The sequence below is a fragment of the Bacillus paranthracis genome (assembly GCF_024296885.1).
GTDB classification, from domain to species: Bacteria; Bacillota; Bacilli; order Bacillales; family Bacillaceae_G; genus Bacillus_A; species Bacillus_A paranthracis.
Window position 1 is genome coordinate 3,200,003 of sequence record NZ_CP101135.1, and the last position, 57,671, is coordinate 3,257,673.

The following is a 57,671-nucleotide window of genomic DNA, read 5'->3' on the forward strand; positions in this document are numbered from 1 at the left end:
TACACAACTCAAACATTTGAAGCAGTTGAAAAGATAATACTGATTATATAAAAAAAGCCCATCACTCATTTGATGGGCTTTTTTTAGTAATATTTTTTAAACCATCCTTATCAAAGGAGTTATAATTTACAATAGCATAAGCAGTTGCACATTATGAACTACTACTAGCTGAAGATGTTGCTGCAGATGAAGCGGCAATCGTTGCCATCATAGCTGCTTGTTGTGCTTGGATAAGGACTTCTATCATAGTTTGTAAACCTGTGTTGGTAGCTTTACTTTCCTCACCTTTCTGACTTACGAACAGTTGAATAGCAATAAGAATATTCGTATCTGTATGCCAACGGAATAATTTCTCTCCCTGCAATTTTTCAATCAACGCTTTAATAGAATGAATCTCTTTTTCTCCATCCTCAAGTAACGCTAATAGCCCGATTGCTGGGTAATGCATTTGTTTCACTTTTACCTTTTCTTGCTTTAACAAATTCCATATGTTTGTGCATGTTGCAACTAATATTTCTTCCCTGACATCCTTCTTTAGTGAAAGAATATGGCTTAGAAATTGGAGGTCATTCCCTTTGCGCAAGCCAGCTTTTGCTAGTTTCTGATAAAGACGCTCCACTCGGTCCATAAGTGTTTCTACATGCTCTGATTGTCCTGCTAATAAAACGGAGAGCGGATAATCATTTGTACCTGTTAGGAAAAGATGATCCTCTTTCATACGTTTATATACTTGCATCGAACGCTGAATGTGCGTGCCATGATGCTCATTATCTTCTGTTAAAAGCACAGCTGCTGCAAGATAAGTAAATATACTGCGGCTAAAGCCACCAGCGACCAATTGTTCATATAAGTCTAAAAACTCTCGAAAAGCTTTCTTATAATCTGTAAAGTGAATATCTAATGTTGCGGCCACTACAAAGCGATGATAAGACTTTAAGTATGAAAACATCCCTACCTCATTCTTAATATAACTACTAATTTCTAAAAAACGTCCGAGATCAAGCAATTTATCACTACTTGCATACATAGCAGCAATCATCATTCCTGTTCGAGAATCACTCGTTTTCCATTTTAGTTCTCCCTTTAACTGTGCATATGTATGTGTATATTGCTCCAGCTTTTGTTCTAATGTAATCATAGTATTCACCCCTATTTCTAGTTCCTCTCTATTATTATACGCATATTCCATATTTAGGAATACTATAATTAATAATCCATCATAAAAATAATATTTTATTATCCTTATATATTGCTTTTTCGCTCTTCTTCATCAGCATCACGATGATAATCCCTAATCCTTCAAGAAGTTATACAAAAAAGGTAGATAATAATTTATCTACCTTTTTTGTATATATTATTTAACATTACACCTGTATTGCTCGTTATATGCAATTAAGACTAAAGAGCTTTAATAATACGTTCCATCGCCTTCATTTGCCCAATATGATCAGCTTCATGATAAAGCATCATACCGTAAAGTTCCCCTACTGTTTCCAATCCTAGGAATGGCTCTGGCAGTTTATTTTCAAATGCTTCTGCTGGAATTTCTTTAATACGTTTTGCTTGTTCTTTTAATTGAACCGTTAACACTTCTAACGATGGTCCTGCTGTTGTCCATTTAGATGGTCTTGATCCATATCCAAACATACCTGGATATTCCGTTGGTAATTGTTTGAATTCTTTTCCAAACATGAAAACTTCTGCTGCCGTTAACACATGACCGATATGCCAGCGAATTGTATTGTTAAAACCCTTTGGCTGCGTATCTGCAGTTTTATCATCTAGCGTCTCCATAAATGTAAGTAACGCACCGCGCGTTATTTCAAATTGTTTTAAGCCAACTAGTCTATTCATTTTATCGTTCCCCTTCTTCATGTACCATTTATTATGAACTAAGAATGTTCAACTTATTAAAGTTTTACCTTGTTTAATCTATCAGAAACAAATAAGAAATACATCTAATATGCTTATTAAAAATAATAAAAAGGTTCACTCCTCGTAAATATAGAATTACTTACTATGTAAATAAAGGAGGAGTGTACTTGCATGTTACACATTTTAAAACAACAATATAATCTTATTAGCTCTACAAGAGAAACTCTATTTTCGTTTTTGGAAGAAATTCCATTAGAAAAATTACATAGCACAATTCCGAATTTCGGGAGCGGTAGCATTATAAAGACACATATTCATGTAGCCGATTGCTACCGATACTGGCTTGGATCATTCGCATTTAAACAAAAGCGAGCAGACTTTTCATTTGCTAGCGATTACGAAATTGAGCATGCAGATGTGGAAAAAGTTCGTACTAGATTTAAGTTAGTAGATGAGACCGTACAACGCTTTTTAGATGAATACAATGACCGATGGCTCGAAAATATTGCAAATGAAGTAAAGTGGCAAAAAGAGCCTTGGAGTACAACTCCGCTATGGCTTTTAACTCATACGGAGACGCATGAGTTTCACCATAAAGGACAAATTGTATCTATGGCTCGTCACCTTGGATACAATCCTCCTGATACAGATCTTATTTAATTCGATCATTAAAAAACTTGTTGATACATTTTTTCGTGTATAAAACTTTTATCATTTGTTTTAGGTATACCATATCATTATAAAATTCATGTAACATAAAAGTAAGAATCATACTTTTCAAACAATACAAAAAACAAAACTCTTCTTCCATGTAGAGCAATAATATTTATATACTCTATCACCAACCTTAAGGAGAACATTATAATGAGATTAGAAAGGGAAAGAATTTATTTAAGGCCACTTTGTCAGCTAGATGCGCCTATTATATTAGAAAGTACAATGGATGATGAAATAAGATATATGACTGGAACCAAGTCTACTTTTTCATTGGAGCAAATTAAAACACATATAGATCATATAAATAATGATTCAAGTCGCTATGATTTTGCTATTTGTTTAACAAGCACTAACGAAATGATTGGAGAATTGTCGATTTTAGATATTGATGAAGAGAATAAAAGAGCAGGATTCAGAATATCAATGCTTTCAATAGCAGTAACAGGACAAGGCTATGGAACTGAAGCTATTAAAATAATTTTAAGATTTGTTTTTGAACAACTATCATTAAATCGTTTACAGTTAGAAGTATTTAGCCATAATTTACGCGGAATTAAAGCTTATGAAAAAGTTGGTTTTGTAAAAGAAGGAACTTTACGTCAATCTTTATTTTATAACGATGCATACTCGGATGAAATTATTATGTCCATACTTAAAAGCGATTATATAGAGAGACCTTTGTAAATGAATGTCTTAAGCTATTAAACAACTTTAAAGAACCTTACCACAGTATAATGCAGTAAGGCTCTTTCATTTTCATATCAAATAACAGCTCTTAACGCATTGATAATCGTATTAATACCAAATAGTCTCCGCATAATTATAAGCATCACTATTTGGTATAGCATGTTTCCCTTGTGCTTGTGCCTTTCTTGGATCTAAATCATATACCATTGGCGTATAGCATGATGTTTGCCCTTTATTCACAACACCATTTCCTCCAGCACTTCCGCAAGTATATGCCTTTCCATCTGTTTTTCTAACAATTCTTGCATCAGCTTCGTTATTATAAACCGCTGCACGCGTTACAGTAACTTTTGCCCACGCTGTTTTACACGTCGTGCTAAATTTTAATTCCACATACGAATTTGAATCAATCCACTTCTTTTCTTTCGTTACTGCTGATTGATCACAACTGTTGTAATACGGACTTTTCCCATCATATGAATGGTCTTCTGCATATGCTTTATCGCTATTAGTTGTACTAAACATACTAGTTACAACGAGTAAAGATAACAATAAACATGCACTCACCTTTTTTAATAGCTTCATATAATTTCACTCCTTTATTAATAACGTGCTGTTTTCCCGTAACCGTTATTAAACGTAACTGCTTCAGCATCTGCTGTGTATCCGAAATCAGCAGTTAAATCAAATACCATTCCTGTATAAGTACTCGTTTGACCAGTTTTAATTGTGCCATTTCCTTGATTGGAAGTGACTGATTTTTGAAACACACCATTTTTGTATTTATTCACAACAGCGTACGCATACACTCCTCCTGAAACAGCTGGTGCTGGTTGATCTAAAACAAACTTAGCCCAAGCTGCATGACATTTATTACTGTAACGTAAATACACTGTCCCTACTTTTTTACTACCTTCGTATACCGCTGTAGACTTTGCATTAAATCCATCTGCATCACACGTTGTACTTCCCCCGTATACTTTCGTTGTTGCTGGATTTTTCCCGTCATAATAACTACTCAGATCGGTAGCTGCAAATGTACTTCCTTGAAAACTAAATAATACCCCTACACTCGCTACACTTAACACACATACTTTCATTAACTTTTTAAACATTGTAAATCTCCTCCCTCAAAATAAGTACGTATATCTATCCCCTATGTACGCCCCTCCTTTCATGCTGCCTAGAGGCATCTTACAGAAACGAATAAAAGTTGTAAATTCCCTTACGATTATTGGAATATACGAAGAAATTTACTTACCCTTGTAAGAAAAAAAGTTGAGAAATACACATTTTATAGCATCCTTTATTTAAAACATAAAGAACCGATACTCGTTTCATGCAAGCATCGATTCTCAATACAAAATTACCATTTTTTCTTTTATAGAAAATAAATATTTCTCCACTTAATCCGTTGTAAAAAACTCCCTCGTCACATCAATAAATTGCTGCAGTGGCACTGTCATCCATTTATCTTTATGCCAAGCAATTTGTGTGAAAATTGGATTGATAGTATTTTCTAGATGTAACTCTTTTATCGTCCCCTCTCGTATATCTTTTTCTACTACTATCGCCGGTAAAACGGCTATACCTAAATCTGCAATAACACATTGTTTTATTGCCTCTACACTAACAAACTCAATCTTATTTGCTGGATACACATCTTGGATGCGAAATAACTCTTCAAATAAAGTCCGATATGAGCACCCTAGTTCTGTTAATAAAAGTGTTTCCGTCTCTAAATCTTTTATCGAAACAGAAGTTTGCTGGAGTAAATGATGCCCTGGAGCAGCTACTACTTTTAATTCTTCTTTCATAAGCGGCTCAACATGTAAAGCATCTTCTGTTTTACATTCATCCAAAATAAATGCAAGATCGACTTTTCCTTCCATCAATTGTTCCTTCGCATCTTTATTGGAATGTGCGGGTTTAAATATAAGTTTTATTTGAGGAAATTGTGCTTTAAATCTCTTTAATATAGAAGGAAGTCTATATGTACATTGGCTTTCTTGCGCACCAATGGTTAACGTACCAGCTATTTCTTCATCATCTTTCACAGCCGTCTTCGCTTCGTTACTAAGTACGATTATCTTGTCCGCATATAGTTGAAACTTTCTTCCTGCTTCGGTTAAGAAAAGACGTTTCCCTAATCTTTCAAATAACGGCGTACCTAGCTCAGCTTCTAACGTTTTAATTTGCGCCGTTACGCTTGATTGAGCAAAGTTTAATTTCTTCGCAGTTTGGGTAAAGTTCAAAGTGTCCGCGGCGATTTTAAAGGTAATTAATTGTTTTATCTCCATTTATCATCCCTCTTTTCAATCGGAATTCCCGATTGATTTCATCGAAATAATCCTCTTTTTCTATTGATATTTGTATTGTATGATAAAGAGCATCGACAAACAATATAATGGAGGTATTCCATATGAAAGCACTTTGTTTCGAACAGTTTGGAAGTCCAGATGTACTACAATATAAAGAAATACATGATCCAATCATAAATCCAAATGAAATTCTTCTCCGTACAAAAGCAATTGGATTAAACTTTGCTGATATTTACAGACGCCGCGGCGATTATCATCTCGCTGGAAACCCACCTTATATATTAGGTTATGAAGGTGCTGGTATTGTTGAAGAGGTAGGAGCTAACGTTACAAATATCAATCCTGGAGACCGTATTGCATTTGCTGATGTTCCATTTGCAAATGCAGAATTAGTTGCCGTTCCAGCAGAAAAAGCAATCCCGCTTCCAGATTCAATTTCTTTTGAAACAGCCGCTTCTGTCTTATTGCAAGGCTTAACAGCACATTATTTAACGAAAGATAGCTATCAACTAAAACAAGGTGACACAGCTTTAATCCATGCTGTGGCTGGTGGCGTTGGTCAACTTCTTATTCAAATGATTAAACTGCTAGGCGGAAAAGTAATCGGCCTAACTTCATCAAACGAAAAAGGAAAAGTAGCCACATTAGCTGGTGCCGATCACGTATTTTTATATACGGAATCATGGGCTACGAAAGTACTTGAAATAACAAATGGTACCGGGGTAAATGTTGTATATGAATCAGTAGGCTCTACACTTGAGGAAAGTTTTAACGCTACTAAAGTTGGTGGTACTGTCGTATTTTTCGGAATGGCTGGCGGTAATCCTGCTCCCGTTGATCCACGCATGCTTATGGATACTTCAAAAACTTTAACTGGTGGAGACCTTTGGAATGTGCTTACTACCTTTGAAGAACGTAAGCAGCGCTCTACTCAATTATTTGATTGGATCGCTAGTGGAAAATTAAACATTGCGAGTGCTACTACATTCTCTTTACAAGACGGCGCCCATGCTCATGAATTATTAGAGAGCAGAAAAAGTACAGGGAAAATTTTATTAATCCCATAATTCACAAAATGAAAAGAAATCTAAGTTAAGTTTTATGAAAACCTATAGTAAAAAAGTTGATAAATGAAAGGACATAACTAATATGTTATGTCCTTTCTTCTTCAAATCACTCGGATAATTTTCGATCTCTTTTCTCAATTAAAAGCATATGTTTTTTATTTATATATTGCTAGAAAATTATCATTTTATTTATGAATAAGGCTACATACAAATTTAAGCTAAAAACTAGCTTTCGACCCTATAACAACAGTAGCATCTAATTCCTCATCTCGAGCCACTTTCGTGGTAAGCCCAGCACCAGCAAAGATTTCAAAGGTCTGATCTACCTGCATTTCGCTCGTCTCTATTAAAAGATGACCTCCAGGTGCTAGCCAGAGAAATGCTTCTTTCGCTACTCTTCGCTGAATGTCAAGTCCATCCTCTCCCCCATCAAGCGCCACCTTTGGTTCATATAGGCGAGCTTCCTGTGGGAGCAGTTTTATTGCATCAGTAGGAACATAAGGTGCGTTTGCAAGTATGGTATTCACGTTGCCTTTAAGTGAATGAGGCAACGATTTATACAAATCACCTTCAAAAACATGGCCACCGAAACTCGTTACATTGCGGCTTGCACATCGTACCGCAATAGGGTCAATATCAACACAATATAATTCAACTCTTCCTAAAGCTGCCGCTAGAGCTGCACCGACAGCACCTGAACCACAACAGAGATCAACGACAATATCACCAAAACATGACAGCGCTTCGGCTTGGTGAACAAGAAATTCGGTTCGTTGACGAGGCACAAAAACACCCCGCTCCACTTCTATCCGCATCCCACAAAATTTTGCGTATCCAACAACATATTCAAGTGGTAAACCATCGGCTCGCATTTCCACCATTCTCTTGAGGTCCTCTGGAGTTTGGGCTACTGAAATAAGTAACCTGGTCTCTTCTTCTGCGAAAACACACCCCGCGCTCTGAAGCCTGTTAATTATACATTTTTCTGTTTTATTGTCCAAAAAGGAATTACATTCTTTTCCTATTTACCTCACCACTTTTCTTATTTATAACCCTGTATTCGCTAAAAATTGGATGTATCCTTTTTAACAAAGTGGTCCTATTCAAAAAAATACGCCCTTATTCAATTAAATGACCCAATTGTTGAACAAAGAAACATTCTACACATTAAAAACAAAATCATAATATAAAGATACAATATTTCAAATGATGCACTAAAAAATAAAAAGGAAGCTAGATTTTACTAACTCCCTTTTCTTATATCTATTTGAGATAGGATTATATTTCCACACTTTCTTTCCCTTTTGCAACATAGCTCATATCTCCAACTGACTCGACTGTATATGTTCCATCTTGATATAAAATCTTCGTCACACTAGCATTTTCCACTCCAAGTTTTGTTTTATTACTGTCTAGCATTTCTATTAAGGTAGTAATCAACAGCCCATGAACGACAACTAAAACGTTACCGCCGCCATCTTTAGCTGCTTCTTCACTAATTTTATCTATCTCTGCTTTTATACGAGTAGAAAATAATTCCCAATCTTCCGCCTGTTTCGTAGGATCTGCTGCTCTAATAAGATCAATAACTTCTTGAATAGAAAACTTCATGAGTTCTTCTGGTGATGCAACGCCCGCAGCTTTTCCAACCACATCCCACATATTTTCAAGCTTTTCACCCTCAAAAATACCGAAATTTAATTCTCTTAAATTTTTCCTTTGCTCAAGTTTCAATTTTGATTGCTCACTATATTTTAATACTAAATTAGCAGTTTCAATCGCGCGGCCGCTATCACTACTATACGCACTTGTAAAATGAATATCTTTTAATCCCGTTCCTAAATTAGAGGCAACTTCTACACCTTTTTCTACTAACGGAGAGTCTGCCCAACCTTGCGCGCGATGGTTCGTATTTAATATTGTTTTACCATGTCTTGTAACATATAACGTAACTACGTTGCTATCTGTTTCTCGATTCTTCATTCTTTTTTCTCTCCCTTTACATTTCTATCTCAATTTTAACACCTCAATTATTCATTGAGCAAAATATATGTAAGTAGCTTCGCTTAATAAAAAACGCTACCTTTCTGTATATCCATACAAAAAGATAGCGTCTTTTATGATTATATTTCTTAACCGATACTCCTACTCAGCAAATGCACTCGAATATTGTACAACTCCTTCTACACTTTCAAGAGCATTCTCTGTTAATTCCATTACCATAAACACTTCTTCAGACACTTCAAATGGTGCTTTTATATTCCACTCACTGGCTTTCTTAAAACCAAATTTCGGATAGTACTCTGGATGTCCTAATACTACAACTGATCCGTATCCAAGTTCTTTCGCTTTTTCTAACGCAGCTACTATAAGCTTTCCACCAATTCCTTTTTTCTGATAGCTCCTAGCAATTGATACTGGTGCAAGCGCTAATGAATCTACAGAAGCTCCATCTTGTTCTATCGTAATTTTAGATAACATAATATGACCGACTATTTCTTCATCTACTGCAACGATTGATAACTCTGGAATAAATGCGTCACACTCTCTAATACGTTTTACAAGTTCATGTTCCTTTTTATCACTAAATTCTTCATTTAAAAATGCTTGTTGTACAACTTCTTCCGTTTTTCTATAATCGGTTTGTCGTTCTTGTCTAATCGTTACCACTCTGGATTACCCTCTATTCTTTCTCATTTCTTTTTGAATTTTACGAAGTGCTTTTTTCGATCCCCGTTCAATATCATGTTGCATTTTTCTTTCTTTATAATCGACAAATAGCGTATTTAAATCGTATCCCTCTGGATATAATTCTTTTGCTGATACCTCTAAAGTAATACGTTTTACATTCACTTCAATGAATTCACCGTTATAATATACAACGACATTATAGAAGTTATCTTTTTCCTTATAGATGATACCAAAATCATCATGATCCAATAAATTTACACGGTCGCCAATTTTATACTCGTAATGATTTTCTCTTTTTTCTTGCAGGAATTTCGGCTTTCTAATTTTACTTTCATTCACTTTTTCTAAAGTATATTCTTTATTTTCCATGTACTCTTTCGCTCTTTTCAGTACACGTTCTCTTACGTTCATTTTATTTGCAATCCAAAGTGCATTACTTTCACCTGATTTACCGATCACTAATTTATAAAGCGGTTCTAGCGTCTCACTATTAAATTGCATGGCTGCGTTCATGAAATCATCGTGCATTTCTGAGAAGCGTTTAATTTCACCGTAATGCGTACTCGCAACTGTAATACATCCTGCAAGATAAAACTCCTCTAAAATAGAAATTGCAAGTGCTGCTCCTTCATTCGGTTCAGTCCCGCTTCCTATTTCATCAAATAATAGCAACGTATTATTATTTGACATCCTCATAATCTCAGATAAATTTTTCATATGTGATGAAAATGTACTTAGTGCATTTTCGATACTTTGATTATCACCAATATCTACAAATACATTTTCGAAAATAGCAATTTCTGTTTCTTTATCTCCGGCAATATGCAAACCTGACATTGTCGCTAATGTTAACAATCCAATCGTCTTTAACACAATTGTCTTCCCGCCCGCATTCGGCCCTGTAATAATTAAACTACGATAGTTTTGACCGATTTCAAAGTTTAATGGTACTACTTTTCCACTTAAAAGCGGATGCTTACAATTTACTAAATGAACGTAGCCATGATCATTTAACTTCGGCTCTATTCCATCAATCGATTTACTAAACTTCGCTTTCGCAAACACCATATCATACTGACTAATTAATTCCATATTAATTTTTATATGATATATATTTTCTACTACCATTCCTGATAAAGTCGCTAAAATTTGATATTCTTCCATCGCTTCTTCTGCTTTCAAACTTGCCAGTTCCGCATTTAACTTTGTAACCGTATGCGGTTCTATAAATACAGTAGAACCTTTAGCCGACGCTTCAACAATACTTCCGGCAACTTGATTTTTATAAGAAGATTTAATCGGAATCGTATAACGATCATCTTTTTTACTAATAAAGAACTCCTGAATATACTTCTTATTTGCACTGCTATTTAAAAACTTCGTTAAACGTTCTTTTATTTTCCCATCTACCGAATCCATGTTATTTCGAATTCGTTTTAACTCTTTACTAGCGGCAGAATCAATACTATTTCCTTTAATTGAAAAGTTAATTTCTTCTTCAATACTTTTATATTCAGTCATTGAATTTGCATAAGAAGCTAATACTGGTGCAAAAAATTCTTTATCTAACATAAATTTTTTAATCTTTCTACATCCGCGTAAAAAGTCTGAAACGCTGACTAATTCTTCTGGATCTAAAATCATCCCTTTTTCTAATTTTTGAATTGTACTTGCGATATTTGAAATACCGAAGAAAGGAACATGCCCTTCTGCATCTAATATAGCTCGCGCTTCGGTTGTTTCATTCAATCGATTCCTTACTACTTTTATACTTGCACTCGGCTCTAATTTATTTATTAATTCTTTTCCTAATCCACTTACACAATAAGATTTCACTATATCCTTTAATTCGTTATATTGTAACTTTTCAAAAGTCATTGTATTCATTTTGTTTCTCCTCACTATGATTGATTTCTATCATAAATGAAGATACCTACTCATTAGATTCCAATGAGTTCTACATTATTCAATTACCCTTTTTAAACATTAAAAATATACACAAAAAAGCTGCGGGGATACCGCAGCTTTTACATTTACAAGGCATGAGTAATAACATATGAGGAAATAAACCATAAAAAACGGATGGCAATCCCCTTATTACACGCTTTATAAAGTATTGTAGGTATCTTCATAGGTATCGAAATAAATCCATGACAAAATTAGGGGTATGGTATACATAAAAATCCCCTGTTCTTATCCGATTTATTTCATTCAATTTTTCCTATTTAGTACCTACCGCACTCACAAAAAGCACCTCTCATTATTTTATATTATGGTCATTGAAATCTAATTTACTGAAATCATCATACTATATGTATAGCAAGAAGTAAAGGTGTCATACTTTAGTCGTACGCACATATGCAGATGTTTCCTCTTGCGATATTAGATACAATATATATAAATCGTTTAACGGAGGGGTTTCTATGACAGACTTTCAAAAACAATTTTTCGCACGATTACATATAGAAGAAAAAGACAAAGTTTCATTTGAAGATTTACCTAACATTATGTACGCGATGGCACAAACTGTCCCATTTGAAAACTTAAATGTTCTCGAAAAGAATTTTAAGGAAATATCAAAAGAAAATCTAAAAGAAAAAATTTTAGTAAACAATCGTGGTGGTCTTTGTTATGAACTCAATCCTACTATGTATCACTTCCTTAAAGACGCTGGATTCGATGTTCATCTCGTTTCAGGAACAGTGTATAACGCTGCAAATTCTATATGGGCTGTTGATTCTGGCCATATCGCAACCGTTTTAACACATCATAATGAGCTTTATTTAATTGAAGTTGGATTCGGATCATACTTACCACTTGCACCTGTTCCTTTCTCAGGTGAAGTCATTCACTCCGTTACAGGAGATTATCGTATTCGTAAAGAAATGACCGAAAAAGGAAACTACATGTTAGAGATGCGTAAAAACAATGAGTTTTTGGATCAATCTTCTACTGATGATTGGACGTTAGGCTATGCATTTTATATAGAAGAAGTGGATGAAGAAAAAGCAAATGCAGCACAAAAAATTATCGTTGAACATGAGTGCTCACCATTTAACAAAGTACCTCTTATTGTAAAACTAACTGAAGATGGGCATGCCTCTTTAACGAAGGATAGTCTCACAATAGCGAAAAACGGTAAAAAAACGAAAGAAAAAGTTACAGATGGGCAATATAAAAACCTTTTACATTCAAAATTCGGAATTACATTATAATTTTTCAAGCCTTGCCTTTTAGCAAGGCTTTTTAATTTTCAGCAGGGATTTTTTGCAATTTGTTGTATTTCATAGTTATATAGAAATATAACTACATATTTAGAAAGGAAATGATTATGACAGAACTTAAAGATCGACTACAAGTAGATGAGAAAGAAAAATGGGATTTAACGGATATTTATGATATCATTGAAGATTGGGAAAGTGATTTTCATAAAATTGAAGTATTAACGAAAGAACTACACGAGTTTAATGGAAATATTCACGATGGCAATAGTTTATTAGCCTATTTAACAAAGAGTGAAGAAATTTCTAGCATCATATCTTTACTATTCGCTTATGCACGATTACAATCTGATCTTGATACACGCGATACTGACGCTCAATCTCTTGTCGATAAAGTAACACAATTACAAGTGAAAGTAAGTGCAGCTAAATCTTTCTTTTCTCCATTCTTACTTAGCGTAGATGAAAACACATTACACACTTACATAGAAGAAGCTGAAGGCTTACAATATTATAAAGAAGATTTATTTGAATTATACCGTTATAAAAAACACGTATTGAATAAGGACCAAGAAGAGATTTTATCACAAATGGGCGAAGCACTCTCCTCTCCGCAACATACATATGGCATGCTAAATAATGCAGATATACTATTTGGTGAAGTGACTACTAATGATGGAGAAAAAGTTACTTTAACACGAGGAATGTATGCAAAGTTAATAGAAGATGAGAACCGCGAAAAACGTAAAGAAGCCTATAAAGCTTATTACAAACCATACGTTCAATTAAAGAATTCTATCGCTTCTACTTTATCTGCAGCTATTAAAAATAATGTTACTGTTTCTAAGCTAAGAAAATATCCATCAGCGTTAGAGAAATCATTATTTGGCGACATGGTTCCGAAAGAAGTATATGAAAATTTAATTGAAACGACGAAAAAAAACATTCAATCTTTACATACATATAATGAACTTCGAAAAGAGAAATTAAATGTCGATGAACTAAGACAATATGACTTAAGTGTCGACTTAGTAAAAGGTGTAAAACAAGATATTCCATACGATAGAGCGTTTGACATCATGATTGAATCACTAGCTCCTTTAGGTGAAGAATATATTGAAACATTAAAAAGCTTTAAAGATAAACGTTATATTGACGTAAGAGAAACGCCAGGAAAACGTTCCGGTGCTTATAACTTTGGTGTATACGGCGTTCATCCATTCATTCTTTTAAATCATCACGATGATTTAAATAGCCTTTTCACCCTTACTCACGAATGTGGGCATGGCATGCATACGCACTACTCACACGGATATCAACCAAGAATTTCTGCACACTATACTATTTTCGTCGCAGAAGTCGCTTCTACAGTAAATGAAGTGCTATTAATTCATCATTTATTAAAAGAAGCAAAAGATGCTAATGTACGTAACCATTTAGTAAATCACTTCATCGAGAAATTTAAAGGCACTTTCTTTACACAAATCATGTTCGCTGAGTTTGAAAAAATCACGCATGAAATGGCACAGCAAGGTAAATCATTAAATGCCCAAACCTTTAGCGAGGTTTACGAAAACTTGTTTAGAGAATATAACGGCGACTCCCTCGTATTTGACGAAGAAGTAAAATACGGATGGGCTAGAATACCGCATTTCTATCGTCCATTTTACGTGTACAAATATGCAACTGGATTCGCTTCTGCAATCCAAATTGCTGATAAATTATTAAGCGGCGATCCAAATGCACAGAAAAACTATCTCGAATTCCTTAAAGGTGGAAGTTCAGATTATCCATTAAATCTACTGAAAAAAGCTGGCGTTGATTTAACTACGCCAGAACCGATTGAAAGTGCATTAAATCGTTTTAGTGAACTTGTTGAAGAGTTTTCAACTTTATAAAAAAGAAGAGCCTCTCGCTAGAGGCTCTTTCTCTTTCATGCTCCGTTTCCTTCTATTAAATCATTCGCCATTTTCCTAAACTCTTGATTAAATGTATCATTCATACCATTTTGAACGTTAGAGAACAATATGACGAATGTTTTTTTATCCCAGTTAAAATTATTAAAAGTATTCCAGCCTGCTAATACCCCGTGGTTATGATAATAATCTGGATACGTATAGAAACTAAATCCATATTTTCTTGCAGGTGATGCAGTAAACATATCTAATACACTTTGTTTAGATAACAGCTTTCCATCCATTATTGCCTCATCTAATCTTTTCATATCTTCAACAGTTGTATACATTTCACCACACCCATACAACCAGTTCATTTTTAAGCGGGGGGCAGCTATTAATTCATTATCTTTTCTCGTATAACCTTCTGCTAAAAAAATATCTTCTGGGAGAGTCGCCCCCATTCCAGATTCATACATGCCAGCAGAAGTAAAAATATTTTCTTTCACGTATTCAGCGAGCGGTTTATTCGTAATTTTTTCTACAATATATGCAAGCACCATATAATTATAGTCTGTATATTTCCAGCCTGTCCCTGCAGGAAATTGCAATTTTTGCGCTCCAATCCACGTTACTAACTTTAAACGTGACCCTGCATCCACCCTACCTTGTCCTTGATCTGGCAAGCCAGATGTGTGTGTTAATAGATTTCGTAACGTAATGTTTTTATCTGCTGGAAACGATGGGATATACTTATTTACATTGTCTTCAATATTTAATTTCCCTTTTTCTTTTAGCTGCATAATAGATATTGCAACGACCGTTTTCGTAATAGAACCAATACGATATTTCGTTCTTGGCGTTGTTACTACTTTATCTTTCACATTCGCATATCCATAACCTTTTCGTAAAATCACATGATCTTTACTAGCTACAAGAACGCTCCCATTAAATCCTTTATCTTTTAAATATTGATCTAGTTTTCCAGCTACAGCTTCATAGCGTTTTTTCTCAGTTGCATCAACTTCTTGCATATCGTCCTTTTGCTTACTATTTACATTAGAAAATGCCTTTATATCATATTTCTTACCTTTATTTGCATGTATTAGTGCAACGACACTCCCACAAAAAATAGCAAAAACAAAGAAAACGATTAACCATTTCTTTAGCATAATAGGAACCCTCTTTTATATAGTTTCACTTAACGCGCATCCATTCTATTCTATATCTATTAATTTTTAAATTTTTTATAATACTACCTATTATTCACCTAAATGAACTAGATTCCTTTTTCTCATATTCAGTTTTCGGCTACTCTCTATTGTATTTCTTTCCCGCAAAATTTCCACCATACAATCGGATGCACCCTACTATAATTTCAACATCTTATGTAACATTTGTTACACAAGATAAGAAACGGAGTTGTTAAGATGAAAAACACAGATAAAAACAATCGTTTAGATGATATGACGTTTCATTATCCTACAATAAAATATAGTTATAATTTAATATTAAGTAAAATAGATTACAACTTTAAAAGGAAATGATACTAAAAATTTTCAAACAAAATAAATCATGTAAATAACGATAAAGAAAAACAAATCATTATAGCTAAAATTACAGGCAATGAACTTCATTGAAAATGAATCTCATTTATACTTTGATTATACAACAAATAAAAAAAGAAATGTCGCTCACTCGGCATTTCTTTATATTTTCTTCATAAAAAATTTACATTGCTAACTTTCTTTTATTTTCTTGTTTTTTCTATATAAACTGACTGCCGAGATACTTAACAATACTACTATACATAACCACGCATACGCATACCCTTTCTCATCCACAATATAACCAAATAAAACAGGTGCAACAATAATAGCAATTTGATTTAATGTAAGCGCTAAACCCACTGTTATTCCTACAGACTCTTCACTTGCTAATTCAGCAACTTCGGCTATAAAAAGACTAAACCATCCAATTGAAAAGAATCCTAACAATGCACTTACACCATACAATACTCCACTCGTTATTGTATGTATATTCATTACTAACAATAACATCAAGCCGATAGAAGCGCAGACAGCTATAAATAAAGGTATACGCCGATTCCCCTTATACAACACATCACTAATAGTTGCTAATGCAATACGACCAATCATTCCAGAAAAGAACATAACTGAAAATACTGTTCCGGCTACAATAAATGTAATCGATTGTTCCCCTGCTAAAAATTTCATGAAGTGTCCAACTAACACCATTTGTAATGAAATCATGCAAATACCCGTTATATAAATTGGATACAACTCTTTTTTGCATATCACTACTTTTAGCTCCATCCAAAAGGAAATGTTATTATGTCCTTTCCTCGCTTCCTCCTGAACATATGGCTCTTTGTAAAACATAAAAAATAATAGCCCTCCAATTATACAAATGCATGCGATACTATTGATCGCGTAAGTCATATTATATTGTACGGTAAGAAACGGGATTAACACTCCCGCTAACGCCCCACCAATCGGTATACCCGCTTGCCTTATTCCCATCGCTAATCCGCGATTTTCTTTTCGGAACCATTTTAAAATCACTTTACTTCCTCCTGGCTGGGAAACACTATAAAACATTCCTATTAATAAAAGTACAAATAATAACCCATTAAATCCACTTACTATATTAGTCAGTAAAAGCAAACTCCCTAGCAAAAATGAACTGATAGAAATTAATATTTTTTCATTATATTGATCAAGTAGCCGACCGACAAAAAGCATACAAAATAACGGTCCAACATTTACAACACTTACTAATAATCCACTCTCCGTATTCGTAAGTGCATATTCTTCTTTCCAAAATAAAGCGAAAACCCCGACACCATACGTTATAAGTGTCGCTGTGGTTTGAGCAATCGTCGCAACAATTAACATAACCCATTTATAAGTACTATTCACCCTTTCTTCAATCAACATAATAATCCCTCCCCCTTCCATTGTATGAAAGTTCTGATATCATATAAAATAAAGATTCATCATATAATCCATCAAAAAAATTGATACCTTTTCGGAGGGATGATACGTGGACATAAAAGATTTAACTGTATTTTACGAAGTCGCGAAGGAAAATAATATTTCTCGCGCAGCGAAAAATTTGAACTACGTGCAATCAGGCGTAACGATGCGTATAAAACAACTAGAAAATGAATTAGGTGTTCCTTTATTTTACAGAAACGGAAAAGGTGTAACTTTAACTTCTAACGGTGAGATTTTATTAACGTACGCCAAACAAATTATCCACTTAATGGATCAATCTATAAAAGCGGTTCAAAGTAATGGAACTGATCCTAAAGGTACTTTAAAAATTGGGTGTACAGAATCTACAACTGCGGTAAGGCTTTCCTCTATATTAACGGCCTACTATGAGAGGTACCCAGAAGTCGAATTGATTTTGGAAACAAATACGACTGAACAACTCATTAAGCTTGTATTAGAGCGAAAACTAGACGGAGCGTTTATAGCTGGCTCTACTCAGCATAATGAACTCCATACAACTGTATTTCATGAAGAAGAATTGGTTCTCATTAGTAAAAAACCTTTATCCTCTCTTACAGACATAGAAGATATGAATTTACTCGCTTTTAGTCACGGTTGCTATTATAGAAGTTTATTAGAAGACTGGCTTCAAGAAGAAGACATCTCGCCTAAACGAGTATTAGAATTCGGAACAATCGAAGCGATACTTGCATGTGTAAAATCAAATATGGGCGTAGCGATTATGATGAAATCAATTTTAAAGGGACATGAACATGACATATCATTCAACCCTTTACCAAATAGCTTCAAAAAGGTTCCTACTACTTTCATTACTAGAAAAGACATATTTCGCTCAGCTGCATTACAAAAATTTATGGAGATGACTCACAATGCATGAAAAGAAAATACGTGGGATGAAACGAAAAACAAACGCTATGATAAAACAAATTGAGGAACATACAAAAACGTTCCCTTCTACTTTCTATAACGATGAATATTGGTATATGCCTTTACCAGTTTCTCAAGCTTTTATCGATTTGTGTAAAACGCCTAGAAAAGTAAAACGATTATGTATACAAACCTTATTAAATCAAGCAAACCATTTAATAAAAATAAAACCGAGCGATACACATACATATCGAGTTGTTACTTTAATTTCTATAGAGAATTTATGGGAATCGCAAATTATCGTATTCAAAAACGATGACTATTTTCATAACTTTTTCAATAGAAATAATGAATTTCAAAAATGGATTTCTCTTTCAAATAAAATTGATTTTTGGAAAACATGGGGAATTTCAATTTGTCCTACTGCCCAAATTTTACACTTTCAAGAAGTCATTTATGATGAAGATGCAATCGATAAAAAAGAGATTTGGTTTATTGGAGAGTTATCTTAAAAGGGGTACTTTGAAATGAAAAGCTTCCCTTTTTTCACTTAATAAAATCGCTATATAATGAATTTATCATTTACTATATAGGAGGTTTTCACATGGTAATACCTAAATATCCTGATGTCCCTACTCTTACGAAAAAACAAATCGATCAAATTACAGAAATCGTTTTTCTAAAAGAAATAACAACACAAAAATGTGATGCTATTTTCGTTTTCGGCGGTTCTCATCCCGGCAATTGGCAAGCTCCTCTAGAAGCTTATCGACAAGGTTTAGGAAATCAAATTATCGTTACAGGTGGTACTAGTTTGCATGGCATGAAACATCCGAGCTGGAATTACGGAGATTTGTCAGATGCAGAAGTAATTGTAACTAAATTAATGGAACATGGCGTACCAAAAGATGCTATCCTATTCGAGAAAAACTCCCTCCATTCTATCGCGAATGTAATGGAAGCGAAAAAGATTTTTGATTTCACAAAGATTAATCAGCTACTATTTGTTTGCAAAAGTTTAGGCGCTGGTCGGCAATATCGAGTATTAAAAAAACATTTACCTAAAACTATTACGTGTATCCCATATACATTTGATACAAGTTTCGATGGTGAGTTTATCATTAATAGATATAATTGGATGGAAAATGAAAAAAGTCGCTCTATGATTTTTGGAGAATACTTGAGAAATGTTTGCTACGGTAGAAAAGGTGGCATTGAACCACCGGAAAAAGAAGTTCAATGTTTAGAAGAATATGTATCCTACTACTATAATCTAGCATAATAGAAAAAGGTATACTAAAACGTCGGTATACCTTTTCTCTTATTTATTTTTCTTTTAACACACTATTTGAGACTCCCACGACTAAAGTCGCAAGCCCTAACCTTACGGATTGACAGGTGGGATTCTTGAATGACTAAACGTTCGCAGTCCATTTCTGTTTTGAACAGACTTCAAGATGAGGGCATCTCATTGCCCCTCCTAAGACAGTGCGTATAGCATCTTAGGCTGATTGACTGTTACCATCAATCACAGTTGCGTAGCGAATATTCATCGCCCCAACAATATCACGATGTTTCTCAAATCCACATCGGCACTTGTATTTTCTGTCTGGTGCTTTGTTCTTTTCAGAACATTTCGGACATGTTTGACTTGTATAAGCAGGGTTCACATATTCTACCTTAATACCAACTAAATTCGCTTTGTATTCAATGAATTGTGCTAAACGATAGAATGACCAAGTGTGTAGATTTCTCTCGTTTTTACGGCTTGTTCTTGCCGTCTGTCTAATATTCGTTAGTTGTTCTAAACGAATAACAGAAATGTTATTATCGGTTGCAAAGTCAATGATTTCACGACTTACTTTGTGGTCTTGGTCTTGCATCCATCTTTGTTCTTTATCATCAAGTTGTCGAATGGCATTTAATTTCTTATTTTCACCTAACTTCTTACGAACACTACGAAACTTACGTTTCATATATTTGTTTTGTCTACCATTGCCGAAGAAACGAACTTTATCATCGTCTGTGATGGCTACCGCAGGGACTTTAAGACCTAAATCTACCCCTAAAATCTTCGTTCCTGTTTTTTCATTTGTAGGAATCGTGACAGATATTTGAGCAATCCACTTATTAGATTTCTTCGTGATACGAAGTGTACCTAACTTGTGTGTTAACAAATTAAAATTGCGATTATATTTATCAGTTAATAAAGCACGAACCTTTAAGCGAGTTGATTTTCCATTTACCATGAGTGGAACTGAAATGTGCGTGAAGTCAAACGAATAGTTTTGATTGTTCCATACACAAACAGGTCTCTTTAGAATCGGAATAACTTTGTATTTACTTTTTTTCACCTTTGTAGAAAACATACTTTTAGCGTCTTTAATTGCTTGGTTCTTCACTGCGCTTGGAAGATTAGCTTCAACATCTTTTGTACTTTTCTTAGTGCTCTTCTTCGCTTCAGCCATTTCAGATACAAGTGTATTAATGACTTTGATATACTCATAGCTACTTTGTTCCAATAGCTGAATTTGTTCTTTTGTTGGAAGCAATTTAACTTTGACTGTGATTGTTTGTGACACAATTTTCACCCCCTCGTCTTTTGATTTTCAACATACTGTTTAATTGTCTCAGTCGATACATTTCCAGCAGTAGAAACAAAATAGGAACGTGTCCATAGACTTGGCAAGTGTTGAAGATGAGGAAACTCTCCTCTCAAACGCTTCGATGTCACTCCTTTAATTTTCGCCATTGTGTCAGCAGGACTAAGTGTTGGTAGTGTATGTAAGAACAAGTGAACGTGGTCTTTGTCGCATTCCATTGCGACAATAGCAACATCCATTTCTCCGCATATTTCTTGAACCAACTCTTTGAAACGTTCTTCTACTTTTATGTTAAGAAAAATCTTTCTTCTGTATCGCGGGCAAAACACAAAATGGTAGTTAATTAATGACACGGTTGTTTTGGTTCTTCTATAATCATGTATCATATTCACATTGTATCAGTTTTACTTTTAAACTACACCACAAAAGATACCAATATTTTGGATACTTAAAGTACCACAAACTTAGCGATTTTTAGTGGTACTCCGTATCCAACCTCACTTTCATCCCATGCCTAAAGGCGATGGGCTTTCCCGTTCGGAAAGGGCTGTAAACAACGTATTATTAAGCCTTTTCTATCTCCTACCATTTTCAACTCATAAAATTTCATTCGTCTCGATTTTCTTTCCCAATATTGCAGCTCATACAACAATCATGTAGCATTACCGTATCGAAGTAATGGTCCATCATCTTAAACCTTTCGACTCATTAGCAGGAGGTAAAGTGATTGAAATGAATAAACAAGAACAATTAAATGTTATAAAAAGAGATTTTATTGATTCACAAAAAGTATTATTGGCAATTGGTGATGAAACACGTCAAGCTATTTTGTTAGTTCTCATGGAAACGGAATGTCAAACCGGATTACGTGTAGGAGAAATTACGAAACAAACACACCTTTCTCGACCAGCTGTATCACATCATCTTAGAATTTTACGAGAAGCCGGTATTATTTTAATGCGAAAAGAAGGTACAAAAAACTTTTATTATATTGATATACGTACAAAATTAAGTTTATTAAAAAATCTTGTATTAGATATCGAAAAGCTATTGCACAACTTTTATTGAAATGTGGAGGTATAAGAAATGAAAGCGATGATAATTGATAAGTACGGAAAAGTCCCAATGCGTATGGCCGAGGTACCTATTCCTGAAATAAATGAGCATGAAGTGCTCGCAGAAATTCATGCAGCTAGTATTAACCCAATTGATTTTAAAATACGCGATGGAAAAGTAAAGATGTTACTTAAATATGAAATGCCCCTAATCCTTGGGAATGACTTTGCTGGTGTCATCATAAAGGTTGGATCAAAAGTAACTCGTTTTAAAGTCGGCGATGAAATATATGCACGTCCAAGAAAAAATAAGATTGGTACTTTTGCGGAGTATATAGCCATTCATGAAGATGACATAGCTTTAAAACCGAAAAATTTAAGTTTTGAAGAAGCTGCTTCAATTCCACTTGTTGGCTTAACATCATATCAAGCATTACATGACATTATGCAATTACAAAAAAATCAAAAGATTTTAATTCACGCTGGATCTGGTGGTGTTGGTACTTTCGCAATTCAGTTAGCAAAAATAATGGGTGCTACCGTTACAACAACTGCTAGTGAGGCTGGTGCAAATTTAGTAAAGTCTCTTGGCGCAGATCAAATTATTAATTATAAAACAGAAAAATTTGAAGAAATACTAAAAGATTATGATGCAGTATTTGATACCATTGGTGGTACAACACTTGAAAAATCATTCGATATTATAAAAAGCGGCGGCAGCATTGTTTCTGTTTCAGGAATGCCAAATGCTCGTTTCGGTAAAGAATTCGGTTCTGGATTTTTTAAAACATTCTTATTTTCATTAGCAAGTAAAAAACTTACTGCACTTGAAAAAAAGCATAATGCTCAATATTCATTTTTATTTATGAAGCCAAGCGGAGATCAATTACGTACTATCGCAAACTATATTGAAGCCGGAAAAATCAAACCTGTAATCGATCGAGTTTTCCCTTTTGAAGATGCTCAAAAAGCAATGGAATATTCAGAGGCTGGAAGAGCAAAGGGGAAAATAATTGTAAAAATGAAATAATAATAAAACCTCCATTTTCTTAAAATGGAGGTTTTAAATTTGCTGTTAAATAGACATAGTGCAGTGAAGTCCTTACAATAGATTGCAAGGGGAAATATCATATTATACTTTTAGCTAATTTTACAAAGAATACATACGTACAAATACATAATAAAAAAATAAACAAGGAGGAGATAAAATGACTAAAAATAATGAAGCTGGTTGGAATTTAGACCATAGTTATACGACTTTACCACAATCATTTTATACAGAAATCCCCCCTACTCCCGTAAGTTCACCGGAGTTAGTTAAGCTAAACCATTCACTTGCGATATCTCTTGGCTTTAATCCTGAAGAATTGAAGAAAGAAGCCGAAATCGCTATTTTCGCCGGTAATGCACTCCCAGAAGGAGCTCATCCATTAGCGCAAGCATATGCCGGTCATCAATTCGGACATTTTAATATGTTAGGCGACGGTCGTGCTCTTTTAATTGGTGAACAAATGACTCCTGCAGGTAAACGTTTTGACATTCAACTGAAAGGTTCTGGCCCTACTCCGTATTCACGCCGCGGTGATGGTCGTGCTGCACTCGGTCCAATGCTACGTGAATATATTATTAGCGAAGCTATGTATGCACTTGATATTCCAACTACCCGCAGTTTAGCAGTTGTCACAACAGGCGAACCAACCTATCGTGAAACAAAGTTACCTGGAGCTATTTTAACTAGAGTAGCAAGCAGCCATATACGCGTCGGCACATTTCAATATGCTGCAGCTCGCGGTTCTATCGAGGATCTTCAATCACTAGCTGACTATACAATAAAAAGGCATTATCCAGAAATTGAAGATCATGAAAACCGATATACTGCATTGCTACAAGAAGTCATTAAAAGACAAGCAAGTCTTATCGCAAAATGGCAACTTGTTGGATTTATTCACGGCGTAATGAACACTGACAATATAACGATTAGCGGTGAAACGATTGATTACGGCCCTTGTGCATTTATGGACAATTACGACCAAGGAACTGTATTTAGCTCCATTGATACACAAGGTCGCTACGCATATGGAAATCAACCATATATGGCCGCATGGGATCTCGCGCGACTAGCTGAATCTTTAATACCAATCCTACACGAAGATGAAGAAGAAGCATTAAAGATTGCTCAAGACGAAATTTCAAAATTTAGCGTACAGTATGAAAACCAGTGGTTCCTTGGAATGAAAAAGAAATTAGGACTATTTAGCAACGAAGAACAAGATCAATCACTTATTGAGCAACTTTTAAAAATGATGGAGAAATTTAAAGCGGATTACACAAATACATTCCGTTCATTAACTCTTAATACGTTAGAAAATACCCCTCTATTCGATAGCCCTGAATTTAAAGAATGGTACAAACTGTGGCAATCTCGATTAGAAAAACAAGATGAATCGAAAGAAAATGCCTACGAAATGATGAAAAATAATAACCCATCAATCATCCCAAGAAACCATCGCGTAGAAGAAGCACTAGAAGCCGCTGTTACAAGTGGAGATTATAGCGTAATGGAGAAGCTTCTTGAGGCTCTAGCAAATCCTTATGCGTATACTACAGATCAAGAAGAATACTGCGTTCCACCTGCGCCTACGAATCGTCCTTATCGTACTTTTTGTGGGACTTGATGGTTTATATTTATAATCCGTATACTCATTTCCCTACACCACTTGAAATAGTGGTGTTTTTGTCGAAATTTTTTCCTTAATTTTCAAAATAACAGGAGGTTTTACAAAATATTACATAGAAGTATGTAGTATCGTAATTTAAGAGGTTAATCTCTCATTACGATCTTTGTTATTCTGTCTAAATTTATAAACGAATAACAAAATATATATCCTATAAGGAGAGATGCGATTTGAAAAGAAAAATTGGTACAACTATTTTAGGGCTATCAGTACTTAGTTTTGGGTTTTTGAATGTAAATATTGGGGATGGCGGATTAGTAAAAGCAGATCATGGAAGAACACCCGTTTCTAAACAAGACAGTCATGCTGATCTACCAGCTCCTAAACAAGATAGGCATGCCGATTTCCCAGCTCCTAAGCAAGAAGGGCATGCCGATTTCCCAGCTCCTAAGCAAGAAGGGCATGCCGATTTCCCAGCTCCTAAGCAAGACAGTCATGCTGATCTACCAGCTCCTAAACAAGACAGTCATGCCGATTTCCCGGCTCCTAAGCAAGACAGTCATGCCGATTTCCCGGCTCCTAAGCAAGACAGTCATGCCGATTTCCCGGCTCCTAAGCAAGACAGTCATGCCGATTTCCCGGCTCCTAAGCAAGAAGGACATGCTGATCTACCAATTCCTAAATTTGAAGATCATGGTGAACACATTTAAAAAAATCCCCTTCATGCATGAAGGGGATTTTTTTAGGTTCATATTTAATTTCTCACCTAAAAAATAAATACTATATAAGTTAAAACAACAGAATTTTCTCTTTTAAAAGAAAATTATTTATCAAGTGAATATTCATTATTTTTACATATTTATATGATAACATTATAGACAAAATTAAATAGATTATTCTGAGGGGGGATTTTATGAATACCTTATTAACTGGAAGTACGTACGCGACGAAACACTTAGAGGCATGGTATCACGCAATCTTAATTCAAAATGTTACAGAAGCACAAACCTGCTATCATGCAGCAACTCAAGAGCACAAAGAAATTCTTGTAAAAGAAGATAGTTTAAACTCATCTTACCATTTATTTTTTAACTTATTAAAATTCCGTTATGCAGTATTCACTGATGGACTATCCATTACAAAGGGTAGTTTTGATGCAATTGATGCTATTACTATCCCAGCTGATTTACAACTATCCTACTTATACAATTATTACAAAGCCATTTACTTTACTGCATTAAACAAATTTGAAAAAGCTGAGGATTATTTCGAAAAAGCAAAATCATCTTTAGCTAGCCTTTCTACTGTGGAACAGGCTGATTTCTATTACCGATATGCAGTATATCATTTTCAGATGCAGCAACCAAGCCAAGCCATCGTATATGCTACTAAGGCATTAGAAATTTTTCAAACATTAAATGAATGCGAAAGAAATATAACCTCCTGTTTAAGTGTACTAGGCGGATCTTATGTAGCAGTTGGTCATTATGAAAAAGCTGAGGAATTATACTATACAGCCATCGATATATTACAAAAAAACAACGAAGAGTCTTTACTTCTTCATGTACGAAATAACCTAGGTACACTCTATGCGAATAAAAACTTGTCAGAACAGGCCATTCGTCAACTGTCAGAAGTAATAGAAAAAATGCCAAAACACTATAAGGCATTATTCTTACTTGCACAAGAAAATGGAAAACTAGGAAATATAGAGTTAGCAAATAAATACATTCAAACTGGTAAAGAAATTGTTTTACAACTAAACAATGAGGAATATAAACATCATTTTAATATTTTAGAAGCTATTATAAATAAATTTGAATTAGAACAATTAGAGCGAATTATACAAGAAGGAATTGACTATTTCAATGAAGAATCTTTATTCAGTTATACTTCTGATTATTGCGAGAAAATAGCCACTTTATATCACAAAAAGGAACTCTTCGAAAAAGCTAGTCAGTATTTTCACAGCAGTATTGAAGCTAAAAAAAAGAATGAAAGAAGGTTATGAAAATGAAGAAAACAATTGGTAAAATCGCTTTAGGTATTGCATTTACTGGTATTTTTTCTTTTGGGTTAAACGTTAATCTGACAAGCCAAGCTGGACATGAACATTTCCCTGCACCACAAAGACCTGACCTTGTTCAATCCGTTGACGTAAGTAAAGACTACAACCCAATAACAACTGAAAAAACACTTTAAAAACGAAAGACCTTCCATTAAGAAGGTCTTTTTAAATACGCTTATTTAGAATGTTTCCCTTTCAAGTAAACTCTATTTTCTCATCAACCCTGCAATCGACCTACTCCCCTCACTACCAACCTTCTCAAGCTTCTCCACAACTAAGTTTCTTCTTTCCACAGAATGATTTTGACTTAACTTCGCTTTTCCTTCTATTTTATTTATCTTTACTTTGAACCCAACTATTCCCTTACTTAATCCTCCCATATAATTCGGGTCTACATCATTAAGTGAGTAGGCGCTCTCTGGATCTTCATACTTATGTACTAACTCTTGAAGAGAATCTATTAATTCCTGTTCATCTTCAACAAATTTTAATTCACCATATACATGCACTGCAACGTAATTCCATGTTGGTACTGCATTGTTTGTTTCATACCATGACGGAGAGATGTAACTATGTGGTCCTTGAAATATAGCTAGTACTTGCTGATTCCCAATATCTTTCCACTGTTCATTCGGCCGTGCGAAGTGACCATGTAAAGTAAGGGTCTCCCTATTTAATAACAATGGTAAATGCGTTGCATATGGTTCCCCATTATGTTGAGAAAATAACGTTGCAAAGCTATTTTGTTCCATTATTTCGTACTTCATTTCTTCATCTTGTATTGCGAAATATTTTGGTATATACATAAACTCCCTCTTTTCCGGTCTTTTATTTCTCATTATATTTAAGTCTTGTGGCATTCAACAGGGCCAGTTTGTATTTGTTTTATAATGGCAGCGTTCTATTTCAAAAGAATAGGCAGCATGTATTCCATGCCGCCTTAGTTTATCTTTTCTAATATATTTGTAATAAATGCTGTCTTACCTTCACTATAGCTCGTTCTACTTTTTGTCTCTCTTGCTAACTCTTCCTTTAAATGTCCATATTCAACAGCAACATCTTCATGTTCACGAAGATAATCCCGAAACGCTATATGTCTTCTTAGCTCTTCACTTTCTTTATCACACACATACAAATGATGTTCCATCCAATCTGTACTTTCTCCGTCCCACGGAACGAAAGCGTCCTTTCTGCCAAACGCCTCTCTCCCTTTGTAGCTCCATTCTGCCTGATGATAGTATCCTATCGCTTCAAGCTTTGTTACTACTTCAGGAAAAAAACCATAATCTTCTATTACGATATCAATATCTAATATTGGTTTTGCTGCAAGCCCTTTAATAGATGTACTCCCAACATGTTCAATGGATAAAATACTGTCTTCCATTACATCGTTAATGAGAGTTTGTAACTTATTAAATTCACTTTCCCATTTGATGTTATACTCTTTGATAGTAATTCTCTGTTTCAAAGTATCCCTCTCCTCAAAAGCAACTATAACCTCTGAATATGAGTATCCTTAAAATCCGTCTCATATTTCAACCCATATCCAAACATTCGATCCATTCCAATATGTGCTGTCCATATTAGGCCTATCATAATAACGGTATCTATCTTAAAATAAACACCAATGATAACAATTAATATCGATATGATATATGTGTGAAATAAATTATAAATGTTAGCCCCAACATGATTATTTATACCATACGCTAACATTGATAAATCCGGAGCTAAAAGGAACAGAAAAAATATTATCCAACTAAATTCATATAATGAATACGCATAAATCACAGCTATGAAAACAACTAGCCCTTCAAAATGTACAATACGTTTTTGCATTCTTTATCATTCCTATTTTTCTATATTTACCGATAAAGTTTCATCACTGAAAGTATCCTTTGCATTTTTTGACCAGATGGTTGCTAAAATCGGTCCTGCAATGTTATGCCATACTGCTGCTAATACACTTGGGAGGGCGGCAGCTGGTCCAAAATGTGCTGTTGTTAGCGCAACACCTAAACCTGAATTTTGCATTCCTACTTTTATTGAAATAGCTCTTCTTGTCCCTTCGTCTAGTCTAAGTATGAATGCTGTTATATATCCGAGTAAAAAACCGAAAGCATTATGAAGCATAACGGCAATAAAGATAAGAAGGCCTGAAGAAGTAATGCTACTTACATTCGCTGAAACAACTGCAGAAACGATAATGATAATTGCTACAACCGATATGAAAGGGATAACGGTCATTCCTTTCGTAACAGTTTTAGGGAATAACTTCTTCACTACTAATCCTAAAATAATAGGTATGATAATAACTTGTACGATAGAAAGAAACATAGACATAGGATTAACCGGCATCCATTGTCCTGCAAGTAATAGTAAAATAAGAGGTGTAGCAATTGGTGCTAGTAACGTTGATAATGATGTCATTGCAATAGACAACGCTAAGTTTCCTTTTGCTAAATAAACCATAACATTTGATGCGGTGCCACCCGGTACTGAACCGAGTAATACTAATCCAGCTGCTAATTCTGCTGGCAGATTCATAACGTAGGCTAGTACGTATGCGACAAGTGGCATAATAATAAACTGAGCACATACACCGATAATAACTGGCAATGGTTTTGTAGCAATAATTTTAAAATCAACAGCCTTTAATGTTAACCCCATCCCAAACATAACAACCCCGAGTAAAATCGTTATGTAACTATTTAACCCGAGAAATGGAGCGGGAATAAAATACGCAATAGTTGCAATACAAATAACCCAAAACGCAAAATACTTTCCAGCTATATTACTTATCGCTTCTAGTACTTTCACCCGATCAGCTCCTATCCTTTAACTGAAAAACTTTATTCGGATTCAAAATATTTTGCGGATCAAGAGCTTTCTTTATTTTTTCCATTACGAGTAATGCCGCCCCATGTTCTTCTTCCTGATACTTCCGTTTTCCAATACCAACGCCATGTTCCCCTGTACATGTTCCTCCTCGTTTAAGAGCATATAAAACGATATTTTCATTTATTTCGTCTGCCTTTTCCACTTCTTCTTTATCGTTTGGATCAACCATTAAGAGCACGTGGAAATTCCCGTCTCCTACATGACCAAGAATACCACCAACAAGCCCAACCTTATCTAATGTATCTTTCGCATGTTGAATTGCCCCAGCCAATTCTGAAATTGGTACACATACGTCTGTACTCATAAGCTTTTTACCAGGATAGCTATGAACGTAAGCATATGCTAGATTATGCCGTGCATCCCATAATTTATTTCTCGCTGCAGTTTCCGTTTCAAAAGCAACTTCTTTACATTTATGATCAAAAACAATTTCCTTCGTAAATTCAACATCTTGCTTTAACCCTGCTTCATTACCGTGAAACTCTAAAAACAATGTAGGTTCTTCTCTGTAACTTGTTTCACTATAATGATTGACTTGTTTCATAGATAGTTCATCAACGAGTTCAATTCTCGCAATCGGAATACCCGCTTGCAATATGTTAATAACAGCTTCTACTGCATCATTTATAGTTGGAAACGATGCTCTTGCAGCCATAACATGCTCTGGTATGCCGTATACTTTTAATGTTAACTCTGTAAAGCATCCAAGCGTACCTTCTGATCCTACGAAAACACCATTTAAATGGTAACCTGATGACGACTTCGCAGCTAAATTCCCAGTATGTATTACTTCCCCATCAGCAAGAACGACTTCTAAATCACGAACTTGATCACGCATTACTCCATACTTAACCGCTGTCGTTCCGCTTGCATTTGTAGCAGCCATTCCCCCTAACGTTGCATCTGCTCCTGGATCCACACTAAAAAACAATCCGTATTTCTTCAATTCTTTATTGAGCTGAGAACGAGTCACTCCTGGCTGTACTTTCACCAGAAAATCTTTCTCTCTTATTTCAAGAATTTTGTTCATTAATGAAAAATCAACCGTAATTCCTTTTTCATAAGGAATTACATGTCCTTCTAAACTAGAACCTACCCCAAACGGAACGACGGGTGTCCCGTGCTCACTCGCTATTTTCATTATCGTGCTAACCTCTTCGGTCGTTTTCGGAAAAACTACTACATCAGGTAAACTACTAGCATGATAAGATTCATCTTTACTATGTAACTCTCTTACTGTCGTATTCACAACTACTCGATCGCCGGGAAGTACACCCTTTAATTCATTTACTAAACGCTCTACTGTTATTTTCATCGTACACTCTCCTATTCTCTATAAATTTGAATTACAAAATATGTTAACTATTTTATACATAATAATCCGAAAAATTAAATAATTCAAGTTTTATACATATGCAATTCGTTTCATACTGTCGAATAAACAAAAAGAACTTGCAACAATTACTGCAAGTTCTTTTCTATAAAACTATATTTTAAATGACTTCTTTATTAACAACATAAACCAAATTAAAGTAAATGCCATCAGCGAATGAGAAAACCCAACAATATAAGTTAACCCTTTAAAGTCCGCTCCATTTAACTGAAGAAGCCCTCTTGCTGCCAATGAACCTAACATTAATATTAATGCGATATTATGTACAACAAACCACTTATTAAAACTTTTCGCTTCATGAAACGCGAATACTTTTGCTAATCCTAAAGCAATTAAAAAGAAGAAAAAGCCGAGTACAAGTGTATGTGTATGTAAAAGGTTTAACAAAGTAGATCCTACAATCCCTTTATACTTTCCATACTCCCTAGCGAAAATCCCTGATAATAAACCGATAATCAAATACGTAAACGATGCATTATATAATTTCTTCATTATATACCTCCTTGAGTAGAATGTGTAGTGTGTCATATTTAGTAATAATGATAGTTATATAGTAAAAACTCCTAGTCACCTAGGAGTCATTGTATAAGCATCTCACTCTTTACAATCAATTCTAATTATAAAATATCCCTTTATGCAAAACAAACGAACTTTATGTGAACAATCCGGGATCTTGTAAAATATGTTGCGATTTTGTATTACACAATCCATACTAATGATTATAAATGTTAAAGGTGGTGCAGTAGATTGTGATAGTTCTTGAAACGGAACGACTCGTTCTTCGCTGGTTTCATCTAAAAGATGCTCCATTTATTCTCGAGTTAGTAAACGATCCTGCATGGATTCAGTATATCGGTGATAAAAGGATTAAAAACTTAGAAGATGCAAAAAAATACATCTTAAACGGCCCCGTTGATATGTATAATAAAATGGGCTTCGGCCTTTACTTAGTAGAACGAAAAGAAGATCTCACTCCGCTCGGTATGTGTGGCCTTATTAAAAGAGATTCATTAGAAGATGTTGATATCGGCTTTGCCTTTTTAGAGAAATTCCGTTCGAAAGGATATGGCTACGAGTCAGCTTCTGCTGTAATCGAATACGGAGTACAAAAACTAGGTCTGAAACGAATTGTAGCCATTACTACTACTGATAACATCCAGTCAGGAAAGCTTTTAGAAAAAGTAGGATTGAAGTTCGAAGAGATCATTTCGAACTCAGGGGAAGATTTAAAATTATTCGGCTATAACGCGTAAAAAGATTTTGAAAGAAAAACCCTTGATTTATCTACGCTAAGCAGAAAATCAAGGGTTTTATTTATGTTCTAAGAGGCGTAATAATCCAATAGAATGCTCTTCAATATGTAAATCTGTTTCGTGATGTAGTAAACCATCAATGACATGAACGGCATCCCTAGCATTCGGATTAATCACTTTTGTATGAAAGCTAGAGAATTGATCACTCATAAAGCGATAAAGTGAAACTTTAATTAGTGGGGGTTTTCTTCATCTCCCACTGATTATTAGCCTTCACCAATCGGACTTTAATGGTAGCACCTTTACCTGTTCCGTGATGTGGATTTGCGTCTGCATGTAAAGATGAAACCCCAATTTGCATGCCCATCCCATCTGAAGACAAAGTGGTACCATCTCCCCAATAAGAAGCTAAATCTAGTTGGTGCTGGTAATTTACTAATGTTGCTTGTGCCTTATTCATTGAATCTTCACCACTCGTTTTTTATCGGACTTCTTTTTATACTTTTATTTTCTTTATGAGTTATTAGAAAAATAATTGTCTATATAAGTCTTTATTTTTTCAAAATCCTTTTCCATAAATAAGTTTGCTGGTACTTCAATTATTGGAAGATTATTTTCATTATCAAAAGGTGGACACGGTTTGGGAACTACCAAATAGTCAACTGAGTTTTTATCCCTAATATAATTAATCGAAACATCATAATACTCAGAAAAATATTCCTTCAAATCATCGTGATTCCTTAAAAATGGTAGAGAAAATATTGAACCATAATTTATACCAGCGTCGACAATTAATACAAAGCATATTTTTTTCATGATACACCCTCCTAGTATAATAAGTTTTAAGTTAATAACTGTTCCTTGAAAATTAAATAGTTTTTATCTTCAAGAGCTACATCAAAAAAATAATGTAAGGGTAAAATGTAGTCTTGGATACCAGGGGTTTCCCAAAATAATGGAAGTGCAGAAATGGATCCATCGGGAATATGCTTACTCCTCCTGTAGTTCGAGCACGTTAAAAGACTGCGACCTAGACCAAAATGCACTGCATACGCACAAGCTGTATCGGTTTCCTTTTTCTTTATATTCAATTAAATCATATCATTATTTTACATAAATTTACAGACTTTGTTTTTTATTTTATTGGTAAACTTATGCTTAGCGTATAATTTCCGCGTTTCGTCGGCAGGCCCCCTTATATAGAATCTTGTACAATACCGTATTGAAATTAAATATGCCTAAATGGACTGCACATATGGTAGCTACGTTATTTTCTCTTGGTAGTGCCGATCAAGCTTTTGTAAATTTTTTTGTATAACACGCAACAAAAAGGTCGCCACTCACGGCGACCTTTTTACTATTTCACTTCTACCGTATAATTCCCTGTTCCCCCGCCATACTGATACACATGTAAATAATATTTCCCTGGATACGTGTAGTAACTTCCTACTAACTTATTTCCTTCTTGCTGGGCATACGTAACATAATTATTTAAATCTGCTTCCGAATAAAGAACCCAGTTTACTCCAATATTATTTTCCTTCGTTACATTAATTTGCAGGTTTTTCGCCGTTTCCACATTTATTTCAAAGTAATCACTCGTATCACCGTTTCCTAAACTAGCACGTAAAACTTGATTGAATTGCAGTTTATTTGCTGTCTGGAATGAGTTATTCGGCTCTTTTTCTACACTATTATCTTCTTTCTTTTGAACCGTTACATTCGTTGTAGCAGTATTCGTTAATCCTTTGTCATCTGTTACTGTTAATTTTGCCGTATATGTTCCTTCTTTTGTGTATACATGAGTCGGATTTTGTTCATTACTTACAGTACCATCACCAAACTCCCATTTATAAGCAACAATTTTTCCATCTTCATCTTTCGATCCATCGCTTTTAAACGAAATTGCTGCATTTACATTTCCGCTATATGAGCCGTTTATAACCGCAACTGGCGCTTTATTCACAGCACCTTCTTCTGTATTAATCCCATGGAATACAACATCATACTCAAATTGTCCTGCTGCATTCACACGGTAATTTACGAAATAAGCTGTTACTGTTTTATAGCCTGTCCATTCTTTCGCACTTAAACGTTTTAACGTATCATTTACGTTTTGTGTAATTGTCTTCCAGTCTTCATATTCTCCTTTTGCAGTCGTACCTGTATATGTTCCTTGTAGTGTAAATGTATGAAAGAACTGTGATTTGTTTTTCTTAACTGATACATTACTTAATTTTGCTTCTGCTGTAATTTCTGCTGCAATATCTGAAACTGGTTTCGGTGCGTGCGTCGCTAAATAATCATCTGATACTAATGGAACATTATATTTCTCACGGTTATCTACTAACATTTGCATATAGTCTTGATACTCTTTATTTAAATTCGCATCTTTACTTAAAGCAGAGCGGTATGCATCATATGCTGTTACATCATTTTTCCTAATAAGATCATGAATTTTGTCAAACATATCATATCTCTTATTGTACATGTACGATTGTAAAGCGAAGGAATAATTATAGAAATCCCACGTTCCATATTTTGCGTTTAACGTTCTCTCTGCTGTATAACGTTCTGCTGGATTTGAAGATATGCCTCCTATAATACTCTTTCTCGGTACAACATTATCTGTTCTCGTTGCACCTGCAAAAAACTCCGCATTCCCTTCTTCAAACCAAGATAATCTCTCATTCTCATACATCTTCCCTTGTCCCCAAAGTCCTGGCACTTCATATCTACCTTGTAAATAATGCGTGAACTCATGTCGGAACAATTCTTCCAAACTATAAATGCTTTCTTCTGGCGTACGTTCATAAGTAAAGAACGTACCTGTTCCTTCTATATAAAGACCGCCGTTATTCGTTTCATACCCGTATAATTGACGGTTAAATTGATATTCAGCTGGGCTATTATAAACAACCATCGTTAATACATCATCAGGATTGCCTTTTTCTAACGGCTGGTCACTTTCAACCGTACGATGGAATTGTGCCTTCACTTCTTTTGCCGCCCAATATAGACGTTTTACTTTTTCCTCAGTCACCTTATCTCCAGCTTTTAACACAATTGCTCCATCATCGAACGTATACGTTTTCGGTAAATATTTTTTCTTACCATCTTCTCTTATTTGATCTAGATCAACCACTTTACCATTCGCATCTTTCCCGCCATAATTCGTCGCAATTTGCTCAGCAGCTACGAAATATTGCTCACCTAAATACGGATAGATTTTCATGGCATCTGTTACAACTTGTAATCCTTTCGTTTCTGTACTATGGAACGTACCAAGTCTACCTGTATAATAAATACCATTATTAATTAACCAACCATTTTTCGCTGTCACCGTTCCAATTAAGGCAAAACGACTTAATTCATTAATATAGCTATCAATTTTTTGATACCATATTGTATCTTCCGGTGCTTTTCTCGTATCGTACAAATACGATTGAATATCGTAATCAACACCTTGCATAATATCGTAAATCGCATTTCCAGCTGAAAGATTATCTACCAATGTAGAAAAATTATCATTATATTGTTTAAAAATCTTTGCAGCTGATGTGATCGTTTCCACATCACTTGAAGCATTTCCAATTAATTTTCCATATGATGAGACAACTCTATTTTGTTCTAACGTACCGAGCTTGAAATTCGAGTTATTCGCAATCGTTTTTAATGCAGGTAAGCATTTATCATGATAGCTTCGCTCATTTAGTTTACTTAATTCTGTATGATAAAATCCTAAATAAAAACCAGATCGTAACACCTCTACTAAAGTCTCAATCCCTTTTGAATCATCTTTCGTATAAGCTTGTCCTTGCTGGTTCAATTTATCAATAATTGCCTGCATTCTACTATCATTTTGATAGAATGCAAGACTATCCTTATTAAACTGAAATAGCCCAGTAATTTGCTCCCAATCAATTGTTACAAGTAAGTCCACTAACTGCTGATTGCTCAATTGATTTAATTCAGCAATTGTATACGTTTTCGCTACAGCTAATTGCTTACTTTCCTTTTTCACTTCAGGCGGTCTTTGTGACAAATCAGCAAATTTTAGCCTTTTCTCAAAAGACTTATTTTCTAGCACTTTTGATGAATGAGCTAATTCTTGCACTGGTAATTGTAAACCAATCGGCTCCATTTTGAGCACATTCCGATATGAAACTTGCTCTCCCTTTGTACCTTCTGCCAATGCGTCCCCTTGAAAACTCCCTAACATGAAACTAGCAAAACTTACCCCTACTAACACTTTTTTTGAATAGCCTTTCATGCTCTCCCCTACCTTACATTTTTTAGTGTACCGCACCATTATTTTACTATTTTTACTTTTTATACTGTATTGAGAAAAAATAAGGTAACGTTCACACATGTATCCATACCATGCAAAATTAACACTTGACTTTATGTGCGTTTTATATCAAAAAAAGATAGATAATAGCGAAATTCCCACTACATCTATCCTCGTTTTCAAAACTATGATTTTAACTTTATGAATGTAACTTCTGGTAATGTTTGCATATGCTGAATAAACTCATTCTTTTCTTCTGACGATATGTTTTTCAGTTGCATCCCTACCTTATAAACAATTTCTATCCCTTGCTGTGAAGCTTCCACTTCATATGAAAGTATTGGAATGCCTTTCATATGAAGTGTTTCTAATATTTGTTGTACTGCTTCACGTTTATTTATACACATTTGCACCATTATATTTTGCGGAAATAAAAATTGCACCTTAAAAATACGACTTACAATCTCTAAACCAATTAAAACGAGAATCGTCGCTCCAATTCCTACTACATACATACCAGCACCAATTGCTAATCCAATTCCTGCTGTAGCCCATAAACCAGCTGCTGTCGTTAATCCTTTCACCGCCTGCTTTTGAATAATAATTGTACCTGCACCTAAAAAACCTACTCCACTAACAACTTGCGCTGCAATACGACTCGGATCTAGTGCCATATGATCTTCATTCATAATATCTGAAAAAGCATATTTCGAAACGACCATTATTAAAGCACTTCCTACCGCTACTAGGAAATGTGTTTTTAAGCCCGCTTCTTTTGATCGAATTTCCCTTTCAATACCGATTATTGCTCCTAACAAACCAGCAACACCGATTCGTATAATGAAATCAATATTTACACTCACGAGCCCTTCCCCCTTTCATTCATTATAGATAGATAAAATAAAAATTATCACACACATCCATTTATCGATATGAAGGAATTTTACTAAAATACACTTAATACCTAGGCCGTTTTATGTTAATATTTAAAATATTAACATAAAATAAATAACTTCTAATTTTAAACATACACTCATTTTCTTGAAAAAACAAAGGTGGATAACATGAAATGAGGTTGAGAAAATAAAGAAAACGCTTTCATTTCATGTCGTGATTTTTTTATACATACTACATAAATAAAGGAGCTTACTCACAATGAACGTCTCTTTGCTTACACCTACTACCGATTTACAAGACGAATACTTAGATTTTTATAACGAATGGAAAGATAGCGGTGAAACGATGATTCCGTGGGTTATTACAAAGGACCCTTCTAACTTACCAGCTATGGTGCAAGAACTACACGATGCGCATAACGGAATAAACATTCCCCAATCTTGGGTACCAGACTCTACGTATTGGCTCGTTACAGATAATAATAGAATTGTAGGAGCTGTTAATATACGTCATAGTTTAACCGAACATTTATTTAACGCTGGCGGTCATATCGGTTATGGTATTCGCCCTTCTGAAAGAAGAAAAGGTTATGCTACGAAGTTATTAGAATTATCCCTAGAAAAAACTAAGAAATTAAACATCACGAGAGCACTTGTCGTTTGCGATGCAGTAAATACTGCTTCAGAAAAAACAATTTTACATAACGGCGGGGTTCGTGATGATGATTTCATTGAGGAAGATGGGAATGTAGTAAGAAGATTTTGGATTGAGCTATGAAGAAGTCCTCCAATGAAAATAACCTTGTTATAGAGAAGTATAGTAGAAGTAATGAGCTACAAGTAAAACAACTTATTGATTTATACAATGAAGAATCGTACGTATTTCACTTATTACGAGATAATAAAACAAAATGTGCGTATGTTGCCTACTATAAAAAAGATGTAGTAGGCATCTTTTTCACCTGGGGCAGTAACTTCCATCCATACTGCACATACTTTCGAATATATACGAATCCTTTCTATGCAGAGCTACACATTGAAGAATTTTTATTAAACGAGATTCAAAAGCGAGAAAACTTTAAACTCCCATTACAAACCTCTATATGGGAAACATCAGCTCATTTAAAAGCATTTTTTGAAGAACATAATTTTACGGAAATCCGAAGAACATATATGCCGATATTAGACTTACAAAAAATAGTTTCTATCGAGATAGTCCCTAATTCAAATTATCATATACAAACTTTATCGAACATCGTATCAAATAATAATTTATTAGAAAAACTAGCCTACTTAGTAAAAGAAAATTATGAGCAAACCCACCTAGCAAATCCCGTTGCCTCATTCCCACTACAAACTTGGCAAGAGATGATTTTAGCTGATGACGTACTACTAAATGGGAGCTTTCTCATTATAGATGAAGAGCATCAAATTATGGCATACTCTTTCCTCCATACATCAGAAAAGGATAATACAGTAGAACTAGGATGGTGCGGGACTCACAATACAGAAAATGTATCCTTACTGAAACTTCTCATTTTCAAACAAGCTATGTATGCAAATACACACGGTTATTCTTTCTTTCAAGGTGAATTCGATTCAACAAGTATATATGCAATGGAGATATTAAAATCTTTCCCTTTCAATCCTTGTGCTACCTGGATTACGTATCAAAAAGAAATCGGAAGGTAATTATACACCTTCCGACTTCTTTTATGCTGTTTCTATTTCAAACTGTACTGTAATACCACTCGGGTCTACTACAGTAAATCCATTTAAAATCTCATTTATTCTATGTTGTTTTTCTATTAATCTTTCTTTCACTTCATCTAACGCTTCTTTATGCGGCAGTACTATCGTATACACTTTTAATCCAGTTGCATATGCCGGTGGGTGCGGATTATTTACTCCGTTCCACGTATTTGCACCGATATGGTGATGATATCCTCCTGCAGAAATGAATAAGCAGTCATCTTCGCGTTGTTGCACTTCAAACCCTACTGTCTCTACATAAAACTCGTGTGACTTCTCTACATCAGCTATTCGTAAATGTACGTGCCCCACAACAGTATTAGCAGGTAATCCATCAAATTCATAATCAACAAGTGTTGCTAGTTCTTTTAAATCTAGCGGCGTACTTCCTCCTGGCCCTTCTCCCCACTGATCGCGCGGACGATCCGCATATATTTCAATACCATTTCCCTCTAAGTCTTGTAAATAAAACGCTTCGCTATACGTATGATCACTCGCACTATTAAACCTTGAAATTGGTAAAATTTCATTTGAATATGTATAACGTCCCTCTTGCTCAGCTGGACTATCAATTACATTCTTATTACGAATCACACCAAATAATGCCGACGCAAAAGCCTCACGAGTCGGAACTAAAAAGGCTACATGATATATACCAGTCGTACGCGGCTCTTGCAGTACCCCGTCCTCTAACTTTTCAAGAACAAGTAATGTATTCTTTCCACCTTTTCCAGATAAATATGCTTTATTCCCCTCTTGCTTAATTACTTCTAAGCCTACAACATTCTCATAAAAGGCAATTTGACGTTCTAAATCTAACACCTTAAATTCAACATGACCAATACGTGTTTTTGGATGAATTTGTACCATGAGTAACTTCCTCCCCAATTTCCTTTTATTTTTATATAAGTTGATGGACAATAGCCACATTCAACGAACATACTTTAATTTTGTTTTTTTGTAGCATCAACTTTCAGCCATTTTTTTGATATTTCGCTTAATGTCCCATCTTGTTCTAATTCTTTCAATGCTTTATTTATATCTTCTAACTTTTCGCTCTTTTTAGCAAATGGAAATGCAATCTCTCCCCATTTAAGTGGACCAAATCCTACTTTCACATTATCTAAATCTGCCTTTTTAATTGTTGTTTCTACTTGCACTTTATCATTATAGTAAGCATCTACACGACCAAGTCCCACTTCATTCAATTCTGCTGTTGGATCTTCTGAGAACGTTTTAATTGTAAAAGCATTATTTTTATTTAAAGCTTTTAATTCTTGTTCCCCGGCTGTACCAAGCCCCACACCTACAGTCTTTCCTTTTAGATCTTCTATCGATTTAATTGTATTATTATCTTTCTTCACCGCGAAAACAGATCCTGAATAAACATATGGAATTGAAAAGTCATATTTCTTTTTTCTTTCCGGAGAAACCGATAATTCATTTGCAATTGTATCAATACGACCCGAGTCTAATAAACCGAATAATCCTTCAAAATCAGAAACGTTCCATTCAACTTTATATCCAGCTTTTTTAGCAGCCGCTTCAATAATTTCAGCATCAAAGCCTTTTACTTTCTCACCCTCTTTAAAAATAAATGGACTACGACCTGCAGACGTCCCAACTTTCACTACTTTTTCATCTGTTTTTTTGCTCGCTGTATCTGAACCACAAGCAGATAAAAGCCCAACCGATACTGTTAATGCCAATGTTAGTAATAATGATGATTTCCTCATAATTTTTCCTCCTAAATAACGAAATGATTGCCTTCTTCTGAAGCATTCAATTGTCGTAAAAACTTTTTCGTACGCTCATTTTGTGGATTCCGAAAAATTTCTTCTGGCGTTCCCTGCTCTACAATAATGCCTTCAGCCATAAATATAATACGGTCCGCTACTTCTTTTGCGAAATTCATTTCATGTGTGACAATAACCATCGTTATATGCTGCCTTGCCAAATCCTTAATGACTTGCAATACCTCGTTCACTAATTCTGGATCAAGTGCAGAAGTCGGTTCATCAAACAATAATACAGCGGGATTTAAAGCCATTGCCCTAGCAATACCTATTCTTTGTTGTTGCCCACCTGATAACATCGTTGGGTAGAAATTTTCTTTTTCAGCTAAACCTACTTGTTTTAATATTTCTCTTGCTATTCTTTTTGCTTCTTCTTCACTTTTTTTCTGTACAACTGTTAATGGCGTTGTAATATTTTGCAATGCTGTTTTATTTTTAAATAAATTATAGTTTTGAAAAACCATTGCTGTTTTTTGGCGTAATTTTATTATTTCCTTTTTATAAAGCTTCTTCACATGAATCTCTAAATCTTCAATTCTAATACTTCCACCCTCTGGTTGTTCTAATAAATTTAAACATCTTAATAGTGTCGATTTACCTGAACCAGAAGGTCCAATAATGACTACCACTTCTCCTTTATTTACAGTAAGTGAGATTCCTTTTAGTACTTCATTACTCTTATAAGATTTATACAAATCACTTATCTCAATCACACATATCACCTCATCCTTGTTACAAATACGGTGCATCAAGTTTCTTTTCTAACTTTTTCTGTCCCCAGCTAATTACGATTGTAATAATCCAATATACAATCGCTACCGCTAAGTAACTTTCCATATAACGATACGATTGTGCCGCTAACATTTTCGCTTGCGCTAAAATTTCAGCCACCCCAAGTGCAAAAGATAACGAAGATTCTTTTAACAATCCAACAAAATTATTTCCAAGTGACGGTACTGCAACCCGAATAGCTTGCGGAAAGATAATCTGTCGCATAGCTTGCGCCTTTGTCATCCCAACTGATAAACAAGCATCCATTTGTCCCGATTCGACAGCATTTAATGAACCTCGAATAATTTCTGACAAATACGCTGCATTATTTAAACTGAGACCAATTAAAGTCGCTTGCATCGCTGTAAGTACTGTAAAGGTTGGGAATATTTGCGGCAATCCGAAATACAACACGAACAATTGAACTAATAAAGGTGTTCCTCTAAAGAAAGATATATATACTCTTGCAATAGAATATAGAAATTTCGTTTTGTTTTTCGTTATGATCGCCAAACCTATCCCTATAACAAAAGAAATAATCATTGAAACTACAGTAATTCCTAAAGTTATGTATACATACTTAAATAATTGCGGAAAACTTTCTAAAAAATACGTTACATCAAACTTCACTCTATCCCCCCTCTCTAAATAAAAAACTCTTCTTACACATATAAGAAGAGTTGAATGTTAATCCATTTCCCCTCATCTTCCAAACGCTTCATACGTTTGCTGGACTTAGCACAGTACTTTTATAGCCTGTTGCTGAGATTTCATCGGGCCAGTCCCTCCATCTCTCTTGATAAGAAAACTAATAAATTTTTCCATTTATTTAGTTGTTATTATGAAGAATACAATTAATAACTAATAATGTCAATATGAAAACTAAGAATTAAATTCGATAAAGTGAAACTTTAATCAGTGGGGGGGTTCTTCATCCCCCACCTAACCTTCTTTGCTTTCGCTGAATTTTGAGGTGGGGGGTTTTACTGCCCATTAAAGCCGGATAAATTCCCAAACATCTTGTTCCTCACATTCACCTAGTCTTGAAATGTATCACTAATACTGGATAAACTACACAGAAAAAGCCATTATTTCTATTGTTAGTAGAAATAATGGCTTTTTCTAGATTATGATTCTTATCGCATTTTATGTACTTCAGCAACTAACTTTCCGCCCTGAATGCCCATATAAAGCTTCACAGGTGCATCATTCGTATTTTCAAACACTAAATCTAAGTATGGATATGCAATTGTAGCATCTCTTCCTTGTGGAACGTAACCTACCGTTTTAGAATGTGTTGTTCTCTCTACCATTTTCAAACCAGCTTGATCTGCCGCATTGTATAATGTTGATGATGTTTGACAAACACCACCGCCATATCCATCTACTAATTTACCATCTACAATTTCTTTTCCTAATTGATATCCTTTATCTGGCGTTGTATCACCAATTAATGCATTGAAAGAGAAACGGTCTCCTTTTGCTAATACAACTCCATTTATGCTCGCTGCTGACAAACGAATATTTTCAATACGGCCACCTGTTGAGCCACCTAAATTCGTTTCATATCTACCAATTACCGTACCACTTCCTTGCGCATCACTTAATGTTGCAGTAGGCTTCTTCTCAACAATAGGTAATTGATAGGAAGAATCCCACATACCTACGTTTAATAATTTATCTACTAATTCTTTTTCCATTAATTCATAAGAAGGTTTCCCTTCTTGCCAACTTCCATCAGATCCTAGACGTGAAGGGACCATCTTTTTGTCAACATTTTTCCCAACTTCCCTAGCAACCTTCTCAACTGATTTTTTAAATTTCGCTTCATCTTCAAAATAACCTAGACTCGACAAATCTAACTTTTTTACTTCCGTACCTGTACGCCCATCTACTAAACTAATAGAATCCTGTACTTCTGCTTTAGCCTCTACCGTGTGGCCACCAATATCACTTACTAATGCAACATCACTTACTTTTGTACCACAGCCACTCACTACAGCTACACATAAAACCCCAACTAATATACCCTTTACTTTACGGAACAATATACTCTCCCCTTTTCCCCAATACTACTTTTATGTATTATTTCATTTTTATGTATGTTTTGTTACAATCATTTTACAATATATTTATAAATTGTTACAAGTTATTTTTTACTCTATATAAATTACTCTTTTCTTTTCCAAATGTCTATATATATTTACATAAAAGTTTGAGTTTGATAGAATTGTAACCTCTCCCTATTATCCAGTATATACCATAAAACGAACGAAATACAAATGTAAAACTCCATATTCGTATTTATAAAAAACATCCTGTGAACATAAATAGGTATTTGCCGTGCCACACTCCGCTTTTACACATACATTATGGTGAATTAATCTATTTTAAAGAAATGGAGGATGTTTTTATGTACCCCTACAATCCATACGATCCATATAACCAAACTGGTTATCAACCTCAATATGATTTACAAGCACAATACCAACAATATATAGATCCAGTAGAACAAGTTAATCCATATGATCAAACTCGACAATTCCAACTTCCAATCTCTTTTCCTGGTGCTGGAAACCGTCAATTAGAAAGACGAGTAAATGAGCTTGAACAAAGAGTACGTCAATTAGAAAACACGGTTGAACGTCATACACGTAGATTAAACCGCTTAAACCAACGTTTACGTACAGTAGAAAACAGACTGAACATTCCATTTTCAGCATTAGAAGACGGATTTTAATTTCGGAAATAAAAAATATATGAAGGAAGGGGGCTTCCCCTTCCTTATATAAATTGACGAAAGTTTTTTCCATCTCTATACTGATAAGAGTTAATGAAATGAAACAAGGTGATAAATATGGATTTTGAAATAAATTATCTTTCCTTTTATGTTGTACAAGTAGAAGGAAAAGGTGAAGCTGTTGATAAACGCTACAAACATTTTCAAACATTAGACGCTGAAGAGTATGAAGATAGCTCCTTAAAAGAATTTTTGAATGGAGAATTATTAAAAATTTCAAAGAGAAAAGTAGAACGTCATGCGAAAACAGAGCAAGCTCCGACAAAGATCGGTCGCTTTATTGTAGAAGAAGGGCACGAACTTGATTCAAATCCTCATTACAACTTATTTAATCGCATCCGCTTTGCAGAAACGAAGGAAAACTTCAAAGATATGAGCGAACCTCTCGTTTATACATATCTTGACACAAGTGCTGTACGCGGTGGTGTATTTTTAATTGCGCAAGCTAAACTACGCAAATACTTTGATGATCCATTCGTTTTCGTTATGAAATGTGACTTCGAGCCGAAAGTCGCTTCCATTTCCGATGAATCCACACTAATTCGTAACGTTGAAATGGCCATCACAACAAAAAATATGAAATCTATCCAATATCCGTACATGCCCGAAGAAGGTATGGTCGAAGTGGGCGAGCTAAAGATTCACCAAGCATCACACGCCCGTTACTTTGAAGACTTCTTAAAATTCGTCGAATACGAACGCTCTATGCCTGAAATTATGAAAACACAAGTAATGGACATGGTATATGACCAAATTGAAGATGTATTTGAAGAAGGTACGGAAGAACGCGAACAATTCGACCAAGCAATGGAAGTATGGGCTGCCAGTCCGAAACGCGAAATTATGGAACAATTTTCAACCGAAGAAGTAATGGAAGCTACCGCTCAAATCGTCGAGCATGCGCCTGAAGTGGAATTAAAGCTAAAAGCAGATCATATCTCTGTAAAGGCCCTGCTTGCTGATTTCGGGGATCAAATACATATCGCAAAGGTAAATGACCGATACGTATTAATGATTGAGGCTGATACACTTACATTTGAGAAAGGCTTCTCTCCAATTGAGTTTCTGAAGCCAGACGAGTTGCAAGACGTAATTGAACGGATTGAGAATAAGCAGCAGTATTCTTATGATCCGAACGGGATTGAATAAATTCTTCTATTTAACTGTTTTTACTGGGCGCTTTTAATAAGCGCTCTTTTATTTGGGGCATAGTTTTCATTTATATTAAAAACCGATTCTACTAAGAATCGGTTTTTCTGCTTTATAACAAAATATGTTTATTTTTGATTCAAGAAGACATTTGTTGCAGTATTAAGTATATCGCTTCCTTGTTGTACAAGCTCATTTCCATTAAAAGTATCTTCTTCAATATTTTTAGTGGACCGAGTTCTTTTAGTCACTATGTATGTTGTTCAAGTGAAAATTTCACTTCACTACCTCAAATTTATTGTAATCGTAGAAAGATAATTGAAAACGATATTCTGGATGCTCTCTCACCCAATCGTAGGCTTCTTCTAAAATTTCCATTTTATTTTGCAAGTCATTCAATTCACTACATTCGTTCCTTTTCTGTTTGCATAGCGGACAGAATCCATTCACTATTTCAATACTCGTCGCCCTAATCGTTTTATTTTCTAAGTCAACTACTAAACGAAGAATAAAAGAATGCTCTTCTTTTGTAGTCACCGTCATTTCAGCAATCCCATCCTCATTCCAAAAGACTCCGTTTAATTCCATCTGTACGGTAACATCGTTAATATCCAAGTCTATCACTATCACACCTCCCATATATATATATAAGACTCTTAGCTTACTCTTCTATTTTAATCTTTAATACACCACGACTTAAAGAGATATTAAGCTTTTTCCAATTCTTCTTCTGTGCTATGAAAGGAAGTGTAATTACCGCTAATAGCGTGGTAAATATTATCCCAAAAACTAAAACTGTTACAATGTTAAAGATTGCTTCCATTCAACTTTACCCTCTTTCATTTCTATGGGCTCTAATTTTATGAATATATTAAAAAATTTCTTACCACACCTTAAATTTCAAAGTAGCACAACAAATCAATTCCTATTTATATGAATACTTTATTCATCCATCAATACAATGACAGTAAATTTATGTAGCTACAAATAGAGAAGAATGTCATTTAACCTCTGCATTCTTCTCCATCTCAGCCAAATACCTAATCTGCCTTTCCGCTTTTCGAACCGCCGTACGAAAATGTTTTTTCAGAAGTTCTATTGTTGGTTCACTTATATAATATCTTTCCGTTATACTTTCCCACGTGTCACTACTTTCAAATGTACTCCAAACGAAAGGACGCTCAGTATTTTTTCTCATTTCTTTAAATACCCATTTTCGCATCTTTTTTTTCGCTTTTTCTGTTAGTTTTCCGTCCTTTACAAGCTCGAGTTCACCATGTCTTTTATATCTTTTAGTAATATCTCTCTCGCTATATGCTTTAAGAAGTATGTTCGCTGTATTCTCAGCATCCGCTAAAGCACGGTGTTGCTTCCCTTCCCATATTAAACCGAGCTGTTCTACTGCAGATTGTAAACTTGGTGTATGCTCAAACAATTCTTCATACGCTTGAAAAACAAATTTTTGTAAATCAATTCTTCTTTCTTTTTCCATACAAGGGCATTCTACACCATGTAACGTACAATCATGAGATAGAAATCGATAATCTTCTTTTCCCCATGTAACAAATATAGAATCTTCTCCGATAAACTGAATAAATCTCTCTATAATTTGCGGAAATTTCTCTACATTCATTAAATCTTTCTTTGTAATTCCCGTTAATTTTGTCGTATGACGAGTAAGTCGTGCACCGGGTTTTACTAACTCCGAAAATTCTCCAATTATCTTCATTGTACTTGCTTCTATTTTTACAGCCCCAATATCAACTATCTCTGACGGATCTTCTGATTTATATGGCCTAAAATTTCTCTCTATATCAAACACAATAAAATGTGTAGTGTTTTTCAATTTTTTTACCTCTTTCTACATTCCTTTTCACACACATACTTTATTTTCAGTATTTATTTATTCATACACTTTATGCATGTAATACTTCATCTAAAAAACGAAAATTCAATCTCATTATGCTATGTACATAGGAGGTTCTTCAATTAAAACGCAAAAAAAAAGAAGGGCAAGCCCTTCTTTTTTCCACAATTACTTCTTGTTAACGTTTGTAGCTTGAGGTCCACGGTTACCTTGTTCTACTTCGAAAGTAACTTCTTGACCTTCTTCTAAAGTTTTGAAGCCTTCGCCTTGGATAGCTGAGAAATGTACGAATACGTCTTCTCCGCCTTCAACTTCGATGAATCCGAAACCTTTTTCTGAGTTAAACCATTTTACTTTACCGTTTTGCATGAAAAAAATCCTCCTACAATGTACCTATATGTACATATTCATTTTCAACCACTTTACAAAAATAAGTCAGACATTAAAAAAACTGCAACTCTGAGGAGATTTAACATTGCTATCCTCCTCGGAAGTTACAGCTCATTTAAATCTCTATATTATTAAAAGTAAAATGGTTTAAATATAATATATCATATCAATATAATAAAAGCAAAGTTTTTTTTACTATACAACTTTTTTCTTCCATTGCATTGCTTTTGATTCACCTGATCCAGCTACAACATAGCCTTCTTTTTCGTTCACGATGCGCCAACCATGCCCTTTAACTGAGTCACATACTGTAACAATTCCTTCTTCTAGAAGTACACGACAAACAGTACTAATCCCCGCCTTATTTTGCGTTGACGTTGTATATAGCACATGTTGATCTACACTTAAGTCTAAATAGCTACTTGCTTTTTGCTCACTTTGACATGTGTGCCAATATGTTTTTTCACTCTCTATACTTTCATCTATTTTACAAAAAGAAATATTACCGCTAATCCCCTTGCACGACCCACTGGCTGCTACTAAATAAGAATTGTGTAACGTCAACGCTGAAATCATCTGATTCATTACGATTTTAATCCTCTTTAATTTACGTGTCTCCAAATTAAAGAGCCAAACACCACCATATTTAGCATGTATTTTCGTACCGATAAATAAGTAATGTTTATATAAAAACAACGATCGAATAGATGGTGCTCCGCCACCATATTCAAGAAATGGATGAATGATTTCCCATGTCGAACCAAAATCATTCGAATGATACAACGTTTTATCTCCATGAGCAATGACAGTTCCTTCTATATTACTACACACGTTCCAACTCGTTGCCTTTGTTGGAAAACGTTGAACCGTCCAATTCTCTCCACCATTCATACTACGAATAAAAATTCCTTCGTCACCTACACCATACACTACATTATCTTCGCTATGTAAATCCCTAATTCGTTTTTGAAAACCATTTAAAATTTGTTTCCATTCTCCGTCTTGTTCAATAAATAAACCATTATATGTAGTAGCTAACATAAGCTTTCCATCTCTTAACTTTGTAATAGCGGTCGCACTTAACATTGTCTCCACGTTGACACTCCCATTCTTAGAACTTCTCAGCAAATGCAATTGCAAAATTACTGCATTTTTCAACATCCTCTTCATCTTCTGGAGCTAGTTCGATTTTCAACCCTTCTTGTACAAGCTCTGCACCGCGCTCTACAAGTCTTTCTTCAAATATCGTTACCGCTTCACAAAATAGTTCATACGCCGTATCACCTGATCCGAATACCGCTACTTTCTTCCCTGATAAATCTATATTTTCTAAGTCATCATGGAAATCTTCCGCTTCAAATGGTAATTCCCCATCTCCCCACGTATAAGATCCTAAAATGATTCCATCATAAGCTAATAATTCTTCAGCATCCATGCCTTCCATTTCTTGCAATACTACTTCATGATCAAAAGCATCTAAACTAACTTTAATTAAATCAGCAATACTCTCTGTATTTCCTGACATACTTGCATAAGCTATTAAAATTTTTGCCACTTTGGCATCCCCCTCTTACAATAAATGATTCTCATTCTCATTATATTAATAATGAGAATCAATTTCAATTGTATTTTTTATTTTTATTTATTCCATATAAAAAAGCACAGATGACTATACAATCATCTGTGCTTTTTATTACTTTTTAAAAATACCAAACGGCTTTCCAACTGGTAAAACAACTTTACCAAAGTGTGTGTTTAACACTGCTGCTGCTGAACCATAGAAAGATAATAATGAAATAAGAAGTTCAGAATATGCTGCTAAATTATGCATTGCATGCGGCATAACACCTAAAGTACTTAATGAAAGACCGATAAATAAGAAATCAATAAGGACGAAAATCATAAATAATACTTTATGTGTTTCCATTGCACCAATTGTCATAAAGATTGTGAAAATTAAATATCCGATAAAGGCTACACCAAGCTGTTTTGAATCTGCAGCTTGTGCTAATTTTTCGCCGAATACTCCAAGTTGAATTAACCAAGTCATTCCAACGCCTAGCCAAAATAGACCGTACGCACCGAATGCTGTTGTACCGAATGTATTGTTATGCTTTGCATCATGAATGCACGCAAAGATTTGTGCAAATCCTCCTAAAAAGATTGCCCATGGTAATACGAGTGAAACGCCATCTGTTAAGCCTAACTTTTGAGATGATGCTACAAGTGTTACCATCGCTAATCCAAATAGACCGATTCCAGATGGATCTGCTGTTGTCATTTTCACATGATGTGTAGTTGTTTGATTGCTCATATAAACCTCCTGATTATAAACATACTCGAATACAATACTTAAATCAGAAGGCTATGTCAATGGTTTTTTTTGTATGTTGTCAGACTTTACTTTTTATAATGATTGAATATACTTCCGACCACTTCATACGGTTTTATATTCACTTTTTCCAACTCATATATCGGCAACCATAACGGAATATAAATCCCTCTATCTTTCATTTCGAATTCTTCAGCTTTACCACTTCCAAAAACTCCACCTACAATATCGGCATTAAAATAATACTCCGTACCCTTATACTCCACCTTTGCAATTAGATGCTCCACTTTTATATGTACCGTTTGAAAAAAACTAGACAAATGTATACATTCGTCACGCACAAGCCAAAACGGTGTGCCTTGTACGATTCGCCACAGGGAATCTCACCCACGTCTACCGAATATTTGACGTCACAATTGCCCTTTCCCTCCTTTCGAAGTTCCAGTTCATAGGATCAGAGGTCACCCCTGACTCAGTAGGAGCTGTTAGCTCGACTTTTTACTGCACTTTGTTGTCACGACGATTTCATGGGCACGGAGTCTTCCTTACAGGTTATCCATGGCATTGCCACCACCGTTTTTTTGTTTTAATTTAAAACTATCCTAATTTAGATAATACATATAATTTTTGTTGGAACGTATGTTTTTTCCAATGTTTTGTTGCCGAAGCCCATTGTTTTTTTCGTTCCATCGAACGATTAAATTTTTTCGGATACCCTAATGGACAAGCATACGGCACTTTTTCAAATGTCAAATCCATCCCTCTTCTTGCAATTACACAAGCCGCACTTCCGTGAGAACTTAATCCATACCGTTTCATAAATACTGTATGACCAATTTGACTGGTATAAGCAGGGTTAACAGGTATTGCTTCTACGCCTACTTTTAAACACTTATGCTGTAAAAGTTCTTTATAACGACTATAATAAAAACCACTTAATAGTCTTGCTCCATTTTTACTACTTTCACGAAGCTGTAATTTTTTCTTTTTAAAATCTAAATCTTCATAAGCAATTGGTTTTTTCTTTTCTAATGCGTATTCGACCACTTGTTTTAATGCTACACTTAAACTTTGTTCGGCAACTTCCGAAGAAACATTGTATCCCTTAAATGGAACATCGAATGTATGAATTGGATTTCCGAAACGGTCTGTTTCCGTTACCGATAAAAAGTTTGCGTTACAATCGATTCCAATGCATCCATTCCCTTTTATGGTTTGAATGTCTGGCATATCAACATCCACAGTCGCACACAAATACCAATTGTCTTCTTCTCGAATGAATTTAAAGGTTAAGGCACGATAGTACGTTACTTTATTTCCTTTTCCCTTTGTATATCCCACTCGACCTATTTTTGCTACGTCTAATTGTTCTTGACCATAAGGGAACACAACGTTCGGAACAGTAAAATGTGTGCCATATGTTGTTTCATTTTGGTTATCTACACGAATCCGTAAATGCTTGTCGGTGTCATACATACAGGTTTGATTGCCATTCTTTTCATCACTCGAACCAATAAACGTAAATTGAGCAGCACGTTTTTCTTGCCATTTTTGTTTCCATTCTTTAAAGGTTAACTTGTTTTCTTCTAAATGGAATTGTTTATGAAACCATTCTTTTGAACCAAAACAAATACGAATTTTTTTATTTTTTTCATCTTCTTGTAATCGCTTTAATTTTAGTTCTAAACGATATAATCTTCTTTTCTTTTGATGAATGGTATGCTTTTGTTTTCTGTAACTTCTTACCTTTTTTGTAAAATTCTTTTCTTTCCCATTCATTTGTAGCAATTTTTCATGTGCTTTTTCTTTTTGTTCCATTTTCTTTATGATTACACCCTGTAAATGAATGATTTTTTCTGTTGTTTCTTTTATATATAATTTTTGTAGTTCTCTACATGCTTTGACACGTCCGTCTAATTGTCTCTTAATGCTATTATATTGACGAGAAGTAAGGTCGTATAAACGACAATAGCGTACTTTTGTTTGGTTTTCATTGTGACCACGCACATATAAATCCACAAATAGTTTGCGTTCGATACGACCAAATTCTTTTGCGAATTGTTGATAGTATTCATAAGTGTTGATTGTTATACCTTTACTACTCAGAACATTCGTGTTCTGAAGTTTTGTTTTGTACGTTTGGAACACGAATGATTTCCTCCTCTACTGTTTTTTGCAACTCCTTATGTTTTTTACTTCGTAGTCCATATAATTTTCCTGAAAAACTGGTAATAATACCAATTAAATCATCCGCTAACTCTTCTTGTATACTTTTTGTATTTTCTTTTTCATCTAATACATGAATAGTTACATTGTGGCTTTTAAAATATTCTTCTAAATAGCCATAGCCAAAACGTGTTAATCGATCTCGATAACGGATAGCTACATCTGTTATCTCTCCTTTTTTCGCCAAATCCATTAGTTTTAACAAACCTTTTCGTTTATCGTTCAAACCTGAACCGACATCCGAAAAGGTTACAATAGAAGAAAAATGTAATTTTTCCATTTTTTCTTGAACAAAAAGGAGATTTGACGTTCCAAATCTCCTTTTTGTTTTTGTTTTTGTTCGTTTGAAGAAACACGACCATAAATAGCTAATTTTTTATTTGTTTTTATATTTTCTACACCTAATATGCGATGCACTTCACTTTCAGGAATACGTCTTCTACCACTAGGAGTGCGAACGACTTTTATTTTCCCTTGTGCATCCCATCGTTATAATGTTTTAACGGAAACACCTAATAATTCAGTTACGGTTTTTAAATTTAATAATTTTTCCATACTCATATTTAATCAAATATGACAATGAATGTATATATCTGTCTATAAAATCATTTAACTGCTAAAAACCCCTAATTCTTCAAAAATTTCTCGCCTTGTTGCTTCTTCAGGTGTTTCTCCTTCTTCGATTCCTCCGCCTGGAAAAACATAGTACGTTTCATCTTCTCGGATACGTTTTATAAGAGCGATTTTCCCTTCCCGCACAATGATAGCCGCGCCGCGATTTCTTGTCATTTTATTACCTCAATACCAATCGCAACTGTTCCCCACTTTTGTTCTTGTTCTTTCGTATATATTTTGTATGTACTTTCTAACATTTCCTCTAAACTATCATTTTCACAATCCAATAATTTTTTATCAATTTGTTCGTACATTGCTTGAAAGTTTTCGTATCGTTTTATCTCCGTTACTTTTACAGCCATCGTTGCTGCTGTCGTAAGGTTCGTAAATATAATATGATCGCCTTGTTTTATGAGTTGACGTTTTTTATCGTATAAGCGCACTTCATACACTTTTTTTCCTGATTGAATTGACTGAAAAGGTTTATTATATAATCCCATCTCATACCTCATACATTCCACTCCCATTTATTCATTTTACTTATTAACACTGGTCACCTTACTACACCTTGCATATAATATTCCACGCTTATTTCTTGATTGAGAAAGAAGGTTGAAGAATCATGTTATATTTAAATCAAAAACCTGAATATAGTAAGTATGATATCGGTGATTATACTTATAGTAAAGTAGGTCCAACTATTTTTTCTTGGAATGATGAAACGAAATTAAAAATAGGTAAGTTTTGTTCATTAGGAGAAGACGTTGTTTTCATACTTGGCGGAGAACATCGCGCGGACTGGATAACGACTTATCCATTTAACGCTCTTTTCAGCGAAGGAGCCCATATTACTGGTCACCCCTCTTCAAAAGGTGATATCGTAATCGGCAATGATGTATGGATTGGTTATCAATCCTGCATTTTATCTGGTGTTACAATTGGTAACGGTGCCATTATTGGTGCCAAAAGTGTTGTTACAAAAGACGTCCCTCCATATGCAATTGTGGCTGGTAATCCAGCAAAATTTATTCGATATCGTTTCCCGCAAGAAACAATTGACAAACTAGAGAATCTTGCATGGTGGGATTGGGACATTTCTGTTATAAAAAGAGCGATTCCATTACTACTCTCCGACAAAACCGATGAATTTTTCACCTCGCCCGAAAAAGAATCTACATGATTCATGCAGAAAGAGCATCCTTCTCTTACAGGATGCTCTTTCTGCATTTATTTTTTCTTTATTTGCAAGTGATCACACGGAGAACATTGAAAAGGAATTTTCCCTAAACAATTAAGATTCGTTTCACAAATTTGTTCTATCGTTGGAACGAACGGAATGACGACTATATTACTTTCTACTATTTGTGTAACAGGTGGTAACACTGTGCCTACTTGATGTTCGAAACGAATACTTGCTTGATTTATATAATTCCCCGAACCACTTGGGGCACTCTGAACTACTACTTGGAACGAAACTGTTCGTGCTTCACCTGGATTTAAATTCCCTATAAGAAATCCTGATACCGGGCTTACATTTGGTACTGGTGTATTATCAACCGTTACACTTCCAAGGACAAATCGAACACTACTATCTAACATATCTTGAAAACGAATATTTTGTATGACAGTATCACCCGTATTTGTAATAACTGTCGTAAAGGTAATAACATCTCCAATCGTTGCTGCCTGTAAATCTGCCGTTTTTACGACTGTCGTTGAGACATTTTGAGGAATAAACGGGATAACAACTGTATTGCTATCACCTTCCACTACTACTGGTAACTCATTCGGATTTACAATTGCGAGCCCATTTGCTATAGCAGTATTTGTGACTAAATTATTTATTTGCCCTCCTGTTATGACAACTTGGAAATTAATAATTGCCGCATCATTTGGCTGAAAATCACCTAATGGAATACCGGTATTTGGATTAGCAAATGGAAGAGCTACATCGTTTACCGTTACCGTGCCATTTATAAATAACGTATTTGGATCAATGATATCCGTTAACACAATGTTGGTCACAGGAACTGTACTATCATTTATAACGGCAATTCCGTAAGTGACAACATCCCCTACCATCGCTACTTCAAAGTTTGCTCCTTTTGCAACAAATAAGATTGCAGTATTTACCGTTACAATAACTGTATTGCTCGTGTCCATCACTGTAACTGGAGGCTCTCCTGGTACTAAAATATATTCTGCTAACGCTCCAGCAACGTTTACTACTGTTCCACCATCCGGAAAACTTGTAATCGTAGCTTTATATGTTACAAGTGCCGTCTCACCAACTGGAATATCTGGTATCGTAAATCCAATTTGCGGATTTACCCCCGGTTGCAGAACCCCATTTATCGTTACACTGTTTGGAACGAAATCAGCTTCCTGAGATAGCACATCGATAAATTGAACATTCATTGCATCAGCAGTACCAGTATTTAATATACGAACCGTATACGTTACCGTTTCTCCTACGCCAACAATTGAATGGTCTACTTCTTTTAGCATATCTAAGCTACCTCTATTTACCGGCGTAACCGTCGTATTACTTGAATTTGTAATTGTAGACGGAGGTTCTCCTGGAATCAATTCGAAATCACCCGTTACTCTCGCTGTATTCATAATGCTACTAGAAGACGGAACCGAGATTACATTTACTTCAAATGTAATTAATACGCTATCCCCTACAGCAAGATCCGGTAATGAAAAGCCTACAAATGGATCTAATCCTACTTGCGGAATCCCATTTATTTGTACACTTCCAGGAACGAATTCTAAACTAGGTGACGGAAAATCGATAAACTGAACATTCGTTGCTGTTACCGTTCCCGTATTTGTAACTTGCACACTATACGTTAACGTATCTCCTAAACGTGTCGCTTCTTTATTTACAGATTTTATAACGCTAAATCGTCCTCTATTCACTCTAGTTATCGTCGTATTACTCGGCTCTGTTACTACAACTGGTGGTTCTCCTGGCACTAAAGTAAAGCTTCCTGTTATATTTGCAACGTTCGTAATTGTTCCTGATGACGGGATGTTTGTAACTGTCGCTTGAAACGTCACTATAACCGTTTCACCAACTGGTATATCTCCAACTCCAAATCCAGTAATCGGATTTAAGTTTGGTTGCGGGGCTCCATTTATCGTTACACTATTTGGTACAAATGACGCTCCTGCTGAAATGGTATCAATAAACTGAACATCATTAGCTGTTACTGTCCCTGTATTCGTTATTTGCACTGTATACGTCAATACATCTCCAACTAGAGTAGCGGCTCTATTTACTTGTTTAATAACATTAAAGCGTCCTCTATTTACAGTTGTGAGAGTTGTATTACTTGGCTGATTTACTATAACTGGTGGTTCTCCTGGTACTAATACAAAACTTCCAGTTACATTTGCCGTATTAGCAATTGTTCCGTTTGACGGAACACTAACAACAGTTACTTGGAATGTGACTTCTACACTTTCACCTGGATTTATATCTGGAAGCGGGAATCCATTATTCGGATTGAATCCAGGTTGTAACACACCGTCTATCGTTACACTGTTCGGCACGAATGCTATAGAAGAAGGTAGTACATCACTATATTGAACATTCGTTGCTGGCACTGTCCCTGTATTTTGAACTACTGTTGTATATGTGATTGTATCGCCTACTGCAACAACTGGCTGACTTACTGATTTTAAAACATTCAAACCAGGCTCATTGATTTCTGTTAATGTCGTATTACTTGTCGTCGTCTCCGTAATCGGTGGTTCTGTTTCACTTACAGCAAATGTAGCTGTAACGTCTACAAAGTTAACAATCGTACCACCTTCTGGTATGCTTGTAACCACTTCCTGATATGTGACAAGTACAAAATCATCTACAGGTATATCTGGAATTGTAAAACCGATGAAAGGATCTAATCCTGGTGCAGATACCCCGTTGATGCTCACACTTCCTGGTACAAATGCTACACCAGCAGAAGTCGTATCGATAAATTGAACATTGGTCGCTGGCACTGTTCCGAAATTAAATATCAATACATCATACGTTAATATTTCTCCTACAGTGGCTACTTCTTTATCTACTAGTTTTAACGGAAAAATAGACGCTATATTAATTGTCGTAACGACTAAATTCGTTAATATCGTTTCTGTAATCGGTGGTTCCTGCGGATTTGGTTGTGAAGTAAATGTAACATCTGCATCATTTAAGATGACTTCATTATCTGGAATTTCCGTAATGGTCACTTGGAACGTGACCTCAATACTTCCACCAGCGATTAATAATGGCGTAACTGTAAATCCTATTTCTGGATTTAAACCAATTTGCTGCACTCCACCTATCGTTACACTACCTTCTACAAACGTTGTTCCGTCTGGTATGACATCTTGGAAGAACACATCTGTAACTGGTATAATTCCTACGTTTGAAATGAGCACGGTATACGTTAATACATCTCCA

General features: G+C 34.9%; 58 protein-coding genes, 5 pseudogenes and 1 riboswitch (2 of these 64 running past the window's edge). Of the genes and pseudogenes, 22 read left to right on the plus strand and 41 right to left on the minus strand.

The window, feature by feature from the left end; translation table 11 throughout:
• Window positions 1-37 carry the 3' end of a DUF817 domain-containing protein gene (locus NLJ82_RS16430; RefSeq protein ID WP_012644513.1) on the plus strand. It extends 728 nt beyond the left edge of the window, so 37 of the gene's 765 nt are visible here — the last part of the coding sequence; its start codon lies off the left edge, out of view; it ends in the stop codon at window positions 35-37.
• 114 nt (window positions 38-151) lie between these two features.
• Here the strand turns inward: NLJ82_RS16430 and NLJ82_RS16435 are convergent, their stop codons facing one another.
• Together NLJ82_RS16435 and NLJ82_RS16440 are read right to left on the minus strand one after the other, a co-directional pair.
• Complete coding sequence (locus NLJ82_RS16435; RefSeq protein WP_002170191.1) at window positions 152-1,189, minus strand: DUF4003 domain-containing protein; 1,038 nt, start codon at window positions 1,187-1,189, stop codon at window positions 152-154.
• 209 nt (window positions 1,190-1,398) lie between these two features.
• Window positions 1,399-1,875, minus strand: coding sequence for a DinB family protein (locus NLJ82_RS16440; protein WP_001997933.1), 477 nt, complete (start codon window positions 1,873-1,875; stop codon window positions 1,399-1,401).
• Between the two features lie 171 nt (window positions 1,876-2,046).
• Between NLJ82_RS16440 and NLJ82_RS16445 the strand changes: the two genes are divergently transcribed.
• Both NLJ82_RS16445 and NLJ82_RS16450 read left to right on the plus strand, forming a co-directional pair.
• A complete protein-coding gene (locus NLJ82_RS16445; protein WP_000902392.1) occupies window positions 2,047-2,535 on the plus strand; it encodes a DinB family protein in 489 nt (162 codons plus the stop codon).
• 204 nt (window positions 2,536-2,739) lie between these two features.
• Window positions 2,740-3,276 (plus strand): GNAT family N-acetyltransferase, encoded by a 537-nt coding sequence (locus NLJ82_RS16450; protein WP_001235380.1) that lies wholly within the window; start codon window positions 2,740-2,742, stop codon window positions 3,274-3,276.
• 111 nt (window positions 3,277-3,387) lie between these two features.
• Here the strand turns inward: NLJ82_RS16450 and NLJ82_RS16455 are convergent, their stop codons facing one another.
• From NLJ82_RS16455 to NLJ82_RS16465, 3 genes are all read right to left on the minus strand, one after another.
• The gene (locus NLJ82_RS16455) at window positions 3,388-3,864 is read right to left on the minus strand and encodes a DUF2690 domain-containing protein (protein WP_000771168.1); all 477 of its coding nucleotides are present in this window, start codon (window positions 3,862-3,864) and stop codon (window positions 3,388-3,390) included.
• A 17-nt stretch (window positions 3,865-3,881) separates the two neighbouring features.
• Entirely contained in the window at window positions 3,882-4,394 is a 513-nt protein-coding gene (locus tag NLJ82_RS16460) for a YjfA family protein (protein WP_000473749.1), read from the minus strand.
• 291 nt (window positions 4,395-4,685) lie between these two features.
• Window positions 4,686-5,579: a LysR family transcriptional regulator gene (locus NLJ82_RS16465; RefSeq protein ID WP_000403847.1), complete on the minus strand. Its 894-nt coding sequence runs from the start codon at window positions 5,577-5,579 to the stop codon at window positions 4,686-4,688.
• A 122-nt stretch (window positions 5,580-5,701) separates the two neighbouring features.
• Here NLJ82_RS16465 and NLJ82_RS16470 point away from each other — a divergent pair, with 122 nt between their 5' ends.
• Window positions 5,702-6,667: a quinone oxidoreductase family protein gene (locus NLJ82_RS16470; RefSeq protein ID WP_000645254.1), complete on the plus strand. Its 966-nt coding sequence runs from the start codon at window positions 5,702-5,704 to the stop codon at window positions 6,665-6,667.
• A 218-nt stretch (window positions 6,668-6,885) separates the two neighbouring features.
• Here the strand turns inward: NLJ82_RS16470 and NLJ82_RS16475 are convergent, their stop codons facing one another.
• From NLJ82_RS16475 to NLJ82_RS16490, 4 genes are all read right to left on the minus strand, one after another.
• Window positions 6,886-7,668 carry a putative protein N(5)-glutamine methyltransferase gene (locus NLJ82_RS16475; protein WP_000369198.1) on the minus strand — a complete coding sequence of 261 codons (783 nt, stop codon included), beginning with the start codon at window positions 7,666-7,668 and terminating at the stop codon, window positions 6,886-6,888.
• A gap of 277 nt (window positions 7,669-7,945) precedes the next feature.
• Complete coding sequence (locus NLJ82_RS16480) at window positions 7,946-8,650, minus strand: histidine phosphatase family protein (protein ID WP_000797125.1); 705 nt, start codon at window positions 8,648-8,650, stop codon at window positions 7,946-7,948.
• Between the two features lie 162 nt (window positions 8,651-8,812).
• Entirely contained in the window at window positions 8,813-9,337 is a 525-nt protein-coding gene (locus tag NLJ82_RS16485) for a GNAT family N-acetyltransferase (protein ID WP_000256494.1), read from the minus strand.
• Window positions 9,338-9,343: 6 nt separating this feature from the next.
• Window positions 9,344-11,245 (minus strand): endonuclease MutS2, encoded by a 1,902-nt coding sequence (locus NLJ82_RS16490; RefSeq protein ID WP_001095176.1) that lies wholly within the window; start codon window positions 11,243-11,245, stop codon window positions 9,344-9,346.
• Between the two features lie 536 nt (window positions 11,246-11,781).
• Between NLJ82_RS16490 and NLJ82_RS16495 the strand changes: the two genes are divergently transcribed.
• Both NLJ82_RS16495 and pepF read left to right on the plus strand, forming a co-directional pair.
• Window positions 11,782-12,573, plus strand: a complete 792-nt coding sequence (locus tag NLJ82_RS16495) for an arylamine N-acetyltransferase family protein (protein WP_000129178.1) — start codon at window positions 11,782-11,784, stop codon at window positions 12,571-12,573.
• A 116-nt stretch (window positions 12,574-12,689) separates the two neighbouring features.
• Window positions 12,690-14,477, plus strand: a complete 1,788-nt coding sequence (gene pepF, locus NLJ82_RS16500; RefSeq protein WP_000137579.1) for an oligoendopeptidase F — start codon at window positions 12,690-12,692, stop codon at window positions 14,475-14,477.
• A gap of 35 nt (window positions 14,478-14,512) precedes the next feature.
• On the opposite strand, the gene NLJ82_RS16505 is transcribed toward pepF, so the two are convergent.
• Window positions 14,513-15,646 (minus strand): serine hydrolase domain-containing protein, encoded by a 1,134-nt coding sequence (locus NLJ82_RS16505; protein ID WP_000915223.1) that lies wholly within the window; start codon window positions 15,644-15,646, stop codon window positions 14,513-14,515.
• A 258-nt stretch (window positions 15,647-15,904) separates the two neighbouring features.
• On the opposite strand from NLJ82_RS16505, the pseudogene NLJ82_RS16510 reads away from it, so the two are divergent.
• A pseudogene (locus NLJ82_RS16510) lies at window positions 15,905-16,114 on the plus strand (hypothetical protein).
• Between the two features lie 99 nt (window positions 16,115-16,213).
• Here the strand turns inward: NLJ82_RS16510 and NLJ82_RS16515 are convergent.
• A complete protein-coding gene (locus NLJ82_RS16515; RefSeq protein WP_000904353.1) occupies window positions 16,214-17,434 on the minus strand; it encodes an MFS transporter in 1,221 nt (406 codons plus the stop codon).
• A 106-nt stretch (window positions 17,435-17,540) separates the two neighbouring features.
• Between NLJ82_RS16515 and NLJ82_RS16520 the strand changes: the two genes are divergently transcribed.
• The 3 genes from NLJ82_RS16520 (at window position 17,541) to NLJ82_RS16530 (ending at window position 19,664) form a co-directional block, all read left to right on the plus strand.
• Window positions 17,541-18,392 carry a LysR family transcriptional regulator gene (locus tag NLJ82_RS16520; protein ID WP_000351713.1) on the plus strand — a complete coding sequence of 284 codons (852 nt, stop codon included), beginning with the start codon at window positions 17,541-17,543 and terminating at the stop codon, window positions 18,390-18,392.
• Complete coding sequence (locus NLJ82_RS16525) at window positions 18,385-18,894, plus strand: DUF3916 domain-containing protein (protein WP_000544594.1); 510 nt, start codon at window positions 18,385-18,387, stop codon at window positions 18,892-18,894. Before NLJ82_RS16520 ends, NLJ82_RS16525 begins: the two co-directional genes overlap by 8 nt.
• 92 nt (window positions 18,895-18,986) lie before the next feature.
• Window positions 18,987-19,664, plus strand: a complete 678-nt coding sequence (locus tag NLJ82_RS16530; protein WP_000236556.1) for a YdcF family protein — start codon at window positions 18,987-18,989, stop codon at window positions 19,662-19,664.
• A 220-nt stretch (window positions 19,665-19,884) separates the two neighbouring features.
• Here the strand turns inward: NLJ82_RS16530 and NLJ82_RS16535 are convergent, their stop codons facing one another.
• Both NLJ82_RS16535 and tnpA read right to left on the minus strand, forming a co-directional pair.
• A complete protein-coding gene (locus tag NLJ82_RS16535) occupies window positions 19,885-20,964 on the minus strand; it encodes an RNA-guided endonuclease TnpB family protein (protein WP_000084140.1) in 1,080 nt (359 codons plus the stop codon).
• Window positions 20,965-20,969: 5 nt separating this feature from the next.
• Complete coding sequence (gene tnpA / locus NLJ82_RS16540; protein ID WP_041185185.1) at window positions 20,970-21,371, minus strand: IS200/IS605 family transposase; 402 nt, start codon at window positions 21,369-21,371, stop codon at window positions 20,970-20,972.
• 337 nt (window positions 21,372-21,708) lie between these two features.
• On the opposite strand from tnpA, the gene NLJ82_RS16545 reads away from it, so the two are divergent.
• The 6 genes from NLJ82_RS16545 to NLJ82_RS16570 all read left to right on the plus strand — a co-directional run bounded on the left by NLJ82_RS16545 (window position 21,709) and on the right by NLJ82_RS16570 (window position 26,917).
• Window positions 21,709-22,053, plus strand: coding sequence for an ArsR/SmtB family transcription factor (locus NLJ82_RS16545; RefSeq protein ID WP_000571888.1), 345 nt, complete (start codon window positions 21,709-21,711; stop codon window positions 22,051-22,053).
• Window positions 22,054-22,071: 18 nt separating this feature from the next.
• Window positions 22,072-23,070, plus strand: a complete 999-nt coding sequence (locus tag NLJ82_RS16550; RefSeq protein ID WP_000646400.1) for an NADP-dependent oxidoreductase — start codon at window positions 22,072-22,074, stop codon at window positions 23,068-23,070.
• Between the two features lie 178 nt (window positions 23,071-23,248).
• Window positions 23,249-24,715, plus strand: a complete 1,467-nt coding sequence (locus NLJ82_RS16555; protein WP_000164881.1) for a protein adenylyltransferase SelO — start codon at window positions 23,249-23,251, stop codon at window positions 24,713-24,715.
• Window positions 24,716-24,945: 230 nt separating this feature from the next.
• Window positions 24,946-25,425 carry a hypothetical protein gene (locus NLJ82_RS16560; protein WP_000823208.1) on the plus strand — a complete coding sequence of 160 codons (480 nt, stop codon included), beginning with the start codon at window positions 24,946-24,948 and terminating at the stop codon, window positions 25,423-25,425.
• Window positions 25,426-25,628: 203 nt separating this feature from the next.
• Complete coding sequence (locus NLJ82_RS16565) at window positions 25,629-26,726, plus strand: tetratricopeptide repeat protein (RefSeq protein WP_001094318.1); 1,098 nt, start codon at window positions 25,629-25,631, stop codon at window positions 26,724-26,726.
• Between the two features lie 2 nt (window positions 26,727-26,728).
• Window positions 26,729-26,917: a Phr family secreted Rap phosphatase inhibitor gene (locus tag NLJ82_RS16570; protein ID WP_000750948.1), complete on the plus strand. Its 189-nt coding sequence runs from the start codon at window positions 26,729-26,731 to the stop codon at window positions 26,915-26,917.
• A gap of 72 nt (window positions 26,918-26,989) precedes the next feature.
• Here NLJ82_RS16570 and NLJ82_RS16575 read toward each other — a convergent pair whose 3' ends face one another.
• From NLJ82_RS16575 to NLJ82_RS16600, 6 genes are all read right to left on the minus strand, one after another.
• The gene (locus tag NLJ82_RS16575; RefSeq protein WP_000275792.1) at window positions 26,990-27,589 is read right to left on the minus strand and encodes an FMN-binding negative transcriptional regulator; all 600 of its coding nucleotides are present in this window, start codon (window positions 27,587-27,589) and stop codon (window positions 26,990-26,992) included.
• A 134-nt stretch (window positions 27,590-27,723) separates the two neighbouring features.
• Window positions 27,724-28,251, minus strand: a complete 528-nt coding sequence (locus tag NLJ82_RS16580) for a GrpB family protein (RefSeq protein WP_000813624.1) — start codon at window positions 28,249-28,251, stop codon at window positions 27,724-27,726.
• Between the two features lie 23 nt (window positions 28,252-28,274).
• Window positions 28,275-28,622, minus strand: a complete 348-nt coding sequence (locus NLJ82_RS16585; protein ID WP_001172039.1) for a DUF4260 domain-containing protein — start codon at window positions 28,620-28,622, stop codon at window positions 28,275-28,277.
• A gap of 12 nt (window positions 28,623-28,634) precedes the next feature.
• On the minus strand, window positions 28,635-29,603 hold the full coding sequence (locus NLJ82_RS16590) for a bile acid:sodium symporter family protein (RefSeq protein ID WP_000865845.1): 969 nt from the start codon (window positions 29,601-29,603) through the stop codon (window positions 28,635-28,637).
• A 4-nt stretch (window positions 29,604-29,607) separates the two neighbouring features.
• Window positions 29,608-30,999 (minus strand): FAD-binding oxidoreductase, encoded by a 1,392-nt coding sequence (locus tag NLJ82_RS16595; RefSeq protein WP_000705807.1) that lies wholly within the window; start codon window positions 30,997-30,999, stop codon window positions 29,608-29,610.
• Between the two features lie 171 nt (window positions 31,000-31,170).
• Window positions 31,171-31,569 carry a DUF2871 family protein gene (locus NLJ82_RS16600; RefSeq protein WP_000737903.1) on the minus strand — a complete coding sequence of 133 codons (399 nt, stop codon included), beginning with the start codon at window positions 31,567-31,569 and terminating at the stop codon, window positions 31,171-31,173.
• Between the two features lie 257 nt (window positions 31,570-31,826).
• On the opposite strand from NLJ82_RS16600, the gene NLJ82_RS16605 reads away from it, so the two are divergent.
• Window positions 31,827-32,330 carry a GNAT family N-acetyltransferase gene (locus tag NLJ82_RS16605; RefSeq protein WP_000636234.1) on the plus strand — a complete coding sequence of 168 codons (504 nt, stop codon included), beginning with the start codon at window positions 31,827-31,829 and terminating at the stop codon, window positions 32,328-32,330.
• 93 nt (window positions 32,331-32,423) lie between these two features.
• Here the strand turns inward: NLJ82_RS16605 and NLJ82_RS16610 are convergent.
• The 4 genes and pseudogenes from NLJ82_RS16610 to NLJ82_RS16625 all read right to left on the minus strand — a co-directional run.
• Window positions 32,424-32,799, minus strand: a pseudogene (locus tag NLJ82_RS16610) (Tn3 family transposase); the annotation flags it as partial.
• Between the two features lie 44 nt (window positions 32,800-32,843).
• Complete coding sequence (locus NLJ82_RS16615; protein ID WP_000717602.1) at window positions 32,844-33,146, minus strand: hypothetical protein; 303 nt, start codon at window positions 33,144-33,146, stop codon at window positions 32,844-32,846.
• A 541-nt stretch (window positions 33,147-33,687) separates the two neighbouring features.
• Entirely contained in the window at window positions 33,688-36,603 is a 2,916-nt protein-coding gene (gene colA / locus NLJ82_RS16620) for a collagenase ColA (RefSeq protein WP_000679536.1), read from the minus strand.
• A 203-nt stretch (window positions 36,604-36,806) separates the two neighbouring features.
• A complete protein-coding gene (locus NLJ82_RS16625; protein ID WP_000115697.1) occupies window positions 36,807-37,484 on the minus strand; it encodes an MgtC/SapB family protein in 678 nt (225 codons plus the stop codon).
• 292 nt (window positions 37,485-37,776) lie between these two features.
• On the opposite strand from NLJ82_RS16625, the gene NLJ82_RS16630 reads away from it, so the two are divergent.
• Window positions 37,777-38,295 carry a GNAT family N-acetyltransferase gene (locus NLJ82_RS16630; protein WP_001103110.1) on the plus strand — a complete coding sequence of 173 codons (519 nt, stop codon included), beginning with the start codon at window positions 37,777-37,779 and terminating at the stop codon, window positions 38,293-38,295.
• Complete coding sequence (locus NLJ82_RS16635; RefSeq protein WP_000749784.1) at window positions 38,292-39,209, plus strand: hypothetical protein; 918 nt, start codon at window positions 38,292-38,294, stop codon at window positions 39,207-39,209. The genes NLJ82_RS16630 and NLJ82_RS16635 overlap by 4 nt, the downstream gene beginning before the upstream one ends.
• A gap of 21 nt (window positions 39,210-39,230) precedes the next feature.
• Here NLJ82_RS16635 and NLJ82_RS16640 read toward each other — a convergent pair whose 3' ends face one another.
• The 5 genes from NLJ82_RS16640 to NLJ82_RS16660 form a co-directional block, all read right to left on the minus strand.
• Window positions 39,231-40,139 carry a VOC family protein gene (locus NLJ82_RS16640; RefSeq protein ID WP_000249887.1) on the minus strand — a complete coding sequence of 303 codons (909 nt, stop codon included), beginning with the start codon at window positions 40,137-40,139 and terminating at the stop codon, window positions 39,231-39,233.
• 74 nt (window positions 40,140-40,213) lie between these two features.
• Window positions 40,214-41,005, minus strand: a complete 792-nt coding sequence (locus NLJ82_RS16645; RefSeq protein ID WP_001232341.1) for an amino acid ABC transporter substrate-binding protein — start codon at window positions 41,003-41,005, stop codon at window positions 40,214-40,216.
• An 11-nt stretch (window positions 41,006-41,016) separates the two neighbouring features.
• Complete coding sequence (locus NLJ82_RS16650) at window positions 41,017-41,778, minus strand: amino acid ABC transporter ATP-binding protein (protein ID WP_000570173.1); 762 nt, start codon at window positions 41,776-41,778, stop codon at window positions 41,017-41,019.
• Window positions 41,779-41,797: 19 nt separating this feature from the next.
• Window positions 41,798-42,466, minus strand: coding sequence for an amino acid ABC transporter permease (locus NLJ82_RS16655; protein ID WP_000667175.1), 669 nt, complete (start codon window positions 42,464-42,466; stop codon window positions 41,798-41,800).
• A gap of 69 nt (window positions 42,467-42,535) precedes the next feature.
• Window positions 42,536-42,642: riboswitch (SAM riboswitch) on the minus strand.
• Between the two features lie 330 nt (window positions 42,643-42,972).
• Complete coding sequence (locus NLJ82_RS16660; RefSeq protein WP_000488988.1) at window positions 42,973-43,884, minus strand: VanW family protein; 912 nt, start codon at window positions 43,882-43,884, stop codon at window positions 42,973-42,975.
• Between the two features lie 350 nt (window positions 43,885-44,234).
• On the opposite strand from NLJ82_RS16660, the gene NLJ82_RS16665 reads away from it, so the two are divergent.
• Window positions 44,235-44,576, plus strand: a complete 342-nt coding sequence (locus NLJ82_RS16665; protein WP_001997954.1) for a hypothetical protein — start codon at window positions 44,235-44,237, stop codon at window positions 44,574-44,576.
• Window positions 44,577-44,693: 117 nt separating this feature from the next.
• Entirely contained in the window at window positions 44,694-45,785 is a 1,092-nt protein-coding gene (locus NLJ82_RS16670) for a DUF3900 domain-containing protein (RefSeq protein ID WP_000345047.1), read from the plus strand.
• Window positions 45,786-46,061: 276 nt separating this feature from the next.
• On the opposite strand, the gene NLJ82_RS16675 is transcribed toward NLJ82_RS16670, so the two are convergent.
• The 12 genes and pseudogenes from NLJ82_RS16675 to NLJ82_RS16730 all read right to left on the minus strand — a co-directional run bounded on the left by NLJ82_RS16675 (window position 46,062) and on the right by NLJ82_RS16730 (window position 53,727).
• A complete protein-coding gene (locus NLJ82_RS16675) occupies window positions 46,062-46,409 on the minus strand; it encodes a hypothetical protein (RefSeq protein WP_000566118.1) in 348 nt (115 codons plus the stop codon).
• A gap of 37 nt (window positions 46,410-46,446) precedes the next feature.
• Window positions 46,447-46,608 (minus strand): hypothetical protein, encoded by a 162-nt coding sequence (locus NLJ82_RS16680; RefSeq protein ID WP_000387291.1) that lies wholly within the window; start codon window positions 46,606-46,608, stop codon window positions 46,447-46,449.
• A gap of 177 nt (window positions 46,609-46,785) precedes the next feature.
• A complete protein-coding gene (locus NLJ82_RS16685) occupies window positions 46,786-47,631 on the minus strand; it encodes an exonuclease (RefSeq protein WP_000799576.1) in 846 nt (281 codons plus the stop codon).
• 189 nt (window positions 47,632-47,820) lie between these two features.
• Window positions 47,821-48,021 (minus strand): cold shock-like protein CspB, encoded by a 201-nt coding sequence (gene cspB / locus NLJ82_RS16690; protein WP_001179150.1) that lies wholly within the window; start codon window positions 48,019-48,021, stop codon window positions 47,821-47,823.
• Between the two features lie 216 nt (window positions 48,022-48,237).
• On the minus strand, window positions 48,238-49,137 hold the full coding sequence (locus NLJ82_RS16695) for a WD40/YVTN/BNR-like repeat-containing protein (protein WP_000449507.1): 900 nt from the start codon (window positions 49,135-49,137) through the stop codon (window positions 48,238-48,240).
• A 16-nt stretch (window positions 49,138-49,153) separates the two neighbouring features.
• A complete protein-coding gene (locus NLJ82_RS16700; protein ID WP_001062756.1) occupies window positions 49,154-49,597 on the minus strand; it encodes a flavodoxin in 444 nt (147 codons plus the stop codon).
• A 138-nt stretch (window positions 49,598-49,735) separates the two neighbouring features.
• The gene (locus NLJ82_RS16705) at window positions 49,736-50,356 is read right to left on the minus strand and encodes an acetate uptake transporter (RefSeq protein WP_000070938.1); all 621 of its coding nucleotides are present in this window, start codon (window positions 50,354-50,356) and stop codon (window positions 49,736-49,738) included.
• Between the two features lie 86 nt (window positions 50,357-50,442).
• Window positions 50,443-50,673, minus strand: a pseudogene (locus NLJ82_RS16710) (NUDIX hydrolase); the annotation flags it as partial.
• Between the two features lie 298 nt (window positions 50,674-50,971).
• The gene (locus tag NLJ82_RS16715) at window positions 50,972-52,522 is read right to left on the minus strand and encodes an IS200/IS605 family accessory protein TnpB-related protein (protein ID WP_000487929.1); all 1,551 of its coding nucleotides are present in this window, start codon (window positions 52,520-52,522) and stop codon (window positions 50,972-50,974) included.
• A pseudogene (locus NLJ82_RS16720) lies at window positions 52,473-53,161 on the minus strand (IS607 family transposase). The gene NLJ82_RS16715 and the pseudogene NLJ82_RS16720 overlap by 50 nt, the downstream one beginning before the upstream one ends.
• 60 nt (window positions 53,162-53,221) lie before the next feature.
• Window positions 53,222-53,389: pseudogene (locus NLJ82_RS16725) on the minus strand (NUDIX domain-containing protein); the annotation flags it as partial.
• On the minus strand, window positions 53,386-53,727 hold the full coding sequence (locus tag NLJ82_RS16730) for an ASCH domain-containing protein (RefSeq protein WP_012644528.1): 342 nt from the start codon (window positions 53,725-53,727) through the stop codon (window positions 53,386-53,388). The gene NLJ82_RS16730 and the pseudogene NLJ82_RS16725, both read right to left, overlap by 4 nt.
• A 110-nt stretch (window positions 53,728-53,837) precedes the next feature.
• Here NLJ82_RS16730 and NLJ82_RS16735 point away from each other — a divergent pair, with 110 nt between their 5' ends.
• Window positions 53,838-54,395, plus strand: a complete 558-nt coding sequence (locus NLJ82_RS16735; RefSeq protein ID WP_000966314.1) for a CatB-related O-acetyltransferase — start codon at window positions 53,838-53,840, stop codon at window positions 54,393-54,395.
• A 47-nt stretch (window positions 54,396-54,442) separates the two neighbouring features.
• Here NLJ82_RS16735 and NLJ82_RS16740 read toward each other — a convergent pair whose 3' ends face one another.
• Window positions 54,443-57,671: the end of a CLIPPER-2 domain-containing protein gene (locus NLJ82_RS16740; protein ID WP_001116422.1), read on the minus strand. The gene runs 4,244 nt beyond the window's last position; the window shows 3,229 of its 7,473 coding nt (coding positions 4,245-7,473); its start codon lies beyond the right edge, outside the window; the stop codon is at window positions 54,443-54,445.

What these genes read in the sequence shown, in the direction of transcription:
- NLJ82_RS16525 (WP_000544594.1), top strand. Translation starts at nt 18,385, where the DNA reads ATGCATGAAAAGAAAATACGTGGGATGAAACGAAAAACAAACGCTATG.
- NLJ82_RS16670 (WP_000345047.1), top strand. Translation starts at nt 44,694, where the DNA reads ATGGATTTTGAAATAAATTATCTTTCCTTTTATGTTGTACAAGTAGAA.
- NLJ82_RS16530 (WP_000236556.1), top strand. Translation starts at nt 18,987, where the DNA reads ATGGTAATACCTAAATATCCTGATGTCCCTACTCTTACGAAAAAACAA.
- NLJ82_RS16570 (WP_000750948.1), top strand. Translation starts at nt 26,729, where the DNA reads ATGAAGAAAACAATTGGTAAAATCGCTTTAGGTATTGCATTTACTGGT.
- NLJ82_RS16440 (WP_001997933.1), bottom strand. Translation starts at nt 1,875, where the DNA reads ATGAAGAAGGGGAACGATAAAATGAATAGACTAGTTGGCTTAAAACAA.
- NLJ82_RS16445 (WP_000902392.1), top strand. Translation starts at nt 2,047, where the DNA reads ATGTTACACATTTTAAAACAACAATATAATCTTATTAGCTCTACAAGA.
- NLJ82_RS16585 (WP_001172039.1), bottom strand. Translation starts at nt 28,622, where the DNA reads ATGCAAAAACGTATTGTACATTTTGAAGGGCTAGTTGTTTTCATAGCT.
- NLJ82_RS16680 (WP_000387291.1), bottom strand. Translation starts at nt 46,608, where the DNA reads ATGGAAGCAATCTTTAACATTGTAACAGTTTTAGTTTTTGGGATAATA.
- NLJ82_RS16705 (WP_000070938.1), bottom strand. Translation starts at nt 50,356, where the DNA reads ATGAGCAATCAAACAACTACACATCATGTGAAAATGACAACAGCAGAT.
- NLJ82_RS16565 (WP_001094318.1), top strand. Translation starts at nt 25,629, where the DNA reads ATGAATACCTTATTAACTGGAAGTACGTACGCGACGAAACACTTAGAG.
- NLJ82_RS16465 (WP_000403847.1), bottom strand. Translation starts at nt 5,579, where the DNA reads ATGGAGATAAAACAATTAATTACCTTTAAAATCGCCGCGGACACTTTG.
- NLJ82_RS16635 (WP_000749784.1), top strand. Translation starts at nt 38,292, where the DNA reads ATGAAGAAGTCCTCCAATGAAAATAACCTTGTTATAGAGAAGTATAGT.
- NLJ82_RS16665 (WP_001997954.1), top strand. Translation starts at nt 44,235, where the DNA reads ATGGAGGATGTTTTTATGTACCCCTACAATCCATACGATCCATATAAC.
- NLJ82_RS16630 (WP_001103110.1), top strand. Translation starts at nt 37,777, where the DNA reads ATGAACGTCTCTTTGCTTACACCTACTACCGATTTACAAGACGAATAC.
- NLJ82_RS16575 (WP_000275792.1), bottom strand. Translation starts at nt 27,589, where the DNA reads ATGTATATACCAAAATATTTCGCAATACAAGATGAAGAAATGAAGTAC.
- NLJ82_RS16460 (WP_000473749.1), bottom strand. Translation starts at nt 4,394, where the DNA reads ATGTTTAAAAAGTTAATGAAAGTATGTGTGTTAAGTGTAGCGAGTGTA.
- pepF (WP_000137579.1), top strand. Translation starts at nt 12,690, where the DNA reads ATGACAGAACTTAAAGATCGACTACAAGTAGATGAGAAAGAAAAATGG.
- NLJ82_RS16455 (WP_000771168.1), bottom strand. Translation starts at nt 3,864, where the DNA reads ATGAAGCTATTAAAAAAGGTGAGTGCATGTTTATTGTTATCTTTACTC.
- NLJ82_RS16480 (WP_000797125.1), bottom strand. Translation starts at nt 8,650, where the DNA reads ATGAAGAATCGAGAAACAGATAGCAACGTAGTTACGTTATATGTTACA.
- NLJ82_RS16450 (WP_001235380.1), top strand. Translation starts at nt 2,740, where the DNA reads ATGAGATTAGAAAGGGAAAGAATTTATTTAAGGCCACTTTGTCAGCTA.
- cspB (WP_001179150.1), bottom strand. Translation starts at nt 48,021, where the DNA reads ATGCAAAACGGTAAAGTAAAATGGTTTAACTCAGAAAAAGGTTTCGGA.
- tnpA (WP_041185185.1), bottom strand. Translation starts at nt 21,371, where the DNA reads ATGATACATGATTATAGAAGAACCAAAACAACCGTGTCATTAATTAAC.
- NLJ82_RS16645 (WP_001232341.1), bottom strand. Translation starts at nt 41,005, where the DNA reads ATGAGGAAATCATCATTATTACTAACATTGGCATTAACAGTATCGGTT.
- NLJ82_RS16595 (WP_000705807.1), bottom strand. Translation starts at nt 30,999, where the DNA reads ATGAAAATAACAGTAGAGCGTTTAGTAAATGAATTAAAGGGTGTACTT.
- NLJ82_RS16550 (WP_000646400.1), top strand. Translation starts at nt 22,072, where the DNA reads ATGAAAGCGATGATAATTGATAAGTACGGAAAAGTCCCAATGCGTATG.
- NLJ82_RS16490 (WP_001095176.1), bottom strand. Translation starts at nt 11,245, where the DNA reads ATGAATACAATGACTTTTGAAAAGTTACAATATAACGAATTAAAGGAT.
- colA (WP_000679536.1), bottom strand. Translation starts at nt 36,603, where the DNA reads ATGAAAGGCTATTCAAAAAAAGTGTTAGTAGGGGTAAGTTTTGCTAGT.
- NLJ82_RS16735 (WP_000966314.1), top strand. Translation starts at nt 53,838, where the DNA reads ATGTTATATTTAAATCAAAAACCTGAATATAGTAAGTATGATATCGGT.
- NLJ82_RS16615 (WP_000717602.1), bottom strand. Translation starts at nt 33,146, where the DNA reads ATGAAAAAAATATGCTTTGTATTAATTGTCGACGCTGGTATAAATTAT.
- NLJ82_RS16640 (WP_000249887.1), bottom strand. Translation starts at nt 40,139, where the DNA reads ATGGTACAAATTCATCCAAAAACACGTATTGGTCATGTTGAATTTAAG.
- NLJ82_RS16505 (WP_000915223.1), bottom strand. Translation starts at nt 15,646, where the DNA reads ATGCTAAAGAAATGGTTAATCGTTTTCTTTGTTTTTGCTATTTTTTGT.
- NLJ82_RS16515 (WP_000904353.1), bottom strand. Translation starts at nt 17,434, where the DNA reads ATGTTGATTGAAGAAAGGGTGAATAGTACTTATAAATGGGTTATGTTA.
- NLJ82_RS16730 (WP_012644528.1), bottom strand. Translation starts at nt 53,727, where the DNA reads ATGAGGTATGAGATGGGATTATATAATAAACCTTTTCAGTCAATTCAA.
- NLJ82_RS16600 (WP_000737903.1), bottom strand. Translation starts at nt 31,569, where the DNA reads ATGAAGAAATTATATAATGCATCGTTTACGTATTTGATTATCGGTTTA.
- NLJ82_RS16435 (WP_002170191.1), bottom strand. Translation starts at nt 1,189, where the DNA reads ATGGAATATGCGTATAATAATAGAGAGGAACTAGAAATAGGGGTGAAT.
- NLJ82_RS16495 (WP_000129178.1), top strand. Translation starts at nt 11,782, where the DNA reads ATGACAGACTTTCAAAAACAATTTTTCGCACGATTACATATAGAAGAA.
- NLJ82_RS16555 (WP_000164881.1), top strand. Translation starts at nt 23,249, where the DNA reads ATGACTAAAAATAATGAAGCTGGTTGGAATTTAGACCATAGTTATACG.
- NLJ82_RS16470 (WP_000645254.1), top strand. Translation starts at nt 5,702, where the DNA reads ATGAAAGCACTTTGTTTCGAACAGTTTGGAAGTCCAGATGTACTACAA.